Annotated in this window: 52 protein-coding genes (2 of these 52 only partly in view); 21 read left to right on the top strand and 31 right to left on the bottom strand. The window is 63.4% G+C overall.

Annotated elements, in window-relative coordinates; translation table 11 throughout:
• Window positions 1-515: the 3' end of an amidase gene (locus FJ978_RS06965; protein WP_140571194.1), read on the top strand. 781 nt of this gene lie to the left of the window's left edge; 515 of the gene's 1,296 nt are visible here — the last part of the coding sequence; its start codon lies beyond the left edge, outside the window; it ends in the stop codon at window positions 513-515.
• Here the strand turns inward: FJ978_RS06965 and FJ978_RS06960 are convergent.
• The 5 genes from FJ978_RS06960 to FJ978_RS06940 are packed head-to-tail and all read right to left on the bottom strand — an operon-like array spanning window position 423 to window position 4,797.
• Complete coding sequence (locus tag FJ978_RS06960) at window positions 423-929, bottom strand: hypothetical protein (protein WP_246678078.1); 507 nt, start codon at window positions 927-929, stop codon at window positions 423-425. The genes FJ978_RS06965 and FJ978_RS06960 overlap by 93 nt on opposite strands.
• Window positions 930-970: 41 nt before the next feature.
• Window positions 971-1,963 (bottom strand): hydroxyacid dehydrogenase, encoded by a 993-nt coding sequence (locus tag FJ978_RS06955; RefSeq protein ID WP_167313591.1) that lies wholly within the window; start codon window positions 1,961-1,963, stop codon window positions 971-973.
• Complete coding sequence (locus FJ978_RS06950; protein ID WP_013892915.1) at window positions 1,960-2,679, bottom strand: FadR/GntR family transcriptional regulator; 720 nt, start codon at window positions 2,677-2,679, stop codon at window positions 1,960-1,962. Before FJ978_RS06950 ends, FJ978_RS06955 begins: the two co-directional genes overlap by 4 nt.
• Before the next feature lie 2 nt (window positions 2,680-2,681).
• Window positions 2,682-3,851, bottom strand: coding sequence for a mandelate racemase/muconate lactonizing enzyme family protein (locus FJ978_RS06945; RefSeq protein WP_013892916.1), 1,170 nt, complete (start codon window positions 3,849-3,851; stop codon window positions 2,682-2,684).
• A gap of 58 nt (window positions 3,852-3,909) precedes the next feature.
• The gene (locus FJ978_RS06940) at window positions 3,910-4,797 is read right to left on the bottom strand and encodes a sugar phosphate isomerase/epimerase (RefSeq protein ID WP_013892917.1); all 888 of its coding nucleotides are present in this window, start codon (window positions 4,795-4,797) and stop codon (window positions 3,910-3,912) included.
• A 401-nt stretch (window positions 4,798-5,198) separates the two neighbouring features.
• Here FJ978_RS06940 and FJ978_RS06935 point away from each other — a divergent pair, with 401 nt between their 5' ends.
• Genes FJ978_RS06935 through FJ978_RS06925 form a run of 3 tightly spaced genes read left to right on the top strand, consistent with a single transcriptional unit; the run spans window position 5,199 to window position 8,383 of the window.
• Entirely contained in the window at window positions 5,199-6,254 is a 1,056-nt protein-coding gene (locus FJ978_RS06935) for a sugar phosphate isomerase/epimerase (protein ID WP_013892918.1), read from the top strand.
• Window positions 6,255-6,306: 52 nt separating this feature from the next.
• A complete protein-coding gene (locus tag FJ978_RS06930; RefSeq protein WP_140571192.1) occupies window positions 6,307-7,494 on the top strand; it encodes a Gfo/Idh/MocA family oxidoreductase in 1,188 nt (395 codons plus the stop codon).
• A gap of 37 nt (window positions 7,495-7,531) precedes the next feature.
• Window positions 7,532-8,383: a sugar phosphate isomerase/epimerase gene (locus FJ978_RS06925; RefSeq protein ID WP_140571190.1), complete on the top strand. Its 852-nt coding sequence runs from the start codon at window positions 7,532-7,534 to the stop codon at window positions 8,381-8,383.
• A 234-nt stretch (window positions 8,384-8,617) separates the two neighbouring features.
• Here the strand turns inward: FJ978_RS06925 and phnE (FJ978_RS06915) are convergent, their stop codons facing one another.
• From phnE (FJ978_RS06915) to phnG, 12 genes are all read right to left on the bottom strand, one after another.
• A complete protein-coding gene (phnE, locus tag FJ978_RS06915) occupies window positions 8,618-9,985 on the bottom strand; it encodes a phosphonate ABC transporter, permease protein PhnE (RefSeq protein ID WP_140571189.1) in 1,368 nt (455 codons plus the stop codon).
• A 65-nt stretch (window positions 9,986-10,050) separates the two neighbouring features.
• Entirely contained in the window at window positions 10,051-11,010 is a 960-nt protein-coding gene (gene phnE, locus FJ978_RS06910) for a phosphonate ABC transporter, permease protein PhnE (RefSeq protein WP_013892922.1), read from the bottom strand.
• 55 nt (window positions 11,011-11,065) lie between these two features.
• Entirely contained in the window at window positions 11,066-11,974 is a 909-nt protein-coding gene (gene phnD, locus FJ978_RS06905) for a phosphonate ABC transporter substrate-binding protein (protein ID WP_140571187.1), read from the bottom strand.
• A gap of 101 nt (window positions 11,975-12,075) precedes the next feature.
• On the bottom strand, window positions 12,076-12,933 hold the full coding sequence (gene phnC, locus FJ978_RS06900; RefSeq protein WP_013892924.1) for a phosphonate ABC transporter ATP-binding protein: 858 nt from the start codon (window positions 12,931-12,933) through the stop codon (window positions 12,076-12,078).
• Between the two features lie 134 nt (window positions 12,934-13,067).
• The gene (locus FJ978_RS06895; RefSeq protein WP_140571185.1) at window positions 13,068-13,778 is read right to left on the bottom strand and encodes a DUF1868 domain-containing protein; all 711 of its coding nucleotides are present in this window, start codon (window positions 13,776-13,778) and stop codon (window positions 13,068-13,070) included.
• 83 nt (window positions 13,779-13,861) lie between these two features.
• Window positions 13,862-14,479 (bottom strand): DapH/DapD/GlmU-related protein, encoded by a 618-nt coding sequence (locus FJ978_RS06890; RefSeq protein WP_140571183.1) that lies wholly within the window; start codon window positions 14,477-14,479, stop codon window positions 13,862-13,864.
• The gene (gene phnL / locus FJ978_RS06885; protein ID WP_140571181.1) at window positions 14,476-15,183 is read right to left on the bottom strand and encodes a phosphonate C-P lyase system protein PhnL; all 708 of its coding nucleotides are present in this window, start codon (window positions 15,181-15,183) and stop codon (window positions 14,476-14,478) included. The genes FJ978_RS06890 and phnL overlap by 4 nt, the downstream gene beginning before the upstream one ends.
• Window positions 15,184-15,391: 208 nt before the next feature.
• Window positions 15,392-16,168 (bottom strand): phosphonate C-P lyase system protein PhnK, encoded by a 777-nt coding sequence (gene phnK, locus FJ978_RS06875; RefSeq protein ID WP_013892928.1) that lies wholly within the window; start codon window positions 16,166-16,168, stop codon window positions 15,392-15,394.
• The gene (locus tag FJ978_RS06870) at window positions 16,165-17,094 is read right to left on the bottom strand and encodes an alpha-D-ribose 1-methylphosphonate 5-phosphate C-P-lyase PhnJ (RefSeq protein WP_140571177.1); all 930 of its coding nucleotides are present in this window, start codon (window positions 17,092-17,094) and stop codon (window positions 16,165-16,167) included. The genes phnK and FJ978_RS06870 overlap by 4 nt, the downstream gene beginning before the upstream one ends.
• Window positions 17,091-18,203 (bottom strand): carbon-phosphorus lyase complex subunit PhnI, encoded by a 1,113-nt coding sequence (locus FJ978_RS06865; RefSeq protein WP_140571175.1) that lies wholly within the window; start codon window positions 18,201-18,203, stop codon window positions 17,091-17,093. The genes FJ978_RS06870 and FJ978_RS06865 overlap by 4 nt, the downstream gene beginning before the upstream one ends.
• 1 nt (window position 18,204) lies before the next feature.
• Window positions 18,205-18,816 carry a phosphonate C-P lyase system protein PhnH gene (gene phnH, locus FJ978_RS06860; protein WP_140571173.1) on the bottom strand — a complete coding sequence of 204 codons (612 nt, stop codon included), beginning with the start codon at window positions 18,814-18,816 and terminating at the stop codon, window positions 18,205-18,207.
• On the bottom strand, window positions 18,816-19,277 hold the full coding sequence (phnG, locus tag FJ978_RS06855; RefSeq protein WP_140571276.1) for a phosphonate C-P lyase system protein PhnG: 462 nt from the start codon (window positions 19,275-19,277) through the stop codon (window positions 18,816-18,818). Before phnG ends, phnH begins: the two co-directional genes overlap by 1 nt.
• Before the next feature lie 138 nt (window positions 19,278-19,415).
• Here phnG and phnF point away from each other — a divergent pair, with 138 nt between their 5' ends.
• The gene (gene phnF, locus FJ978_RS06850) at window positions 19,416-20,165 is read left to right on the top strand and encodes a phosphonate metabolism transcriptional regulator PhnF (RefSeq protein WP_140571171.1); all 750 of its coding nucleotides are present in this window, start codon (window positions 19,416-19,418) and stop codon (window positions 20,163-20,165) included.
• A 341-nt stretch (window positions 20,166-20,506) separates the two neighbouring features.
• On the opposite strand, the gene FJ978_RS06845 is transcribed toward phnF, so the two are convergent.
• The 6 genes from FJ978_RS06845 to FJ978_RS06820 all read right to left on the bottom strand — a co-directional run bounded on the left by FJ978_RS06845 (window position 20,507) and on the right by FJ978_RS06820 (window position 28,177).
• Complete coding sequence (locus FJ978_RS06845) at window positions 20,507-21,526, bottom strand: zinc-binding alcohol dehydrogenase family protein (protein WP_140571274.1); 1,020 nt, start codon at window positions 21,524-21,526, stop codon at window positions 20,507-20,509.
• A 71-nt stretch (window positions 21,527-21,597) separates the two neighbouring features.
• Window positions 21,598-22,566 carry an ABC transporter permease gene (locus FJ978_RS06840; RefSeq protein WP_013892935.1) on the bottom strand — a complete coding sequence of 323 codons (969 nt, stop codon included), beginning with the start codon at window positions 22,564-22,566 and terminating at the stop codon, window positions 21,598-21,600.
• Window positions 22,563-24,116, bottom strand: a complete 1,554-nt coding sequence (locus FJ978_RS06835; RefSeq protein WP_013892936.1) for a sugar ABC transporter ATP-binding protein — start codon at window positions 24,114-24,116, stop codon at window positions 22,563-22,565. The genes FJ978_RS06840 and FJ978_RS06835 overlap by 4 nt, the downstream gene beginning before the upstream one ends.
• 179 nt (window positions 24,117-24,295) lie before the next feature.
• Window positions 24,296-25,288 (bottom strand): ABC transporter substrate-binding protein, encoded by a 993-nt coding sequence (locus FJ978_RS06830; protein ID WP_013892937.1) that lies wholly within the window; start codon window positions 25,286-25,288, stop codon window positions 24,296-24,298.
• A gap of 321 nt (window positions 25,289-25,609) precedes the next feature.
• Entirely contained in the window at window positions 25,610-26,608 is a 999-nt protein-coding gene (locus FJ978_RS06825) for an aldo/keto reductase (RefSeq protein ID WP_140571169.1), read from the bottom strand.
• Between the two features lie 63 nt (window positions 26,609-26,671).
• Window positions 26,672-28,177 carry an altronate dehydratase family protein gene (locus tag FJ978_RS06820; RefSeq protein ID WP_140571167.1) on the bottom strand — a complete coding sequence of 502 codons (1,506 nt, stop codon included), beginning with the start codon at window positions 28,175-28,177 and terminating at the stop codon, window positions 26,672-26,674.
• Window positions 28,178-28,425: 248 nt separating this feature from the next.
• Here FJ978_RS06820 and FJ978_RS06815 point away from each other — a divergent pair, with 248 nt between their 5' ends.
• The 6 genes from FJ978_RS06815 (at window position 28,426) to gndA (ending at window position 34,241) form a co-directional block, all read left to right on the top strand.
• A complete protein-coding gene (locus tag FJ978_RS06815; RefSeq protein WP_013892940.1) occupies window positions 28,426-29,325 on the top strand; it encodes a GntR family transcriptional regulator in 900 nt (299 codons plus the stop codon).
• A 120-nt stretch (window positions 29,326-29,445) separates the two neighbouring features.
• Complete coding sequence (locus tag FJ978_RS06810) at window positions 29,446-29,802, top strand: DUF2946 family protein (RefSeq protein WP_140571165.1); 357 nt, start codon at window positions 29,446-29,448, stop codon at window positions 29,800-29,802.
• A gap of 97 nt (window positions 29,803-29,899) precedes the next feature.
• Window positions 29,900-30,436, top strand: coding sequence for a copper chaperone PCu(A)C (locus FJ978_RS06805; protein ID WP_140571163.1), 537 nt, complete (start codon window positions 29,900-29,902; stop codon window positions 30,434-30,436).
• 38 nt (window positions 30,437-30,474) lie between these two features.
• Complete coding sequence (locus tag FJ978_RS06800; RefSeq protein ID WP_140571161.1) at window positions 30,475-30,993, top strand: YcnI family protein; 519 nt, start codon at window positions 30,475-30,477, stop codon at window positions 30,991-30,993.
• A gap of 88 nt (window positions 30,994-31,081) precedes the next feature.
• Window positions 31,082-32,686, top strand: a complete 1,605-nt coding sequence (locus tag FJ978_RS06795) for a copper resistance CopC/CopD family protein (RefSeq protein WP_181176695.1) — start codon at window positions 31,082-31,084, stop codon at window positions 32,684-32,686.
• 127 nt (window positions 32,687-32,813) lie between these two features.
• Window positions 32,814-34,241, top strand: a complete 1,428-nt coding sequence (gndA, locus tag FJ978_RS06790; protein ID WP_013892945.1) for an NADP-dependent phosphogluconate dehydrogenase — start codon at window positions 32,814-32,816, stop codon at window positions 34,239-34,241.
• Here the strand turns inward: gndA and FJ978_RS06785 are convergent.
• Window positions 34,238-35,290: a LacI family transcriptional regulator gene (locus FJ978_RS06785; RefSeq protein WP_013892946.1), complete on the bottom strand. Its 1,053-nt coding sequence runs from the start codon at window positions 35,288-35,290 to the stop codon at window positions 34,238-34,240. The genes gndA and FJ978_RS06785 overlap by 4 nt on opposite strands.
• A 105-nt stretch (window positions 35,291-35,395) precedes the next feature.
• Window positions 35,396-35,638, bottom strand: a complete 243-nt coding sequence (locus FJ978_RS06780) for a hypothetical protein (RefSeq protein WP_140571157.1) — start codon at window positions 35,636-35,638, stop codon at window positions 35,396-35,398.
• A 56-nt stretch (window positions 35,639-35,694) separates the two neighbouring features.
• Here FJ978_RS06780 and FJ978_RS06775 point away from each other — a divergent pair, with 56 nt between their 5' ends.
• From FJ978_RS06775 to mgrA, 7 genes are all read left to right on the top strand, one after another.
• Window positions 35,695-36,933 (top strand): ABC transporter substrate-binding protein, encoded by a 1,239-nt coding sequence (locus FJ978_RS06775; protein ID WP_140571155.1) that lies wholly within the window; start codon window positions 35,695-35,697, stop codon window positions 36,931-36,933.
• 88 nt (window positions 36,934-37,021) lie between these two features.
• Entirely contained in the window at window positions 37,022-37,915 is an 894-nt protein-coding gene (locus FJ978_RS06770) for a sugar ABC transporter permease (protein WP_140571153.1), read from the top strand.
• Between the two features lie 7 nt (window positions 37,916-37,922).
• Window positions 37,923-38,843 carry a carbohydrate ABC transporter permease gene (locus FJ978_RS06765; protein ID WP_246678083.1) on the top strand — a complete coding sequence of 307 codons (921 nt, stop codon included), beginning with the start codon at window positions 37,923-37,925 and terminating at the stop codon, window positions 38,841-38,843.
• 2 nt (window positions 38,844-38,845) lie between these two features.
• Window positions 38,846-39,943: a sn-glycerol-3-phosphate ABC transporter ATP-binding protein UgpC gene (ugpC, locus tag FJ978_RS06760; protein ID WP_140571272.1), complete on the top strand. Its 1,098-nt coding sequence runs from the start codon at window positions 38,846-38,848 to the stop codon at window positions 39,941-39,943.
• Window positions 39,944-39,983: 40 nt separating this feature from the next.
• Window positions 39,984-40,730, top strand: coding sequence for a sugar phosphate isomerase/epimerase (locus FJ978_RS06755; protein ID WP_140571149.1), 747 nt, complete (start codon window positions 39,984-39,986; stop codon window positions 40,728-40,730).
• An 11-nt stretch (window positions 40,731-40,741) separates the two neighbouring features.
• Window positions 40,742-41,884: a Gfo/Idh/MocA family oxidoreductase gene (locus FJ978_RS06750; RefSeq protein ID WP_013892952.1), complete on the top strand. Its 1,143-nt coding sequence runs from the start codon at window positions 40,742-40,744 to the stop codon at window positions 41,882-41,884.
• A 134-nt stretch (window positions 41,885-42,018) separates the two neighbouring features.
• Entirely contained in the window at window positions 42,019-43,065 is a 1,047-nt protein-coding gene (mgrA, locus tag FJ978_RS06745; RefSeq protein ID WP_140571147.1) for an L-glyceraldehyde 3-phosphate reductase, read from the top strand.
• A gap of 89 nt (window positions 43,066-43,154) precedes the next feature.
• Here mgrA and FJ978_RS06740 read toward each other — a convergent pair whose 3' ends face one another.
• Window positions 43,155-44,252 carry a trypsin-like serine protease gene (locus FJ978_RS06740; RefSeq protein ID WP_013892954.1) on the bottom strand — a complete coding sequence of 366 codons (1,098 nt, stop codon included), beginning with the start codon at window positions 44,250-44,252 and terminating at the stop codon, window positions 43,155-43,157.
• A 399-nt stretch (window positions 44,253-44,651) separates the two neighbouring features.
• Between FJ978_RS06740 and FJ978_RS06735 the strand changes: the two genes are divergently transcribed.
• Both FJ978_RS06735 and FJ978_RS06730 read left to right on the top strand, forming a co-directional pair.
• Window positions 44,652-45,740 carry a serine protease gene (locus FJ978_RS06735; RefSeq protein WP_140571145.1) on the top strand — a complete coding sequence of 363 codons (1,089 nt, stop codon included), beginning with the start codon at window positions 44,652-44,654 and terminating at the stop codon, window positions 45,738-45,740.
• A 146-nt stretch (window positions 45,741-45,886) separates the two neighbouring features.
• Window positions 45,887-47,719: a hypothetical protein gene (locus tag FJ978_RS06730; protein ID WP_140571143.1), complete on the top strand. Its 1,833-nt coding sequence runs from the start codon at window positions 45,887-45,889 to the stop codon at window positions 47,717-47,719.
• 64 nt (window positions 47,720-47,783) lie between these two features.
• Here FJ978_RS06730 and amrB read toward each other — a convergent pair whose 3' ends face one another.
• The 5 genes from amrB to FJ978_RS06705 form a co-directional block, all read right to left on the bottom strand.
• Window positions 47,784-49,463: an AmmeMemoRadiSam system protein B gene (amrB, locus tag FJ978_RS06725; protein ID WP_140571141.1), complete on the bottom strand. Its 1,680-nt coding sequence runs from the start codon at window positions 49,461-49,463 to the stop codon at window positions 47,784-47,786.
• Window positions 49,460-52,492, bottom strand: coding sequence for a caspase family protein (locus FJ978_RS06720; protein WP_140571139.1), 3,033 nt, complete (start codon window positions 52,490-52,492; stop codon window positions 49,460-49,462). Before FJ978_RS06720 ends, amrB begins: the two co-directional genes overlap by 4 nt.
• On the bottom strand, window positions 52,489-53,196 hold the full coding sequence (locus tag FJ978_RS06715; RefSeq protein ID WP_140571137.1) for a hypothetical protein: 708 nt from the start codon (window positions 53,194-53,196) through the stop codon (window positions 52,489-52,491). The genes FJ978_RS06720 and FJ978_RS06715 overlap by 4 nt, the downstream gene beginning before the upstream one ends.
• Window positions 53,193-53,513, bottom strand: a complete 321-nt coding sequence (locus tag FJ978_RS06710) for a hypothetical protein (protein ID WP_013892960.1) — start codon at window positions 53,511-53,513, stop codon at window positions 53,193-53,195. The genes FJ978_RS06715 and FJ978_RS06710 overlap by 4 nt, the downstream gene beginning before the upstream one ends.
• A 194-nt stretch (window positions 53,514-53,707) precedes the next feature.
• Window positions 53,708-55,909, bottom strand: a complete 2,202-nt coding sequence (locus tag FJ978_RS06705) for a caspase family protein (RefSeq protein WP_181176696.1) — start codon at window positions 55,907-55,909, stop codon at window positions 53,708-53,710.
• Window positions 55,910-56,164: 255 nt separating this feature from the next.
• Here FJ978_RS06705 and FJ978_RS06700 point away from each other — a divergent pair, with 255 nt between their 5' ends.
• Window positions 56,165-56,184, top strand: the 5' portion of a protein-coding gene (locus FJ978_RS06700; RefSeq protein WP_013892962.1) for a Fur family transcriptional regulator. It continues 385 nt past the right edge of the window; 20 of the gene's 405 nt are visible here — the first part of the coding sequence; the start codon lies at window positions 56,165-56,167; the stop codon falls past the right edge of the window.

Here is a 56,184-nt window from a genome sequence, read left to right as displayed (position 1 = left end):
ATGCGCGCCTGGCTGACATGTCGATAGACGATCTGCTTGGAGAGATGCGCGCGGCGACGAAGCGTGGCTCGATCGCTGCGATGGAAGGGGCCGAAATCCATGCCGACTGGCTGGCGACGGGAGCATCGGTGCCGGTCGACCCGCATGTCAGCGGGCCTTTGTCGCGGGCAGCCGCCATACCGACGCCGGTCTACATCAGGGCCTTGCGCCGCCGCGCCGCGCTGGCCGCCGCCATGGACGAGCGGCTGACATCGGTCGATGTGCTGGCCTTGCCGACGACGCCGGTGACGGCGCCGAGTATTGTATCGATGGCCGAGAATGCCGAGCTGCGCGATCACATAGAGGGCCTGCTGCTGCGCAACACGCAGGTTGCCAACCAGTTCGACCTCTGCGCGATCTCGCTGCCCATGCCGGGCATGACGCTACCAGCGGGGCTGATGCTGGTGGCGCGCAATGGCCATGATCGCCGTCTTTTGCGGATTGCCGCTGAAGTGGAAAGGCTGCTGGGCGGATGATCGGCAGTCGACCGCAGATGGCGGATCAGTGCGACGAACAGTGCTTGCGTTCGCTGTCCTTGGGGTGCGCACGATGCGGGTCGCGACCAGCCAGGGCAGGCTGTAGTCCTTGCCGGTGATGGTTTGGGTACGGTGCTCGATCGAACCCCTGACGATGATCTTTCCGCTGTAAAGCACGTCGGACTGATCCGTTATCGCCTTGTCGGCCTGCGGCAATTCGCTGGTGTCGATCGATACTCCCTTGATGATCGTGCCGGTGGCAAGGTCGAGCGCGCTGTTCGACGGGCAGGGCGCCTTGAAGCAGCGAAGCCCGTTGTCGCAATAGACATAACTGCTTTCGCCTGCGGCGAGTGCCGGCACAGCGAAGATCGACGAAGCTACAACAGTCAGAAATGCGAGGCGAAAACCGGACATGGTTGCAACGTCGCGGAGAATTGGGGCGAAACCGCGATGCGCTATATGTCGAGCGGAAAGCGCCGCCGGTAGTGATCGACCACTTCCGGATTGCGCAGGTTGACCGGCAGTTTGCCAGCCAGCACCAGCAGGGCCTCGCCCGCGGCGCCGACGCCCATGCGCATCATCGATTCCTCGGTAATCCCTGCCATATGCGGGGTGATGATGACGTTGTCGAAGCCGAAATAGGAATGATTCGACGGCAGCGGCTGCGTCGAGAAAACGTCGAGCGCGGCACCGCCGATACGGCGCTTCTGCAAGGCCTCGATCAACGCGTCGTCATCGACGACCGGGCCTCGCGACACGTTGATCAACAGCGCATTGGGTTTCATGCGGGCGATGCGCTCTCGGCTGATCAGGCCGCGCGTCTCCGGCGTCAGCGGGCAGCAGAGCACGATGATGTCGCTCTGCTCGACCAGCGCATCGATCGACAGGAATCCGACCTTTTCCGGCGCCGGCTGCATGCTGCGCGTCGTGGCCACCACTTTCAAGTCGAAGCCGTGCGCTGCGATATGGCCGACAGCCTGGCCGACGGCGCCAAGGCCGACGATGCCGATGGTCTTGCCGGCGAGTTCGACGTTGGCGTTGGCATGCTCGCGTCCGGCGAGCCAGCCTTTGGTGCGCAGGTCGCGGTCGACCTTGCGGAATTGCCGAAGCAGGGCAAGTGCAGTGAACATGACGTGTTCGGCAACCGAGCGCGCATTGACCGCCGGCACATTGGCCACCAGCACACCGGCGGCGGCCGCCGCCTCCATCGGGATCATGTCGAGCCCGGCGCCATGGCGGATGGCCGCCCTCAGCTTCCAGGCACCCTCGAACAGCGCCGGCGGCAGCGGTGCACGCACGATGACGATGTCGGCGTCCTTCGCTTCCCTGGCCAAGGTGCCAGCATCGAGCGCCGATGCGATCACAAGCTGGCCGGCGCCCGCCAGTTTGGCCGCGGCGCGCGGGTGCAGCGGATGGGTCGACAGGATCTTCGGCTGGGCCACGGTCAGGCCTTTTCGAGCGCTGGGCTCGGCGGCGCAGCCGCCATGCCGCCTTCGATCAGGCCCTTCCAGTAGCTTTCCGCCCCTTGCAGATGCGCGCTCATCAGCGCCTGGGCGAGATTGCCGTCGCGGCGCAGCAGCGCCTCGTAGATCTGCACGTGCTCGGCATGCGAGCGCACGCTGCGTTCGGGATCGTTGAAATAGATCGGCAGGCGCTGCTCGCCCATCAAATAATAGACGCTGCAGATGTTGTGGAAGACGCTGTTCTTGGTGGCGCGCACGATCTCAAGATGGAATTCGCGGTCCTCCTTGGCAAGGCCCTCGCCGGCGGCGATGCGCTCCTCGGAAGCCTTGAGGATTTCGCGCAGGCGTTCGAAATTTTCCTCGGTGGCACGCGAACAGGCAAGTTCTGCGGCCTTGATCTCGTGGATCTTGCGCAACTCGACTGTCTCGTAAATCTGCAGCGGATCGAGCGGCAGCCCGGCGCGGGCAAACAGCGCCAGCGCCTCGACGCTCGCCTGCTTTGTGTCGATGTAGATGCCGGACTTGGCGCGGCGTTCGACGATCCGCATGGCTTCGAGGATGGCGAGCGCCTCGCGGATCTGGCCGCGGCTGACGCCGAAATGCTCCGCCAGCTCACGTTCCGACGGTGTCCGGCCGGTCTCCTTGTCCGAGTGGGAGAACAGATAGGCGGCGAGTTCCGCGAGAAGGTTCTTTTCTTTCATCGTCAATTGCGTTGCGCGTGCGCCTCCAGGAACCGCTCCGAAATGGTGAATCCCAGACCCGGCTTTTCGGGGATCGCTATCATACCGTCCCTTGCTTCGACAGTCTCTTCGATCAGATCGTGGATCATCGGGTTGGCGCCGAGCGAATATTCGACCGTGAAACTCGCCGGCGAGGCGGCGCAGACATGCAGCCCGGCAAAGAAGCAGGGGGCGCCGGCCCACAGATGCGGCGCAAAGCGCAGGTTGAAGGCGCTGGCGATGGTGCCGATCTTCATCGCCTCGCTGATGCCGCCGCAGAAGGCAGGATCCGGCTGGAAGATGTCGGCGGCCTTGAGCACGGCGAGGTCGCGGAAGGCATAGCGTGTCGCCTCGCTTTCGCCGGTGGCGATCGGGACGGCGCACGAGGCGCGCACTTCAGCCATGCCAGGCTTGTCATCGGCGATGATCGGCTCTTCGAACCAGGCGAGATCGAGGTCGTTGACCAGATGAATGAAGCGCTTTGCTTCGGCGACCGTATAGGTACCGTGGGCGTCGACCATCAGTTCGACGTCGGGGCCGAGCGCCTGGCGCGCGGCGCGGACGCGCGCGGCGGAAATGTGCGCGGCGCCATCCATGGCGCCGACCCGCATCTTCAGCGCCTTGAAGCCACCCCGGGCGATATAGGACTTCAACTGCTCGCCAATGGCATCGGCGGCGGCCCAGCCACCCGAGGCATAGGCCTGCATGCGGTCGGCCTTGCGGCCACCCAGCAGCCGCCAGACCGGGACGCCCAGCGATTTGCCCAGAATATCCCAGAGCGCGATGTCGACGGCGCTGATGGCGGCGACACTCATGCCGCGCCGCGCCAGCTGCGGCATGGCATGGCCGGCGCGTATGGCGCTGTCGTGGCGCACGCCGTTGTAGAGCATTTCCCAGATGACGCCGATGTCGGCCGGATCACGGCCGATCAGCTGCGGCCCAACCTCATGGTTCAGCATGTGGACAAGGGCGCCGTAACTGCCGGCGCTGCCGGCGGCGTTCTTGCCTTCGCCCCAGCCGACCAGCCCATCATCGGTTTCGATGCGCAGGATGGCGGCGTCGAAGGTCGTGACCTGGCCGAAGTCGCTACGGTGTTGCCGAGCGGCTTCGATCGGGATGCGGACCCACCAGGCTTGGACGGTCTTGATGCGCATATTTTTCCCCAGCCCTGCCGCCGGCCAGGGCGAAAGGGCAAAATCCCAAAGCAGTCGACTACTTGATCAGCGGCAGCAGCGTTTCGGCGGTGATGCGCATCTGGTCGGTGTAGAATTTTTCGGTGAGCACGCTGGAGCCATGGTCCTGGATGAACTTCAGCTGTTCAGGCGAGATGTCGACCGGATGGCGCTCGACCATTTCGGGGTAGGGTGCCGCCGGCGTCCGGTCGACGGGGGCGACGAACTCGTTGGTCAGCGCGCCGTCGTAGCCGACTTCCTTCAAGGTGGCGACGATCCTGGGCCAGTCGATCTGGCCGAGGCCGGCGGCGAAGCGGTTGTTGTCGGCGACGTGGAAGTCGAACAGGCGCTTTCCGACCTGGCGGATGGCGTCGTGGACGTTAAATTCCTCCATGTGGATGTGATAAGCGTCGAGGCAGACGCCGCATTCGGGGCTGACCGCGTCGGCCAGCGCCAGCGCCTGGGCGCCACGGTTGAACAGATAGGTTTCGAAGCGGTTCAGCGGCTCGACCGCGATCTTGACGCCGACCTTCTTGGCGTGGGTGAAGCACTCGCGGGTCGCATCGACCACCCACTTCCATTCCTCTTCCTCGGTGCCGTCAGGCACCACCTTGCCGACGGTCGCGGGGACAAGCGTGATGATCTCGCCATCGAGTTCGCTGACCATGGTCAGCACGTCCTTGACATACTGCACCGAGCGCTCGCGCTGGCCCTGGTTCCTGGCGGCGAGGTTGCGTTCGCCCAGCATCAAGGTGACCGCGCCCCAGCAGCGGATGCCATGTTCCTTCAACAGCGCCCGCGTCTCCTTGGTCTTGTACTGTTCGGGCTCGCCGGAAATCTCGATCGACTCGTAGCCGAATTTCTTGATGCGCTTGAGCGTCGTCTCCAGAGGTTCCGCGCGCATCCAGTTGTGCGTCGAAAGATGCATGGTCCGTCCTTCCCAAAGTTCGTCCGTATGGTTTGCCTGCGACATGCATCGCCGAAAGGCGACGCATGGGTTCCTCCCCAAGGCATCCCCAGCCTTTTCCTTGCAAACTGGTTCGACCAATTGGGCCTTAAATGAGGTCTACAGCAAATTCCCCGGAACGGCAAGAAGCGGGGCATCGCAACTTTTCGTGCGGATTACGCTGTTGATTATATTGCGATATGTGCCTTCATTTTGAGTAATTGGAGGGCTTTGGCGGCGCATTGAGAGGCTTGACCAAATTTGCCCATTTGGTAATACCAGAATGGCAGTGCCTGCAAAGCGCCCGATGCGAGAAGACCAAAATGGCTGGCCCTGCTTCCAATCGGCGCTATGCTTGGTCGCGACAAATGAGGAGGATGCCGATGCCGACGACAATGAAGGGTCCTGGACTGTTTCTGGCGCAGTTCGCGGGTGATGCGGCGCCGTTCAATTCGCTGCCTTCGATCACCAAATGGGCCGCGGGTCTCGGTTACAAGGGCGTGCAGATCCCGACCTGGGACGCACGCCTGTTCGACCTCGAGAAAGCGGCGTCTTCCAAGGCCTATTGCGACGAGGTGAAGGGCATCTGCGCTGACGCCGGCGTCGAGATCACCGAACTGTCGACGCATCTGCAGGGGCAGCTGGTCGCGGTTCATCCGGCCTATGACGCGCAGATGGATGGCTTTGCGCCGCCGTCGGTGCACAATAATCCCGCAGCCCGGCAGAAGTGGGCTGTCGAGCAGATGAAGTTCGGCGCCAAAGCATCGCGCAACCTAGGCCTGAATGCTTCAGTGTCGTTTACCGGCTCGCTGGCTTTCCCTTACCTCTATCCGTTCCCGCAGCGGCCGGCTGGACTCATTGAGGAAGCGTTTGGCGAGCTCGGCAAACGCTGGAAGCCGATCCTCGACGTCTACGAGGACAATGGCGTCGATGTCGGCTATGAAATTCACCCCTCTGAGGACGTGTTCGACGGCGCCACTTTCGAAATGTTCCTCGACGCGGTCGGCGGCCACAAGCGCTGCAACATCAACTACGACCCGTCGCACTTCCTGCTGCAGCAGCTCGATTATCTAGAATTCATCGACATCTATCACGAGCGCATCAAGGCCTTCCACGTCAAGGACGCCGAGTTCAACCCGACCGGCCGGCAAGGCGTCTATTCCGGCTATCAGAGCTGGACCAACCGTGCCGGCCGCTTCCGTTCGCTCGGCGACGGGCAAGTGGATTTCGGCGGCATCTTCTCCAAGCTGACGCAGTACAATTATGATTCCTGGGCGGTGCTGGAATGGGAATGCTGCCTGAAGCATCCGGAAGACGGTGCTGCCGAAGGGGCGCCCTTCATCCAGCACCACATCATCCGGGTGACGGAGAAGGCATTCGACGATTTCGCCGCCGGCACCACCGACAAGAAGCTGTTGCGCGCCATGATGGGAATTTGACGCGGCTTCCCTCCATCGAGGGAATGATATTTCAGACATGAGGGAGAAAGACATGGTCGGCGCATCGAAGTCGGAGACGGGAGGCGGCCCGATCCGCTACGGCATGGTCGGCGGCGGGCAGGGCGCCTTCATCGGCGCGGTGCACCGGATCGCGGCGCGCTTGGACAATGATTTCGTGCTGGTTGCCGGCGCGCTGTCGTCCGACCCGGCGCGCGCCAAGGCTTCGGCCGCCGAACTCGGGCTCGATCCCGACCGCAGCTACGCGTCCTATGCCGAGATGGCCAAGGCCGAGGCCAAACGTCCCGACGGCATCGAGGCGGTCGCTATCGTGACGCCCAACAATGTGCATGTGCCGGCGGCAAAGGCCTTCCTCGAGGCGGGCATCCACGTCATCTGCGACAAGCCGCTGGCGACGACGCTGGCCGAGGCGAAGAAGCTCGCGGCGATCGTCGAGAAGACCGGCAAGGTGTTCGTGCTCACCCACAATTACACCGCCTATCCGATGGTGCGGCAGGCGCGTGAGATGGTCGCCAAGGGCGTGCTCGGCGACATCCGCATCGTGCAGTCCGAATATCCGCAGGACTGGCTGACCGAGGATCTCGCCGCCACCGGCCAGAAGCAGGCATCATGGCGCGGCGATCCGAAGCAGGCCGGTGCGGGCGGTGCGCTGGGCGACATCGGCACCCATGCCTACAATCTCGCCCGCTTCGTCTCTGGGTTGGAACTCGATTCGCTCTCGGCCGATCTCGATGCCTTCGTGCCGGGGCGGCTGCTCGACGACAATGTCAACGTCATGCTGCGCTTCAAGCCCTCCGGCAAGACGCATCCGGCCAAGGGCATGATCTGGGCAAGCCAGGTGGCGCCCGGGCACGAGAACGGCCTGAAGTTGCGCATCTATGGCTCGAAGGGCGGGCTGGAATGGGTGCAGGCCGATCCGAACTATCTCTGGTACACGCCGTTCGGGCAGCCGAAGCAATTGATCACCCGCAACGGTGCCGGTGCGCTGCCAGTGGCGGGCCGTGTCAGCCGCGTCCCATCGGGCCATCCCGAGGGCTATCTGGAAGGTTTCGCCAACATCTACCAGGAAGCCGCGCGCGCCATCCGCGCAGCGCGCAGGAAGGGCGGCAAGCCGGCAAAGGATGTTGTCTTCCCAACGATCGCCGACGGCGTCGAGGGAATGGCCTTCATCGAGGCCTGCGTGAAGTCGTCGAAGAAGAACGGGGCGTGGACCAAACTCTAAGACTGAGGGGATTTGGGGGTCAAGGGGAGGGGCGTCGATGAAAATCGGCATGTGCATGTTCTTGTGGACGACGGCGGTATCGAAGAAGCACGAGCCGCTGCTTCGCGACATCAAGGCGACCGGCTTCGACGGCGTCGAGATACCGATCTTTTCCGGCATGCCGGACGACTACAGGAAACTGGGCGAATTGCTTGACCGCATCGGCTTGGAGCGGACCGCCGTCTCGGCCATGGGCGATCCGGCGATGAACCTGATCTCGGCCGATGCGGCCACGCGCAAGGCCGGTATCGACTACATGAAATGGGCTGTCGATTGCGCCGAGGCGCTTGGCGCTCGCACGCTGAGCGGCCCGCTGCATTCGACGCTCGGCGCCTTTTCCGGTTCCGGGCCGACAGCCGCCGAGAAGAAACGCTCGATCGCCTCGCAGCGCGCCATCGGCGACCATGCCGGCAAGCGGAACGTCACCATCGGGCTCGAGGCGCTGAACCGCTTCGAATGCTATCTTCTCAACACGATGGCCGACCTGTCGGAGCACATCGACGCCATCGACCGGCCGTATATCAAGGCGATGTACGACACATTCCACGCCAATATCGAAGAGGCCGATCCGATCGGCGCCTACACGAAGCACCGCCGCAATATCGTGCATATCCATATTTCGGAAAACGATCGCGGCGTGCCGGGGCGCGGCAACATTCCATGGAAAGAGACGTTCGCGGCGATCCGCAAGAGCGGCTATGACGACTGGCTGACGATCGAAGCTTTCGGCCGCTCGCTGAAGGATCTGGCGGCGGCGACCAAGGTGTGGCGCGATTTTTCCGAGACGCCGGAAGCGGTGTATCGGGAGGGGTATAAGCATATCAAGGACGGGTGGAGAGGGGCGGCTTAGGTAACAATGCCGCCGTCCAACGAACGCCGCGTTCCTTCACACCCCCCTCTGTCCTGCCGGACATCTCCCCCGCAAGGGGGGAGATCGGATGTTGTGCTGGCTTTCGCCAGTCTCCAGTGTTGCAATGGAGGCGCCACCTGTGAAACTGCCAATCTCCCTCCTTGCGGGGGAGATGGCCGGCAGGCCAGAGGGGAGTGCTGTCCCGCCGACGTCTCGCCTCATTCTGGAAGATGCCTACTCCTGCTCGGCCTGGATCCTGTTGTAATCGTGGATCGTCCGGCTGAGCCTGCGGCGCAGGAAGTTGGAGATGTTGTCGAAGATGAAGACCACCACCAGCGTCAGCAGAACCATGTAGAAGACGTTGGCCCAGTTGGAGTTGGTGCGCATCGCTTCCCATAATTTCAGGCCGATGCCGCCGGCGCCGACGGCGCCGATGATGGTGGCGCCGCGGGTGTTGGATTCCCATTGGTAGAGCGTCTGGCTGATGAACACGGGCACCACTTCCGGTATCACGCCATAGCGCTGCACCAGAAGGCCGTTGGCGCCGGTCGAGACGACGCCCTCGCGCGGCTTGTCGTCGATGTTCTCCAACGCCTCGGAATAGGTTTTGCCGAGCGTGCCGATCTCGGTGAAGAAGATCGCCGCACTGCCGGCCAGGGGGCCCGGCCCGAAGGCGCGGGTGAAGAACAATGCCCAGATCAGCATGTCGACCGAGCGCATGAAGTCGAAGAAGCGCTTGAGCACCTGGCTCAGCAATCCGCTCGGCGTGATGTTGCGGGCGGCGAAGAAACCCAGCGGGAAGGCGACGATGCCACCGAGCAGCGTGCCGAGAAACGCCATGACGATGGTCTGCAGCAGCTTCGTCCAGACGTCACCGTGCTGCCACTGGGCGTTGTTCCAGATGTTGTCGCCGGCCAGTGCGAGGTTCGAGGTGCCGGGTTTCAACTGCGGCCCGGACACGATCAGGGAGACCACGTCTCCCGCCGATTTGCCGAAGAAGGGCGAGCGGGTGTCGAAGACGAAATTCGCCCAGCCGAGGAAGCGCTTGCGCACTTTGACGCGATCGACGGTAACGCGCACCTCGCCGGCGAAGCCCATCTTGGCGACCACTTCGTCGTCATGCGCGGTGATCCAGTCCGGCACTGGGCCTGAGATAACCGGCTTGCCGCTGGTCAGCGTGACAGGCACGGTTTGGCCGTTGGCCATGATCGTCGCCTGCGCCTTGTCGAAAGTGACGGATTTAGCCGGCCCGTCGATCTGCACGGTGAACGTGCCGTCCGGGTTCCTGATCACCCAGTCGGGGTTCGGGTTCTCGCCAAGCGCGGAGAAGCGCGGATATTTTGGCGTGATCTCGGCTTGGTCGAGGCGAAACTCCGGCTGCAGATCGTAGCTGACCCACTGCGACAGGAACAGCGGCAGGCGCTCCCAGTGCGATTCCCGCAGCACCTGCGGCAGGCTGAAGAACCACATCGCATAGGCGAGGTAAAGCACCGTGCCCAGAAGCAGGAACAGCGGGCCGAAGCGCTTGTAGGCCGGGCGCCGGAACACCTGCGGAAAGCGGTCCTCGATCGCGCTGATTTCATCCGCCGTCATCGTCGCCATGATTCATCTTTTTGTTTGACCATGATCTCTTCCGAAAACCGGCCTCCACTTTTCGGGACCATGGTCTAAGCCCCCATCACGAAGGCCTGCTCGCCGACGAGCTTGCGGCGCAGCCAGGCGGAGAACTGGTCGACGATGAAGATGGTGGTGAAAAGGAGCAGCACCAGCGCCAGCGTCTTGGCGCCGAAGCCGCGCGAGATGGAGAGCTTGAGCTCCTCGCCAATGCCGCCGCCGCCGACTGCGCCCATGATGGTGGAGATACGAACGTTGATCTCGATCCGCAGCAGCGTGTAGGACATGAAGTTGGGCAGCACCTGCGGCAGGCCGGCAAAGCGCACCCGCTCGAACCAGTTGGCGCCAACCGCCCGCAGGCCTTCCTCGGCCCGCATGTCGATGTTCTCATTGATCTCGTAGAACAGCTTGCCCAGCGCGCCGATCGAATGCAGGCCGATGGCGATGATGGCGGCGACCGGGCCGATCGAGACGATGGCCGCGAACAGGCCGGCGATGACGATCTCGGGGAAGGCGCGCAGCAGCTCCATGAAGCGCTTGACGACAAGCCGCAGCACAGGGTGCGGCGTCAGATTGCGCGCGGCGATGAAGGAGAACGGCACGGCGAAGACGAAACCGATGAAGGTCGAGACCAGCGCCACGTTCACCGTGGTCAGCATCAGCTCAAAATATTCGGGGATGTAGAAGCCGCCCCAGACATAGACGCGGCCAAGCGGGAAGTTGAATTCCTGGGTGCCGGTATCATGCGGCGAGGCGATGTCGAACAAAGCCCGCCAGACGTCGTTCCAGTCCTTGGGGACGAGCCAGCTCAGGAAATCCAGGATGTGCGGCAGCCGGTCGAAGAAGTGGCCGGCATTGGCTTCGTCGGCAAACCACATGCTGGCGAGCATGGCGACAAGCAGCAGCGCGACGCCGAGGGCGGTATAGAACCGGCGCAACGACGTCTGCCGTCGCCAGGCGTCGGCCATCTGATGGGTAGCGCCAGAAGAGGGGGCTGTCACGGAAAGGGTCATGATCGGAGATGCAAAAAGGGCGGCGTTTTCAGCGCCGCCCTTTCCGATTTCGCCGTTAGCCGCCGATGGCTGCCTTACGGGCTTCGACGATGACGTTGTAGAAGTCCGCCTTCACCGGAACGTAGCCGGTAAAATCGCCACCTTCGACGCCTTCGAAGCAAGCCTTGTCCTTCTTGGGCAGGTCGGTGAAGAAGGCGGTCAGCTTGGCGGTCATGTCGTCGCCGAGCGCGGTGCGCACGACCAGCGGGCCGTTCGGAATCAGGCCCGAGCGCCAGACTTCGACGAAGTCGTTGGGGTCGACGGCGCCCTTGGCGACTTCCTTGTGGAAGGTGCCCGAAGTGTAGCCGTTCTTGAAGTCGCCGATGCCCGAGGAATCGTCCACGGCGACGTCGACCTTGCCGTCACGCACGGCCAGGACGTTGTTCTCGTGGCCGCCGTTGAACTGGGTCGAAGCGAAGAAGGTCTCGTTCGAAGCGCCGGTGTCCTTCGGGATCTGGGTCAGCGGGATCAGGTAGCCCGAGGTCGAATCCGGATCGGCGTAGCCGAGCTTCTTGCCCTTGGCCGACTTGATGTCGGTGATACCGGAGGACTTGAGTGCCAGGCCGATCGAATAATAGCCGGTGGCGCCGTCGGTCTGCTGGGTGGTGAGGATCGGGGTAACCGCCTTCGGGTCCTTAAGGGCGACGCTGGCGTAGCCGGAAGCGCCGAGTTCGGCGAAATCGAGCGTACCGCCGAGCAGGCCTTGGATGACGCCGTCATAGTCGGCGGCCGGGAACAGCGAGACCTTTTCGAAACCGAATTCGGCCTTCAAATGGTCGGCCAGGCACTGGTAGTTGCGCAGCCGGTCGGTCTCGTTCTCGCCACCGAGAATGCCGACGCGGAATTCCTTCATATCGGCGGCGTGGGCCATGCTGGTGGCCACGGCGAGCACCGAAACGGCGCTGAGAACCATCTTCCTGAACATTGATATCTCTCCTGTAGGTTCCGGCCCCGCGCCGGCAGCGTTATCGATTTTGACAGGTGCCCTTGACGCGGGCGGACGATCCGAGCCGCTCTTTCTTGAACTCAGTAAGCTGGGAATGCAGGTTCGAGCGGTCCGGCGGATGCGGCGATCTTTCGCTTGAAGGCAACGCTGGTGGAGGTGATGGCCTCCGAAATCTCGCCACCATTGCTGTCGGCGCCGTAGACGAGGCGGACGGCCTCGCGGTCGAGCTCTTCCGGCGCGCCATCGAAGACGACCTTGCCGGCCGCCATGCCGATGATGCGGTTGCAATAGGTGCGGGCGGTATCCAGCGTGTGGAGGTTGGTGACGACCGTGATGCCTTCGCGCAGATTGATGTCCTGCAGCGAATCCATCACCACCTTGGCATTGAGCGGGTCGAGCGAGGCGATCGGCTCGTCGGCGAGGATCACCCTGGGCTGCTGCATCATGGCGCGGGCGATGGCGACGCGCTGCTGCTGTCCGCCCGATAGCGTTCCGGCGGGCTGCAGTGCGGTGCGGGCGATGTCGAGCCGTTCGAGGGCGGCGACGGCCTCGGCGCATTCGGCGCGGGAGAACATGCCGAAAAGGTTCGATATCGTCGAACGGTGGTTCAGCTTGCCGAGCAGCACATTGGTCAGCACGTCGAGGCGCGGCACCAGGTTGAACTGCTGGAAGATCATGGCGCAGTCGCGCTGCCAGCGCCGCAGCGGCGAGCCGCGCAACTGGGAGACTTCGGCGCCGTCAAAAAAAATCGACCCCTGGCTGGGATCGATGAGACGGTTGATCATGCGAAGAAGGGTCGATTTACCGGCACCGGAACGGCCGATGACGCCGACCATCTGACCCTGCGGGATCGAGATGTTGATATCGCTGACAGCGGTGTTCTTGCCAAATCGTCGGGTGACGCCGCGGATTTCGAGCGTGGCTGAGGTTGCTGGCATGGGCAGGTTCCCGTCAGGACCATGTTGATTGTCAGGCTTCTCGCCTAACGCAGCCACATGAACCTGCCGTGTCGCCTGGATGTCAGTTTTGTTACGCTCCACAGGCGCTGCGTCATGCGCCCGTTTCCGCGCGATCAGCCGAGCACTTGCAATTCCTCGAAATGCTCCATGTCGCGGAAGCTGCAGAATGCGGGCGGCTTGATCTCGATGACCGGCGCCTGGCGCGCGAAAAGCGCCAGGCAATCGTCGAACAGCGTCTGCCACGCGGCCGCCCTGTCGTCGGCAAGACGCTGGATCTGATAGGCGAGGGTGATGTGGAAGACGTAAGCGTCGTGATCGGGGTGCCGGTACCCGAACGGGACCGCCAGCGCATCGCGCCATTGACGCATGATGCGCACGTCGTCGTCGGTCGCGCCGGCAACGGTGAGGCCGCTCGGCACGATTTCGACCACCCTGATGTTGAATGGGCCGAAGCCCCGGAAATCCTTCAGCCGTTCCAGATAGAGGCGGGTCATGGCCTCGATGCTGGTGTCGAGCGGTACGTCCTGGGGCCAGTAGGGCAAGCGGCGGCGATACTCGATGACGCCCTGGAATAGCGTCATGTGCAGGCTGGAGATGGGGGTGAAGGCCAACCGGTCGGCGTCAGGCATCGCCAGCATCTTCTCGCGCACCGCAAGCACCACGCCCTGCGACGGCGAGCCGCCGACCAGATGGCTGACGACGGTGTTGCCGGGCTCGATCAGGAAGTTGCCCGACGTGTCGTAGCGCGTGCCGAGATGCGCCGGGGTGGTAGGATTGGAGCCGGCAAAGAATCCGGCGAGCGAGGGGCTGATTGTGTCGGGCATGGCGATCTCCCTGGGAAGATGGCGTCCTGTCCGAGTCGTGTGTCAAGGGTATGAACGAGTTCCCATGACGACGATGTGAGGAGCTATCCCTCGTATTTCTCCAGGAAGGCTTCGGCAGACAGTTCCCGGAAATCATCGAGTGAAGCGCGCAGCCTGGCATGATCCCAATCCCACCAGGCGAGTGCCTGATAGCGCTCCGCCGTTCGGCGGTCGAAGCGCTCGCGGATCGGTTTTGCCGGCACGCCGGCGACGATGGTGTAGGGGGCGACATCCTTGGACACGACGGCTCCAGCGCCAACCGCTGCGCCATCGCCGACGGTGACGCCGGGCAGGACGGTCGAGCCATGGCCGAGCCAGGTGTCGTGGCCGATGGTGACGCGCTTGGCGCGACGCTCCGCGAAGAATTCGCTCTCATGCTCGGCGTCGTCCCAATAGTCGGAGGCGCGGTAGGTGAAGTGGTGCAATGTCGGCCGCCAGGTCGGGTGGTTGGTGGCGTTGAGGCGCACGCTTGCGGCGATGTTGGCAAACTTGCCGATCGTCGCGCACCAGACGGCGCAGTCCTGCATCATGTAGGAATAGTCGCCGAGCTCGCTTTCCGAAACACGGCTGCGGTCGGCGATCTCGGTCCAGCGGCCGAGCGTGGAATTGTGCACTTCCGCCGTCGGGTGAACCAACGGGGTCTCCGACAGTTTCCTGCTCATGCGGCGAGTTTTCCCGGAGCGAACGCGGTGACGTCGATGATGCGGTCGGCAACCGCCTCGCGCACGTCATGGTCGTGGAAGATGCCGAGCAGCGCGACGCCATCCGCCTTCTTGGCAGCGATGAGTTCGATCACCACGTCGCGGTTCCTGGCATCAAGCGAGGCGGTCGGCTCGTCGAGCAACAGGATCGGGTGTTCGGTGATGAAGCCGCGCGCGATGTTGACACGCTGCTGCTCGCCGCCGGAGAAGGTCGCCGGCGGCAGCGCCCAAAGTTTTTCGGGCAGGTTGAGCTGCGCCAGCAGCGCGCGCGCCTTACCTCTTGCCGCCTCACGGTCCTCACCACGCTCGACCAGCGGCTCGGCAACCACATCCAGCGCCGAGACGCGCGGCACGGTGCGCAGGAACTGGCTGACATAGCCGATCGTTTGCCGGCGCACGGCAAGAACGGTGCGCGGGCTGGCGTTGGCGAGATCGATCAGCCCGTCCTCATGCTGGACGATGATCTGGCCTTCGTCGGCGGCATAATTGCCGTAGAGCATTTTCAGGATCGAGCTCTTGCCGGCACCGGACGGGCCGCCGAGCACCGTGCATTCGCCGGCCTTGATGGAGAACGAGACACCAGCGACGACCGGCAGTTTGATGCCGTCACGCAGATGCATGGTGAAGCTCTTGGCGACGTCGGAAACAACGAGCGGGGTCGGCATCAGAGGGTTCTCCAGTCGTCGTTGGTTTGCGGGCCAGCGCCCCCCTCTGGCCTGCCGGCCATCTCCCCCTCAAGGGGGGAGATCGAAAGCTTTTCGGCCTCGCACATTCTCCGACGTCGAAAATTGGCGAAAACGGAAGTGACAGCCAATCTCCCCCCTTGAGGGGGAGATGGCCGGCAGGCCAGAGGGGGGTGCCTTGGCGCCATCGTCACACCTGCAAAATCGAGGAAACAAGCAATTGCGTGTAGGGCGCGCGCGGATCGTCGAGCACGCGGTCGGTGAGGCCGCTTTCGACGACGCGGCCGTCCTTCATCACCATCATGCGCTGCGACAGCAGGCGCGCCACGGCGAGGTCGTGGGTGACGACGATGGCCGCGAGACCAAGGTCTGTGACCAGCCCGCGCAGGAGATCGAGCAGGCGTGCCTGGACCGAAACATCGAGGCCGCCCGTGGGCTCGTCCATGAATACCAGCCGTGGTCCCGTGACGAGATTGCGGGCGATCTGCAGGCGCTGGCGCATTCCGCCGGAAAAGGCGCGCGGCTCGTCGTCGATGCGGTCTTGCTCGATCTCGACGCGCGACAGCCAGTCGACGGCGGTGGCGCGGATCTTGCCATAGTGGCGGTCACCGACGGCCATCAGCCGTTCGCCGACATTGGCGCCGGCAGACACCGTCATGCGCAGGCCGTCGGCCGGGTTCTGATGGACGAAGCCCCAGTCGGTGCGCATCAGGAAGCGGCGCTCGGCCTCGCTCATGCGGTAGAGTTCGCGGAACTGGCCGTCGCGCATGCGGTAGCTGGCGGTGCCGGAGGAGGGCAGCAGCCGCGTCGACAGGCAATTCAGCAGCGTCGTCTTGCCGGAGCCGGATTCGCCGACCACAGCCAGGACCTCGCCCGGCCAGAGGTCGAACGAAACATTGTCGCAGCCGACGCGCGAGCCGTAGAATTTGGAGAGTGCCGAGACGCGCAGCAGTGGTTCGTCGGTCATTGCGCCGGCTCCATTTTTTCCGAGACAGAATGGGTTTCCGGAGTAGGATCGGTTTCGGCAGCAAGGTGGCCGCGATGGCCGTCGGCCCGCCGCTTCTCGCAATGATCGGTGTCGGAGCAGACGAACATGTGGCCGCCATGGTCGTCGAGAATGACCTCGTCGAGATAGACATTCTCGGCCGCGCACAGCGCGCAGGGCTGGTCGAAGGTCTGGACCTCGAACGGATGGTCCTCGAAGTCGAGGCTGACGACCTCGGTGAACGGCGGCACCGCGTAGATGCGCTTCTCGCGGCCGGCGCCGAACAGTTGCAGCGCCGGCGAGCGGTGCATCTTGGGATTGTCGAATTTCGGCGTCGGCGAGGGGTCCATCACATAGCGGCCCTCGACCTTGACCGGATAGGCATAGGTGGTGGCGATGCGACCGTGCTTGGCGATGTCCTCGTAGAGCTTCACATGCATGAGGCCGTATTCCTCCAGCGCATGCATTTTCCGTGTTTCGGTTTCACGCGGTTCGAGGAAACGCAGAGGTTCGGGGATCGGCACCTGATAGACCAGCACCTGGCCCGCCGTCAGCGGATGCTCGGGGATACGGTGGCGGGTTTGGATGATGGTGGCGCTGGCGGTATCGGTGGTTACCGCGACATTGGCGACCTTCTTGAAGAAGGCGCGGATGGAGACCGCGTTGGTGGTGTCGTCGGCGCCCTGATCGATGACCTTCAGCACATCGTCGGGGCCGATGATCGAGGCGGTGACCTGGACGCCGCCGGTGCCCCAGCCATAAGGCATCGGCATCTCGCGCGAGGCGAACGGCACCTGATAGCCAGGAATGGCGATGCCCTTGAGGATCGCCCGGCGGATCATCCTTTTGGTCTGCTCGTCGAGATAGGCGAAGTTGTAGGTGGCGATGTCGGTCGATTGCGTGGTCATTCCGCCGCCTCTTTCTTCTCGTCCTTCGTCATCGGATTTTCGCGGGCTTCGTATTCGGCGCGCATACGGCGCACGAGGTCGAGTTCGGCCTGGAAGTCGACGTAGTGCGGCAGCTTTAGATGCTCGACGAAGCCGGTCGCCTGGACGTTGTCGGAATGCGAGATGACGAATTCTTCGTCCTGGGCGGCGGCAACGATGTCCTCGCCCAGTTCCGAAGCGCGCAACGCGCGGTCGCAGAGCGCCATCGCCATCGCCTTGCGCTCGCTCTGGCCGAAGACCAGGCCGTAGCCGCGGGTGAATTGCGGCGGCGCCTTGGCCGAGCCCTTGAACTGGTTGACCATCTGGCATTCGGTGACACGCACGCTGCCGAGCGGCACGGCGAAGGGCAGTTCGGGCACGTCGAGCTCCAGCTCGACCTCGCCGATGCGGATCTCGCCGACAAAGGGGTGGTTGCGGGCATAGCCGCGCTGGGTGGAGTAGCCGAGCGCCAGCAGGAAACCTTCATCGCCGCGCGACAGCGCTTGCAGGCGGATGTCGCGCGCCATCGGGAATTCCAGCGGCTCGCGGGTGATATCGCCGGGGACATGGTCCTGCGGCATCTCGCCGTCGGGCTCGATCAGGCCTTCGCGGGCGAGGATCGCCGAGACGCGCGGCATCGCCTGCACTTCCGTCTCGCGCTGCAGCGGCTTCGCGACCTCGACGCCGGCGGCAAGCCCGGGATCGAGCAGCCGGTGGGTGTAGTCGAAGGTGGGCCCAAGCAATTGGCCGCCGGGCAGGTCCTTGTAGGTAGCCGACACGCGCCGCTCTACCCGCATGGCGTCGGTGTCGATCGGCTTCGAGTAGCCGAAGCGCGGCAGCGTGGTGCGGTAGGCGCGCACCAGGAAGATCGCCTCGATCATGTCGCCGCGCGCCTGGACGATGGCGAGTGCGGCGAGTTCGCGGTCGTAGAGCGAACCCTCGCTCATCACCCGGTCGACGCCGAGCGCCAACTGCTCGACGATCTGGTCGAGGCGCAGCGCGGGCACTGAACGGTCGCCGCGCCGGCGATCGGCAAGCAGGCTGTGGGCGTTGGCAATTGCGGCCTCGCCGCCTTTTACCGCGACATACATCCTAGGCCTCCATCGTCTTGATGCGCGTCGTGCGCGGCAGGCAGGCTATGCCGCCTGACGTGGCGAGGATGATGTCGACGCCGCGTGGAAAGCGCTTGATATTCTGCTTCCATTGCTCGACGAAATGACGCGGCATCTGCGCCGGCGCGATGGTGGTACTGGTTTCGATGCCGGGGCCTTCAAGCAACAGCGGGGTGCCCGACACGAGATCGCCAACCTGCAGGATCAGTGTGGTCGAGCGGTCGGGATAATCCTGGGTGCCCTGCGAAAAGCCGTCGAGCGCCATCATTTCGGCGGGTGTGGCGACGAAGGCGAAATGCGCGTCGGCTGGTGTGTTGGCCATCGGCGCGCCGGTGTGGAAGCCGAGCCAGGAGCCGATCGCGGCGGAGGCGTGCAGGGCGGGGTCGAGCCAGAGCGGCGTGTCGTTGTCGCAGAGCGCCAGCGCGATGGCGCCGGCTGTTGCCAAGAGCGGTGCCGGCGGGCGGGCCAGGACCGGCAAGGGCTGAACGCTGCCCGGCCGCGCCATGGCGTCCATGATCGCGCGGAACACCGCTTGGGCGTTGAAGACCGGATCGGCGAAACCGCCTTCAATCGATTGCGCTGCGATCTCCATCAATCTTCTCCGCGAACCATGGTGAAGAAGTCCACCTTTGTTGCCGCCGTCTCGGCGCGGCGTTTCTCCTGGGAGGTGGCCAAGGCGGATTGCAGAGGCGCAATCAGGCGGGTCTCGACCTCGGCGCGGCGGGCAGGGTCCTGCCACAGCGCGTCGGCTATTGCCCCCAGCTTCGCCTTCTGCTTGTCGCGGCCAAGCGCATAGCAATGCCCAACCTGTCCCGAGGGCAGGCGGACGGTGGCACGGGTGACGGTTGCCTCACCGACATTGAAAGGCGCGCCGCCACCACCGATGCGGCCGCGCAGCGTCACCAGCCCGGTCTCGGGGCCACGCAGCAATTCAGCCTCCGAAGGCAGCCCGGCCTCATTCCAGAGCCGGACGATGTCGTCGCCACTGGATTGCGCCAGCGTTGCCATGGCGGCTTTGCGCCCCGCCTGGTCGCGGGCTTCCTGTCCTCGCATCAGCAGCATTCCTCTCTGCCAAATTTGTCTATTGATATAGACAACTATACAAATTATACATATTACCTAGCGCGAGTCCATGACGGGTGCGTGACAGCCATGACGGTTGGGGCGACAGAAGCTGGGGTGGGGCAAGTCATGATCGGGCAGATAGCGGCTGACAGCATCGAGCGGCGCAGCGGCGTTTCACTGTGGCGGCAGATCGCCGACAAGATCCTGCACGCGATCGCGACAGGCGATTTCGCGGAGAATGCCGCACTGCCGCCGGAGGTGGCGCTGGCCGAGCGCTATGGCGTCAACCGTCATACGGTGCGCAGCGCCATATCAGCCCTCGTCCAGGAAGGGGTTTTGCGAGCCGAGCAGGGACGCGGCACTTTCGTGCTGTCGCGCAAGCGGCTGTCCTATCCGATCGGCGCGCGCACCCGCTTCTCGACAGGCCTGCAAGGGCAGACGTCGGAGCGGCACACCGTGCTGCTGGATTCCTCGGTCGAGCCGGCCAGCCAGCGCGTCGCCGAGGGTCTTGGCCTGGCCAAGGGTGCCGAGGTGATAAGGCTGGAGACGCGCGGCGAAGCGGATGGCCGGCCGGTGTCGCGCGCGGCCAGCTGGTTCGATGCCAGACGCTTTGCCGGCATCGACAAGGCCATGGCGCAGACGGGCTCGATCACCGCGTCGCTGGCGCGTTTCGGCATCGACGATTATCTCCGGCACTCAACCGTGCTGTCGGCACGCCATGCCGATGCGGGCGACCTTGCCGATCTCGGCCTGCAGCCGGGCGCCATCGTGCTGGTCACGGCCGCCATCAACGTCACGCCTGACGGCCAGCCGATCCAGTTTTCCGAGACGCGCTTCTCGGCAGAGCGGGTGGAGTTGAAGCTGTCGGCGCTGTAGGGATTGCCGGCCTTATAAGAGATCGTGATTATCTGGCTCACGCTGACATCAGCCCAACTCGATCGCGGTCACTTGTCAGCGGCGGCGCATTTGAGGACCGGCTTCCCCCACTCCGTCGCTGCTTCGCAGCGCCACCTCTCCCCCCTCCGGAGGGAGAGGAAGGGAGCCCGGCGGCGGCCGGAGAAGGACGGGGTCTGGTTGAGGAGCGTGGCTGCAATAGGCTCGCACCCTTCCTCTACCCCGTCGATCGGGGGAGAGGTGGCTCGGCGAAGCCGAGACGGAGTGGGGGTCGACCTGCGCAGGGGCGTCGTCAATTCGGGCCGGGTTCACCGCCGGCCAAGTTATGACCCGATCTCGATCACCGCCTTGATCAGGCCGGATTTCTCATGCGCCCAGCGGGCGAGATCGCGCGGCGTGTCGGCCAGCGGGGTGCGGTGGGTGACGAGCTTGGCCAATGGCACGGCGCCGTTGCGGATCGAGGCGGCGACATGGTCGAAGTCGGCGCGCAAGGCATTGCGGCTGCCGATCAGCGTCATCTCGCGCTTGTGGAATTCGGGGTCGGAAAAGACGATGTCGTCCTTGACGACGCTGACCAGCACCAGCGAGCCGCCATGGGCGACATGGGCGAAGGCCGACTGCACCGACCGGGTGTTGCCGGTGGCGTCGAAGACGACGTCGAAACCTTCGCCTGATGTCGCGTCCCTGACCAGATCGGGCACCGCGCCGCGCGAGCCGTCGAGGGTCTTGAAGCCGAGTTCTGTTGCGGCGAAGGCAAGTCTCTCGGTGCTCATGTCGAGCAGCGTCACGTCGAGCCCGGCGATGCGGGCGAAGATGGCGGTGCCGAGGCCGATCGGGCCGGCGCCGATGACCAGCGTGCGGGCATCGGGATCGGCGCGCGAGCGGCGCACGGCATGCGCCCCGATGGCCAGGAATTCGACGGCGGCGGCGTCCGCCAGCGACAGGCCGTCCGCCGGGTAGAGATTTTGGGCCGGGACAAGAATATGTTCGCACATGGCACCGTCGCGATGGACGCCGAGCACCTCGATCCTGACGCAGCAATTCGGCTTGCCGTGCCGGCAGGCGATGCATTTGCCGCAGGACAGGTAGGGATTGAGGACGACCGGCTCACCAATTGCCAGGTCGACGCCTTCGCCGGCCTCGACGATCGTTCCCGACACTTCGTGGCCCATGATACGGGGATAGGCGAGGAACGGGTGCTTGCCTTCGAAGATGTGATAATCGGTGCCGCAGATGCCGACATGGCTGACCGCAACCAGCGCCCAGCCGGCAGGGGGGGCTCCTGGCGCCGGGCGATCCTCCAGTACAAGCTCGCCGGGCGAGCTGCAGACGACGGCTTTCATGCTTTCAATCCAGTCGGTCATGAAGTCGCCGGCCCTTCTTCATGTGAGCCGGCGATCGATTTAAATGGTGGTCACTTGCCCCCGCGACGGCGCAGGCCGTCGAAATAGACGATGACGATGATCAGAACGCCGGTGATGATGCGTTGCCAAAAGGCATTGACGTTCAAGAGATTGGCGCCGTTGTTGATGGTGGCCAAGATGAAGGCGCCGAGCAGCGGGCCATGCACCGAGCCGACCGCGCCGAACAGCGAGGTGCCGCCGATCACCGAGGAGGCAATCGCCTGCAGTTCCCAGCCCTCAGCCTGGGTCGGATTGCCGATGCCGATGCGCGAGGCCAAGAGCACGCCGACGAAGGCAGCGCACAGACCCGACAGCGTGTAGGCCATGTAGATGGTGCGCTGGACGTTGACGCCCGACAGGCGCGAGGCTTCGGCGTTGGAGCCGACGGAGAAGAGGTAACGTCCCCAGCGGCTGTGATGCAGGAAGACATAGGCCGGAATGCCGACCAGGATGACCATCCAGAACAGATTGGGGACACCGAGGAAGGAGTTGCGCGAGAATACCTGGAAGGCATCGTTGTTGATCGAGATCGAGTTGCCGTTGGTCATCAGAAGGCCGATGCCACGCAAGGATGTCAGCGTCGCCAGCGTGATGATAAAGGGCGGCAGCCCCATCTTGACGATGCCAAAACCATGGAACAGGCCGATGGCGACGCCCACCAGCAGCGTGATCAGGATGGCGAGGAACACTGGTATGCCGGCATTGATCAGCATCGCCGCAATGACGGTGGCGAAGCCGACCACGGCGCCGACAGAGAGGTCGATGCCTCCGGTGATGATGACGAAGGTCTGGCCGACAGCCAGGATGGCGATCATCGAGCCCTGGCGCAAGAGGTTCGAGATGTTGTTCGCGGAGGCGAAGCTCGATGTCGATAGCGACAGGATGACCCACAGCAGCACCAGCAGCGCCAGCAGCGTCAGTCCGAACAAGGCGTTGTAGTTGCGCTTCGGTTTTTCAGCAGGAATCGCCTCGGTGCTCATATCTGTCCTCCCAGCTTTTCTTGTTTCTCGGCGAGCGCCTGAGTGAGAATTTCCTCGTGATCGGCGGTGCGGAACCCATGTGTCGCCACCAACTTGCCGCGGCGGAACACATGCAGCGTGTCGGCAAGCTCATAGACCTCCGGCAGATATGAGGAGATCAGGATGATGCCGGCACCTTTCGACAAGAGCGCGCTGAACAGGCGATAGATCTCGGCCTTGGTGCCGACATCGACGCCGACCGTCGGCTCGTCGAAGATGAACAGCTTGGCGCCATGCGCCAGCCATTTGCCGATAACGATCTTCTGCTGGTTGCCGCCCGACAGGCTGGAGGCCAGTGCATTGCGCGTTGGCGTCTTGATCCTGAGATCGGCGATCTGGCGGTCGGCCTGGGTTTTTTCCTGCACGCCGGAGATCAGCAGATTGTTCGAGATGCGCTTGTAGATCGGCAGGTTGAGATTGAAGCCGACCGGCAGATTGAGGCAGAGGCCCTGGTCGCGGCGGCTTTCAGGCGCTAGCGCCATGCCGAGCCTGATCGCGTCGTGCTCGGAATTGACCAGAACGTCCTTGCCTTCCCACAGGATATGGCCGGCCGATTTGCGATGGCGGCCGTAGAGGGTGGTGACGAATTCGCTGCGGCCGGCGCCGATCAGGCCGTAGAGTCCGACGATCTCGCCGGCGCGAACCGTCATCGAGATATTTTCAAACCCCTTGCCGGACAGGTTGCGTGCCTCGACGATCGCGGCACCCGGGGTGAAATGCTCCTTATGGTAGATCTGCTCGATCGAGCGGTTGATCATCAGCTTGACCAGTTCGGCGTCGTTGGTCTCGGCGATGTTCCTGGTGCCGACCAGCGTGCCATCGCGCAGCACGGAGACGCGATCGGCGAGTTCGAACACTTCCTCCATGCGGTGGCTGATGTAGATGATGGTCACGCCTTCGGATTTCAGCCTGCGGATCAGGGTGAAGAGCTGGTCGGCCTCCTTGCGGGTCAGGTAGGCGGTCGGCTCGTCGAAGATGAGGAATTTGGTGCCGCGCACGGTGGCGCGGGCGGCGGCGATCAGTTGCTGCTGGCCGATGGTGAGGTCGCCGAGCACGACATGCGCCGGCAGGTCGAAGCCGAGATCGTCGATGATCTTCTGTGCTTCCTTGACCATGGCGCGCTGCTGCAGGATGCCGAAGCGCGAATTCTCCTCGCCGAGGAACATGTTGGCGGCGACGGTCAGGTGGCGGCAGAGCACGACTTCCTGGTGGACGGCATTGATGCCGAGCGCCATCGCCTCATGGGGGGTCGCGAGTGCTGCCGGTTTGCCTTCCCAGATGACCTCGCCCGAGGTGCGCGGCATGACGCCGGTCAGAAGCTTGATCAGGGTGGACTTGCCGGCACCATTCTCGCCGACGATGGCATGGATCTCACCCGCCTTGAAGGCGAGGGTCACCGGCTTCAACGCATGGGTGCCAGGATATTTCTTCTCCAGCCCCTGTAGTTCCAGGATCGTCCTGCCGGGCTCCAGAACGGGGGCCGGGTGCAGGTCTTGCGCCGTCGATGTCATGACAATCCTCCCAAAATGGGCCTCCCAAATGGGCCTCCCAGACCGGCCTCACGATTTGGCACGCCGCGAGGCTCTTGAACGCCCGCTGGGGCAGCCTAGCCCAGGTTGACGGATTTCCAAGCGATATGACTGTCGTTTCCGGGGCACCAGGCCCCGGAAACTGTGCGGCTGTACCGATGCTAGAGCTTCGGATTGAGCAGCGCGTCGATCTTGGGATCCTTCATGTTGGCCTTGGTGACGAGGTTGGCGCCGGTGTCGACATTGGCCTCGACCTTTTCGCCCTTCGAGGCGGCGAGCGCGGTCTTGATGCCATCATAGCCCATCCGGTACGGATCCTGGACAACGAGGCCGGAAATGACGCCGTCGTTCAAGAACTTGATCAGCTTCTCGTCGCTGTCGAAGCCGATCAGCCCGACCTTGCCGGCAAGGTTGTTCTCGGCGATCGCCTGGCCGACGCCCTGCGCCATGATCAGGTTGGACGCGAAGATGCCCTTCAGGTCTGGATTGGCGGTGATCAGGTCGGTCGCGATGTTGAGGCCGGTCGTGGCCTGGCCGTCGGCATATTTGTCGGCGACCAGTTCAAGGCCGGGGTACTTGGCCTTGAGCTGTTCCTTGAAGCCCTGGGCGCGCTGCTCGAGCGAGCCGGCGCCGGGCAGTGCGGTGATCAAGGCAACCTTGCCTTCGACCTTGCCGCCATTGGCCGCGCCGATGGCCGCCGCAAGACCGTCCGCTGCAACGCGGCCGCCCTGGACGTTGTCGGTGGTCAGGAACGAGGTGAAGGCCTTGGAGTCGGCGCTGGAGTCGATGCCGATGATCTTGACCTTGCTCGCCGCCTCGTCGATCGGCTTGCCGAGCGCCTTGGCTTCGGTCGGCGCGATGACGACCGCGGCCGGGCTGCCGGCGACGGCGTTCTCGAGGATCGAGATCTGGCCGTTGACGTCGGTTTCAGCCTGGGCGCCGAGTTCCGGCACGTTGACGCCAAGATCCTTGCCGGCCTTGCGGGCGCCGGCAAGCACGATCTGCCAATAGAAGGACGTGGTGTCCTTGACGATGATCGGAATGGTCACGTCCGCCGCCGAAACCGGCGCCGAATGCATGACGCCGGCGAGCATGGACGCCGCGGCCAGCGCCATGACGGCGCGGCGGTTGAGAATGCTGGTCACGAATTTCATAGGATCCTCCCTAAGTCGCCCGGTGAACGTTACGGAAGCTCCGTTCGGATAGGCGTGGCCCAAACAGAACTTTATCAATAAAAAACATTTACGCTATTTTGATAGTGCATCGATCCGGCGGATGCAAGCGGTGTTTCGCGCCCGATCTCGGGCGAAGACACATTCATACGCCGCTCCTCCCCAACGCAGTCAGAAGCTCCCGTTCCATTCTGGAAACACATGGAATATTAATTCCATGTGTCAGTCAATATGGAATATTCATTCTTCCTACGAGGCCGCGGATTTGTGAAGCCGGGGCCTGCCATTGACGGCATACCGGCTTCACGTCAGATTCTGGACCACCGTGTAGGGACGATATCTGGCGTATTCCGTCCCCGGCACGTCGATGTCGAGCAGTTCGAGGTTTCGTGTCAGGTTCGCCAGCTTGGCGGTGCCGGTCAGCATGGTGGCGACCGCCGGCTCGTGCAGGGGAAACTGGAATGCGGCGGCGGCCAGCGGGTAACCGCCTTCGCCGGCGATCTTCTCCATGGCGTCGACACGGTCGAGCATATCGCGGTTGGCGGGCCGGTAGTCGAAATGCGCGCCTTGTACGGGTCCGGTCGCCAATATGCCGGAGTTGAACACGCCGCCGATGACCAGGGATGTCTGCTGCGCCCTGCACAAGGGCAGCAGTTCGGCTTCCGCGCTGCGATCGAGCAGCGAATAGCGGCTGGCGAGCAGGATGCAGTCGAGCGGCGCCCGGCGCATCACGTCGAGGCAGATCTGGACCTCGTTGACGCCGAGCCCGTAGGCGGAAATCGTGCCCGACCGCTTCAGTTCCTCGAGCGCCTTGAGGCCACCGTCCATCAACTGGCGAAAGTGCAGTTTGGTCTTCTCGACGCCGTGCGTGTAGGTGCCGATGTCGTGCACATAGAGGATGTCGATCTTGTTCAGGCCAAGCCGGGCATAGCTGAAGTCGACCGACCGCATAATGCCGTCATAGGAATATTCGTAGTCGAGCGCGAAGGGCAGCGGATCGACATAGGAATGGTCGGGAACCTGGTCCTCGGGCACCGGGCGGAACAGGCGGCCGACCTTGGTGGACAGCACGTATGAATCGCGCGGCTTGTAGCGCAGGAAATCGCCGAAGCGCCGCTCCGACAGGCCGAAACCATAGAAGGGCGCGGTGTCGAAATAGCGCAAGCCCGCCTCCCAGGCGCCTTGCAGCGTCTCCATCGCCGCCTCGCGCGAACAGGCGCGGTAAAGGCCGCCGATCGCGGCGCCGCCGAAGCTGACCTCGGTGACCTCCAGCGCTGTCTGGCCGATGCGGCGTTTTTCCATGCACAACCTCCCCGTTGCCGGCCGTTGTCCGGCCCGGCAAGTCTACCAGATATTCAGTCGACGTTAGAGCGTCGCGCCGAGATGCCAGGGCACGAATTCGTTGTCGCCATAGCCAAAATCCTCGCTCTTCGTCTTGCGGCCCGAAGCCGTCTCGACGATCAGTTCGAAGATTTCGCGGCCCATGCCGGCGATGGTCTTTTCTCCCGAAGCGATGACGCCGCAATTGACGTCCATGTCCTCTTCCATCTGGTGATACATGGTCGAGTTGGTGGCGACCTTGATCGATGGTGTCGGCCGGCAGCCGAAGCAGGAACCGCGGCCAGTGGTGAAGACGATGACATTGGCGCCACCCGCGACCTGGCCGGTGGCCGAGACCGGGTCGTAACCGGGTGTGTCCATGAACACCAGTCCGTTGCCGGTGACTTTCTCGGCATAGCCGAAGACACCGTTGAGCGACGTCTGGCCGCCCTTGGCGACCGCGCCCAGCGACTTTTCCAGGATGGTGGTGAGGCCGCCGCGCTTGTTGCCGGGCGAGGGGTTGTTGTCGATCGAGGCGCCATGCTTGGCGACGTGGTCTTCCCACCACTTCACATAGCCGTCGAGTTTCTTGGCGATCTCGGGGGTCGCTGCGCGATAGGCGAGCAGGTGCTCGGCGCCATAGATTTCCGTGGTCTCGGACAGGATGCCGATACCGCCGACGCCGGCCAATATGTCGACGGCGGCACCCAGTGCCGGATTGGCGGTGATGCCCGACATGCCGTCGGAGCCGCCGCATTGCAGGCCGACGACGATCTCGCTGACCGGGATCGGCTCGCGCTTCAACTGGCCGACTTCCTCGGCGATCTCGGCCAGCACGCCCATCGCCTTTTCGACCGATTTGCGCGACCCGCCGGCATCCTGGATGTTGAAGTGGCGTTTTCCCGCGGCCGCACCCTTCTGGCCGTAGAGGGTGAGCTGGTTGACCTCGCAGCCGAGGCCGACCATCAGCACGCCGCCGAAATTGGGATGGCGGGCATAGCCGGCAAGCGTGCGGTGCAGCACCATCATGCCGTCGCCGGTGCCGCTCATGCCGCAGCCCTGGCCGTGGACGATGGGCACGAAGCCGTCGATGCCGGGATATTTCGGCAGCAAGGTGCGGTTGGCGGTGTCGGCGATGGAATGGCAGACGGTGGCCGAGCAATTGACGCTGGCGATGATGCCGATGAAGTTGCGCGTGCCGGCACGGCCGTCGGCGCGCCGATAGCCCATGAAGGTGCGGGCGCGATCGGCTTCGGTCGCGTGTTCGGCCTCGCTCGGCGGCACCACCGGCAAGCGGCCAGCCTCGAAAATCAGATTGTGCGAATGGACGTGCTCGCCGGGCGCGATATCCTGCGTGGCGCGACCGATCGCCTGGGCATATTTGACCACCGCCGAACCGGCGGGAATTGGCTTGATCGCGACCTTGTGGCCGGGTTCGATGACGGAACTGGCAAGCGCGCCGCCTGGCAGCACGGTGCCCATCTCGATGCGGCCATTGGCAACCGCGACATTGTCGGCGGGGGACAGAAGAATGGTGTTTGAGGCGTTCACGAGCGTTTCCTGGGTGATCCTGGGATGCGCGGGCGGATTGACACGCGCATGTTAAGAGTTAATGTCTTTTATCGGGAAAAAACAGTTTTGCGTCAATTGTTTTTTCGCGGCGGCTCTGCCTTGGATGAGTGGTGCTGCAACCGGTGGGCGAGCCCCTGGCGAAAGCGATTCTGCTTTTCAGGGTCATGTGAACGTCATATTGCGCTTCAAGCCGGCAGCCGCAAGCGCCGGCATGATTGGGTCAGGGGATGTCGAAGAGCAATAACGTCTACAAGGATGCCTACAACAGGTGTCTCCGGCTGCTCGACGAGACGCGCAGTCTGCCGTCGGAGCCTGAGTTGGGCGCGCTGCTCGGCGTCAGCCGCACGACCGTGCGCAGCATCCTGACGCGCATGGAAGAAACCGGGCTGATCGCCTGGAACAAGCGTGCCAAGACGGTGCTGCGCGATCCGCGTCCCGATGATTTCTTCCCCGAGGAAGAGACCGACACGCTGGCCGAGATCATCGAGCGGTCCTTCATGCGGCGGCTGCTCGCCAGCGGCGCCGAGGCCGGCATGCAGATCAACGAGCTCGAACTGGCGCGCGAGATCGGCGTCGGCACCACCAGCGTGCGCGAGTTCCTGATCCGCTTCTCCCGCTTCGGCCTGATCGAGAAGCGCCGCAACAGCCATTGGGTGCTGAAGGGCTTTACACGCGCCTTTGCACTCGAACTGACCGAAATCCGCGAGATGTTCGAAATGCGCTCGGCCGCCGCCTTCGCGGCGCTGCCACAGGACAGCCCGGTCTGGGCCGATCTCGATCGACTGGAAGAGGAGCATCGTCTCCTGGCAAGCGAGATCGCGACACGCTTCAACGAGTTCTCGGAGCTGGACGAGCGCTTCCACCGGCTCATCCATCGTGCCTCGCACAACCGCTTCATCGTCGATTTCTACGATGTCATCGCCATGATCTTCCACTACCACTACCAATGGAACAAGGCGCAGGAACGCGAGCGCAATGAAGTCGCGGTCGGCGAGCATCTTGCCTATATCGAGGCGCTCAAGTCGCGCGACCTCGGCAAGGTCGACGCCGCCTGCCGCAAGCACCTGAAGTCGGCGCGCCAGACATTGCTGACGTCGATCCCCGAAAGCCGGCTGCAAAAATCCTGATCGTGCCGTGTTGCCGCAGTCTGGATTTGGCGATTTTCGACCGTCTGTGGGCGTGATAGGTATCTCTCCAGATGGTTTGAACAGGCAAGTCGTTTGAACAAGAAGGGGAGACGGTGGAGCATGCCGGTCGCGCTTGTCGCGGCCTATCTGCTGCTGCTCCAGTCGACGCTCGGCGCATTCGCCTTCGGCATCGGGCCGAACGCTGCGCAGCTCGATGCCTTCGGCAATGTCATCTGTACCCACGATGGCGCCACCCAGCTCCCTGGCGAGGACCAGCACCCATCTCATTTGCCGGCCTGCTGCACGCTTGGCTGCAGCATGTTTTCGTCCGTTCATGCGCCGCCGCCCGACACCGGCCTGGGGTTGGCAGGCCTGGCCTTCGAAGCGGTCGCCTTCGTCTTTCCGGCAAGCATTCATCTCGACTTTGCGCGCGAGCGCTCGCCGTCGAACCCGCGCGCGCCGCCACCGGCGGCCTGAGCTTGTTTGCCCGGTGGAACCTTTCGCGGGCGCACCCATCCAAAGATCAAACTGTTCGCGGCCGGCAACGGCGCGATCGTCAATTCATGGAGCAACCATGTCTCATTCCCTCCACATCGCGGCGGACATCATTTTCGGCCGCATCGTCTCGCGCTTGCGGGAAAAACTCGGCATTGCCGCACTGGCCTTCGGGCTTGTGCTCCTGGGCGCCCAAGCCGTCCTGGCGCACGAGTTCAAGGTCGGCGACCTCGAGATCGGACATCCCTGGTCGCGCGCCACGCCGGCCGGTGCCAAGGTGGCCGGCGGCTATTTCACCATCACCAACAAGGGCAGCGCACCAGACCGGCTGCTGTCGATTTCCTCCGACGTCTCTGAGAAAGCCGAGCTGCATGAAATGGGCGTCAAGGATGGTGTCATGACCATGCGGCCGGTTGCCGGCGGCCTGGAGATTCCGGCCGGCGGCAAGGTGGCGCTGGCGCCCGGCGGCTATCACCTGATGTTCATCGGCCTGAAGCGGCAACCCAAGCAGGGTGAAAAATTCTCCGCCACGCTGACTTTCGAGAAGGCCGGCGCCGTCAGCGTCGAGTTCGCGGTCGAGGGCATGGGCGGCGGCATGGACGACCACGCCAATTGATCCTGCCAGTTCTACAATTTGAGATCAGAGGGACCATCATGAACAAGTATCTTTTGGCGGCCGGTGCACTTCTGGTGCTGGGGACGAATGCCGCCTTCGCGCACATTACGCTCGAAACCCAGGAAGCGGCCGTCGGCTCGACCTACAAGGCAGTCCTGCGCGTGCCGCATGGTTGCGAGGGCAAGGCGACGACCGCCGTGCGCGTGCAGATTCCGGAAGGGGTGATCGCGGTGAAGCCGATGCCGAAGCCCGGCTGGACGCTGCAGACCAAGAAGGGCAAATACGAAAAGTCCTACCAACTCTACGGACAGGCGGTGACCGATGGGGTCAAGGAAGTCGACTGGAGCGGCGGCAGCCTGCCGGATGAATTCTACGACGAGTTCGTCTTCCGCGCGACGCTGACGGCGGACCTTGCCGTCGGCCAGAAACTCTACTTCCCCGTGGTGCAGGAATGCGACGGCGCCGCCGCCCGCTGGATCGAGATCCCGGCGGCGGGGCAGGATGAAGACGCGCTGGAGAATCCGGCGCCCGGCATCAAGCTGTTGCCGAAGAAATGATCTCCTGGCGGCGCACTCTGTTTGCAAAGTGCGCCGCCGGTTCGATGGCGGTGACATGAGCGCGATATTTCCACTTCAAAGGGCCACAATGACCGGCAAGCGCGTCGGCTGGACCGCCGGCGGGCTGCTCGCCGTGGTCATGGCACTTATTGTCATGGCCTCGACAAGTCAGGCTTTTGCCCACGCAGCGCTGATCAAGACCGATCCGGCCGATGGCGCCGTGCTGGCACAAGCTCCGACACGGTTCTCGCTGACCTTCAGTGAGCCGGTTTCGCCGCTGGTGCTGACCTTGGTGAAGCCCGACGGCACGCCGGTTCCGTTGACCGATTTCCGCCTCAGCGACCAGACTGTCGAGATCGACAATCCGCAGGCACTGAAATCCGGCACGCATGTGCTGAGCTGGCGTGTCATTTCCGCCGACGGCCATCCGGTCGGCGGCTCGCTGCTGTTTTCGGTCGGCGCGCCAAGCGAGCCGCCGGTCGTGTCGGAAGCGGTCGACTGGCCGCTGCGGTCGGCGATCTGGATCGGCAAGGTCCTCCTCTACACGGGCCTTTTCCTCGGTGTTGGCGGAGCCTTCGCGCTTGCCTGGCTGGCCGGTGAAGCACGAGCCGGTCAGCGCTTCGTCACGGCCGCGGTCCTGTGCGGACTGGTGGCGGCGCCGCTTTCGCTGGGCTTTCAGGGTCTCGATGCGCTCGGGGCGCCGCTCTCCCACCTGGCGCAGCCGGTCATCTGGCGAACCGGGCTTGGCACCAGCTTCGGCTGGACGGTGCTGATCGCCCTGATCGCACTGGGGCTTGGCCTGCTTTCGCTTGCCGGACCGCGCGTGGTCGCCAGGCCATTCGCCCTTGCGGGCCTCGCCGGCGTCGGCGTTGCGCTTGCCGCCAGCGGCCATGCCAGTGCGGCCGAGCCGCAATGGCTGACGCGGCCGCTGGTGTTCCTGCACGGCGTCGGCATTGCCTTCTGGGCCGGCGCCCTTGTGCCGCTCGGCCTGGCGCTGAAGGGGTCGTCCGCACATGCGGCGCCCTTCCTGCGGCGGTTTTCGCGCCTGATCATGCCGGTGGTAGCGGCACTTGCCGTGGCCGGCGTCGTATTGGCCGTCATCCAGGTGCAGACGCCCGTTGCGCTGGTCGACACCGCCTATGGTCGGCTGCTGCTGGTCAAGCTCGCGCTGCTGGTCTTCCTGTTCACGCTGGCCGCCGTCAACCGTTGGAGGCTCACCGCCTCGGCCGAGGCGGGATCGACGGAGGTGCAGCGCCGGCTCAGCCGTTCGATCGGCGTCGAAATGCTGATCGTGCTGGCGATCTTCGGCGTTGCCGCGGGCTGGCGCTTCACACCGCCGCCGAGGGCGCTCGCGATCGCGGCGGCGCAGCCGGTCTCGGTTCACATTCACGCGCTGCAGGCGATGGCCGATCTCAGCATCACCCCCGGCCATGCCGGACCGGTTGCCGCCTCGATGATCATCATGAGCGGCGATTTCGGGCCGCTCGACGCCAAGGAAGTGACGCTGGTCCTGTCGAAACCCGATTCCGGCATCGAGCCGCTGAAGCGAGCGGCGACCAAGCCCGGCGACGGCAGCTGGCGGGTCGACAACCTGGTCATTCCGGTTCCTGGCCGCTGGACGGTGCGCCTCGACATCTTGGTCTCGGATTTCGACATGGTGAAGATCGAAGCGCCGGTGGATATCAGGCCGTAGGGCCGAGCACCCCGACCGGAGTTCGGCGCAACACAATTCGGCGAGGCGGTTGACGCGACCCGCAAGGCCCGTCAATCATCGTTCGCAAAACGCGGTCTCAACAAAATCCGAAAGCAGGGAAGAAACGATGGAAAAAGCCGAAATCGGCCTGATCGGCCTTGGCACGATGGGGTCCAACCTGGCGCTCAACATCGCCGAGCACGGTCACCGCATCGCCGTCTTCAATCGCACAAAGGCGCGCACCGACGCTTTCGTCGAGAATGCCGGCGCGCTCAGGGATATGGTTGTTCCCTGCTACAGCCTGGAAGAGCTCGCCGCCGCGATCCGGCCGCCGCGCCCGATCATCATCATGGTGCTGGCCGGCAAGCCGGTCGACGAACAAATCGAAGCCCTGCGTGGCGTGCTGTCGGCCAACGACATCGTCATCGATGCGGGCAACGCCAATTTCCGTGATACGATGCGGCGCTTCTCCGAGCTTTCGGGCTCGGGCCTGACCTTCATCGGCATGGGTGTGTCGGGCGGCGAGGAGGGCGCGCGCCACGGGCCGTCTATCATGGTCGGCGGCACCGAAGACTCCTGGAAGCGTGTCGAGAAGGTGCTGACGGCGATCTCCGCCAAATTCAAGGACGAGCCGTGTGCCGCCTGGCTCGGCACCGACGGCGCCGGGCATTTCGTCAAGACCATTCACAATGGCATCGAATATGCCGACATGCAGATGATCGCCGAGATCTACGGCATCCTGCGCGACGGCCTCGGCATGGGGCCGAAGGACATCGGCACAGTGTTTGAAACCTGGAACAAGGGCCGGCTCAATTCCTATCTGATCGAGATCACCGCCAAGGTGCTGGCCGCCGACGATCCGAAGACCGGCAAGCCGGTGGTCGACATCATCCTCGACCGCGCCGGCCAGAAGGGCACCGGCAAATGGTCGGTCATCGAGGCGCAACAGCTCGGCATTCCGGCGACCGCGATCGAGGCGGCGGTGGCGGCGCGCGTTCTGTCGTCGATCAAGGACGAGCGGCAGGCGGCGCAAAAGGCCTACGGCAACATCGGCGTGACGAAGATTTCCGGGGACAAGGATGCGCTGCTGAAAGACCTCGAACTGGCGCTGTTCGCCGGCAAGATATCCGCCTACGCGCAAGGCTTCGCTGTGATGAGCGGCGCCTCGAAGGAGTTCAACTGGAACCTGCCGATGCCGACCATCGCCAAGATCTGGCGGGCCGGCTGCATCATCCGCTCGCAGATGCTGGATACGATGGCCGAGGCTTTCGGCAGCGGCGGCGCTTCGACCAACCTTTTGATGGCGCCGGCCTTCATCACCATGATGCAGGAGGCGCACCCGTCGCTGCGGCGCGCCGTGGCCAGGGCTTCCGAGGCCGGCTCACCGGTGCCGGCGCTTGCTTCGGCGCTTGCTTATTTCGACAGCTACCGCCAGGGCCGCGGCACCTCGAATCTGATCCAGGCGCAGCGCGACTTCTTCGGCGCGCATGGCTTCGAACGCATCGGCGAACAGGGCGCATTCCACGGCCCGTGGGGCAGCGGCGCGGCGGGTTAGTCGCCCGAACGTCTGTAGGCCAGGACTTCACCTGGCACGCTGAGCGACTGCAGCGAGCCGGGCGCGGCGCCGCCGATCCAGCCGAGCACGGAGCGGGCGAGCTCGGAGCCCGCCAGCCGGAAGTTCTCGTTGACGATCAGCAGTTCCGGCCGGAACAGATGCAAAAGGTCCGACGACTGCTTGGAAACGATGTCGACGTCACGGCCAAGCTTGAGGCCGGCATCCTCGATGCCGGCGACGAGCGCGAGCGTCGCGGCGGCGGCGCTGCTGACGAAGCCGTCCGGCCTGATGTCGCGGCGCATCAACTGGGCGGTCCTCGTCCTGATCTGCTCGATTGAATGATCGATCGACACGGTGCTGAACGGGATCTCACTGGCGCCGACCTCGCTCAGTGCGTCGGCAAAGCCGTTGACGGTGTGGCTGTGATAGGTCAGCCCGACCGGGGGGGCAAGCAAAGCGAGCCTGCGGCGGCCGACACCGGCCAGGCGCCGCACGGCCTCCACCGCGAAGGCGTAGTTGTCGAAATCATGATAGGGATGAACCAGCCCCATCTCGGTCCGTCCATGCGTGGCAAAGGGAATGCCATGTTCCAGCATGTAGCGCGCCCTGGCGTCGTTCGGCTGCGTGCGTGAAATGATGACGCCGTCGGCGGAACCGGTCTCGACCAGATAGCGTATGGGGTCGAGCGGATCCTGAGAGCGCGAATAAGGCGTGACGATCAGGTGATAGGGCGTGTCGGCAATGACCTCAGAGACGCCGTATATGATGTCGGAGACAAAACTCATGATCTCCTGCTCTGTGTTGAGCACGAGGCTGATGACATTGGTCTTGCCGGTGCGCAGTCGCACACCGGCGCGGTTCGGTCGGTAGCCGATCTGCTTGGCGACCAACTGGACGCGGCGTCTGGTCTCGGCGCCGATCTCCGGAGCATCCTTCAAGGCGCGCGAGACGGTGGTGACGCCGAGCCCGGTCATGAAGGCAAGCGTCTTCAACGTCGGCCGCCCTTGCGCCGACGCCTCGTCATTCTTGTCCGTACGCCGTCTGTCCATTCGTCCCGCCCGTCAGGCGCATAGCAGCCGCAGGCTGGGTCGGCAATCGCCGTCATTGCGATACGATATGCACTCCAGCCAGAATTGGCTCAATATACTGAAACGTTACAGATTGCCAATGTCGCCACGCTTGAGCGTGTCCGAGACGTGATGGCGCGTTTTGCGAAACCCATTGGGATTCCAGAGGAAAATGCCTTGGTCGCGGATTTTTGCCGGCTTTAATGCACTGTTTGGTGTTTTTGCGCCGCAGCGACCTATGCTGCGGTGCACATAGACACGGGCTTTCGACCGAATTTGTTCACGGCTCGAAAAAATGTCGGAGCCCGTTTGCTCAAGGGGTTGCGCCATCCGCGCAATTGCCGTATCGAAAATCTGTAACGTTTCAGATTCTGGGAGGAACCGAAATGCGATACGAACTTTTGACCGCCGCGTTAGCGGCAACGGCCGCTCTGCAGTTCGCCGGCCAAGCCGCCGCGACAGACCTGGAAGTCACTCATTGGTGGACCTCCGGCGGCGAGGCGGCGGCGGTCGCGGAACTCGCCAAGGCTTTCGACGCCACCGGCAACCATTGGGTCGATGGCGCCATTGCCGGTTCCGGCGGCACGGCGCGGCCGATCATGATCAGCCGCATCACCGGCGGCGATCCGATGGGCGCCACCCAGTTCAATCACGGCCGGCAAGCGGAAGAGTTGGTGCAGGCCGGCCTGATGCGCGATCTCACCGATGTCGCCACCAAGGGCAAATGGACCGAGGTCGTGCGGCCGAAGAGCCTGCTCGACAGCTGCACCATCGACGGCAAGATCTATTGCGTGCCGGTCAACATCCACTCCTGGCAGTGGCTGTGGCTCTCGAACGCGGCGTTCGAGAAGGCCGGCGTGCCGGTACCGAAGAACTGGAATGAATATGTCGCCGCCGCTCCGGCGCTGGAGAAGGCAGGCATCGTGCCGCTCGCGGTCGGCGGGCAGGCCTGGCAATCGTCCGGCGCTTTCGACGTGTTGCTTGCCGCGGTCGGCGGCACCGACACCTTCCTCAAGGTCTACAAGGACAAGGACGCCAAGTTCGCCGCCGGCCCCGAGGTCGCCAAGGTGTTCAAGGCGGCCGACGATGCGCGCAAGATGGCCAAGAATACCAATGTGCAGGACTGGAACCAGGCCACCAACATGGTCATCACCGGCAAGGCCGGCGGCCAGATCATGGGCGACTGGGCGCAAGGTGAATTCCAGGTGGCCGGCAAGACCGCCGGCAAGGACTATACCTGCCTTCCCGGCCTCGGCCTGAATGAGGTCATCGCCACCGGTGGCGATGCCTTCTACTTCCCGCTGCTCAAGGATGCCGACAAGTCCAAGGCGCAGGAAGTGCTGGCCCAGACATTGCTCGATCCCAAGACCCAGGTCGCCTTCAATCTCAAGAAGGGCTCCCTGCCGGTGCGTGGCGACGTCGACCTCAACGCGGCTAACGACTGCATGAAGAAGGGCCTCGCCATCCTGGCCAAGGGCGCCGTCATCCCGTGGACAGACCAGCTGCTTTCGCAAGACAGTCAGAAGCAGAAGGAGGACCTGTTCTCCGAGTTCTTCGCCAAGCCTGAGATGACGCTCGAGGAGGCACAGAAGCGCTTCGCCGACATCATCGCGACGGCGGACTGATATCGCAGGCAAATTCCCTTCCTCCCGGCCTGGTGCAAAACCAGGCCGGGAGCCCGCCGCCCTTACCCGATCCAGCATGGCTGTACCGATGAGCAAGAGCGAACGCCCCATTCGACTGTTTCGCAACTTGAATGCGAAGATCGCCTCGATCCCGATGATCCTCACCGCACTGGCGGTGTTCGTCGGCGGCACGGCGTGGACGGTGCTTTATTCGTTCACCAATTCGAAGCTGTTGCCGCGGCTGAATTTCGTCGGCCTCGACCAATATCACCGGTTGTGGGCGACTCCGCGCTGGCTGATTTCGATCGAGAACCTTCTGATCTATGGCGTGATCTCGCTGGTGTTCTCGCTGGTGATCGGCTTCATTTTGGCCGCTCTGCTCGACCAGAAGATCCGTTTCGAGGACACGTTCCGCACCATTTTCCTCTATCCCTTCGCGCTCTCCTTCATCGTCACCGGTCTTGTCTGGCAGTGGCTGCTCAATCCGGATTTCGGTATCCAGGGCGTGATACGAGGCCTTGGCTGGACAAGCTTCAATTTCGATCCGCTCTACAATTCCAGCATCGTCATCTACGGCATATCGATCGCCGCGTTGTGGCAAGGCACCGGGCTGATCATGTGCCTGATGCTGGCCGGCCTGCGCGGCATCGACGAGGACATCTGGAAGGCGGCGCGGGTCGATGGGATACCGATGTGGAAGACCTATCTGTTCATCATCATCCCGATGATGCGACCGGTCTTCATCACCACCCTCGTCATCATCGCATCGGGCATCGTCAAGGTCTACGACCTGGTCGTCGCCCAGACCAGCGGCGGGCCTGGCATCGCGTCGGAGGTGCCGGCAAAGTATGTCTACGACTACATGTTCTTCGCCCAGAACCTCGGCCAGGGTTTTGCCGCCTCGACCATGATGCTGCTCTCGGTGATGATCGTCATCGTGCCGTGGGCCTATCTCGAATTCGGAGGCAGGAAGGGTGTCTGATCCTGCCATTTCCCTGTCCGCACCGCCCGGCACCATTCGAGCCGATGCCTCGGAACCCAATGGGCCGAAGCCGCGTCACATGTTCTCGCGCCGCAACATCTTCCTCTATGGCACGCTCATCCTGGTGGCGCTCTACTACCTTTTGCCGCTCTATGTGATGATCGTCACCTCGCTCAAGGGCATGCCGGAAATCCGCCTTGGCAACATCTTCTCGCCGCCGATCGAGATCACCTTCGAGCCCTGGGTCAAGGCGTGGTCGACGGCTTGCACTGGGCTCAATTGCGACGGGCTTTCGCGCGGCTTCTGGAACTCGGTTCGCATCACCGTGCCCTCGGTGATCCTGTCGATCGCGATAGCCTCCGTAAACGGCTATGCGCTGGCCAACTGGCGCTTCAAGGGCGCCGACACGTTCTTCATCATCCTCATCGTCGGTGCGTTCATTCCCTATCAGGTGATGATCTATCCGATCGTCATCATCCTGCGCGAGATCGGGCTCTATGGCAGCCTCAGCGGCCTGGTCATCGTCCATTCCATTTTCGGCATGCCGATCCTGACGCTTCTGTTTCGCAACTATTTCACCTCCATGCCGGAGGAACTGTTCCGGGCGGCGCGTGTCGATGGTGCCGGCTTCTGGGGCATCTACCTGCGCATCATGGTGCCGATGTCGCTGCCGATCTTCGTCGTCGCCGTCATCCTGCAGGTGACCGGCATCTGGAACGACTTCCTGTTCGGCGTCGTCTACACCCGCCCCGACACCTATCCGATGACGGTGCAGCTCAACAATATCGTCAACTCGGTGCAGGGCGTGAAGGAATACAACGTCAACATGGCAGCTACGATCCTGACCGGGCTGGTCCCGCTCGTCATCTACTTCATTTCCGGCAGGCTTTTCGTGCGTGGCATTGCCGCCGGCGCGGTGAAAGGGTGATGATGGCAGAAATTGAAAATCCCAGCGTATCGATCCAGAACCTGTCGCTGAACTACGGCGCGGTGTCGGTTCTGCAGACACTCAATCTCGATATCGCCGATGGCGAGTTCATCGTGCTGCTGGGGCCCTCCGGATGCGGCAAGTCGACCTTGCTCAATTGCATTGCCGGGCTGCTCGACATCTCGAAGGGCCGCATCTTCATCAAGGGCAAGAACGTCACCTGGGAAGAGCCCAAGGACCGTGGCATCGGCATGGTGTTCCAGTCCTACGCGCTCTACCCGCAGATGACGGTGGAGAAGAACCTGTCCTTTGGCCTGCGTGTCGCGGGCCTGCCCAGGGGCGAGATCGTCAAACGCATCGCGCGCGCCGCTGAGATCCTGCAGATCGAACCGCTGCTGCAGCGCAAGCCCTCGGCGCTTTCCGGCGGCCAACGCCAGCGGGTGGCGATCGGGCGGGCGCTGGTGCGCGATGTCGACGTCTTCCTGTTCGACGAGCCGCTGTCCAATCTCGATGCCAAACTGCGCTCGGAACTGCGCGTCGAGATCAAGCTTTTGCATCGCAGGCTGCAGAACACCATGATCTACGTCACCCACGACCAGATCGAGGCGATGACCCTGGCCGACCGGATCGCGGTGATGAAGGGCGGCGTCATCCAGCAGCTCGACGCGCCGCAGACCATCTACAACCGCCCGGTCAATCGCTTTGTCGCGGGCTTCCTCGGTTCGCCGGCGATGAACTTCGTCGAGGGGCGGCTGGAGAAGCGCGGTGACGGCTGGTTCTTTGTGGCCGAAGATCTCAATATTCCACTCGGCACCTATCAGTTCGACGGGCAACCGGAAGCCGGTCCAGCCGTGTTCGGCATCAGGCCTGAGCATGTCAGCCTGAACAGCGGCACGGGCTGGCCGTTCTCGACAGCGGCCAATGTCGAGGTGGTCGAGCCGATGGGCTCCGACACGCTGGTGTGGCTGAAGCTTGCCGAGCAGAAATTCAGCGTCCGGGTCACCTCGGAACGCACGCCCAAGAACGACGAGGCGGTGACGGTGGGCTTCGACCCGATGCGAGCCTCGCTATTCAACGCCGAAACCGGCAGCCGCATCTAACGCCCGAATAACCATCCCCCAAGCAAAACGGACAAAGACGATGAACTGGTCATTCCAACTTTACAGCGCCCGCAATTTCCAGCCCTGGGAAGGCGTGCTCGAGACACTCGGCAAGCTCGGCTATACACAGGTCGAAGGCTTTGGCGGCGTCTATGACGATCCCAAGGCCTTCCGCGCCGAACTCGACAAGAACGGACTTGCCATGCCGACCGGACATTTTTCCATCGATGCGCTGGAGAACGACTTCGGCGGCGTGCGTAAGATCGCCGATGCGCTCGGCATCAAGCTCTTGATCTGCCCCTATCTGATGGCCGAGGACAGGCCGTCCGACAGTGCCGGCTGGCGCGGCTTCGGCGAGCGCCTGGCCAAGGTCGGCGAGGTGGCATCGAAGGCCGGCTACGGCTTCGCCTGGCACAACCATGATTTCGAGTTCAAGGCACTGGCCGACGGCTCGGTGCCGCAGGATCACATCCTGTCTTCCGCCCCTGATGTCGGCTGGGAGATGGACCTTGCCTGGGTGGTGCGCGGCGGCGCCGATCCGTTACCCTGGATCGAAAAGCACGGCAAGCGCATCGTCGCCGTGCATGTGAAGGACATCGCCAAGCCAGGCGAGGGGCTGGACGAGGATGGCTGGTCGGATGTCGGCCACGGCACGATCGACTGGGCCGGCCTCATCAAGGTGCTGCGGGCCAAGAGCGCGACAAAATACTTTGTCATGGAACAGGACAATCCCAACGACGTCGAGCGCTTTGCCCGCCGCTCGATCGCAACCGTCAAGACCTACTAGGAACAATCACAATGGCAAAGAAATTGGGTATTGGCGTCATTGGCTGCGGCAACATCTCGAAGGCGTATTTTTCGCTGGCGCCGCTGTTTCGCGGCATCGAGATGCGCGCCTGCGCCGACATAAACATGGATGTGGCCAAGGCGCGGGCGAAGGAGTTCAAGCTGCGCGCCGAGACCGTCGAGAACCTGCTCAAGGCGGATGATATCGACATTGTCGTCAACCTGACGATACCGGCCGTGCATTATGAGGTGTCGAAACAGGTGCTCGATGCCGGCAAGCACGTCTATTCGGAAAAGCCGTTCGTGCTGTCGCTCAAAGAGGGCCTGGACCTCAAGGCGCGGGCGGAAAAGAAGGGGCTGCGCATCGGCTCGGCGCCCGACACCTTCCTCGGCGGCGCGCACCAGTTGGTGCGTGAACTGATCGACGGGGGAAACCTTGGCAAGATCACCAGCGGCACCTGCCACGTCATGGGCCATGGCATGGAGCATTGGCACCCCAATCCGGACTTCTTCTTCCAGCCGGGTGCGGGGCCGGTGCTCGATATCGGGCCGTACTATATCACCAATCTGATCCAGTTGATCGGACCGGTGAAGCAGGTGGCGGCCTTCGCGATAACCCCGGCCAAGGAACGGACGATCAGCTCAAAGCCGCGCGCGGGCGAAAAAATCCCGGTCAACACGCCGACCACCATCCACGGCCTGCTGGAGTTCGAGAATGGCGCCGTGGTGACGCTGAACACGAGCTGGGACGTCTGGGCTCACGGCCACGCGCCGATGGAACTCTATGGCGAAGCGGGGACTGTGTTCGTACCGGATCCGAACTTCTTCGGTGGCGAGGTGCGCTTTACCGCCGAAGGCAAGCCGGTCAAGAAGCTGCCGAAGTGGAAGCATCCGCTTGGCATCCCGAACGAAATGCACGGCCAGGGCCTGATGGCCAATTACCGTACCGCCGGCCTCGCCGACATGGCGCTGGCAATCGCCGAAGGGCGGCCGCACCGCTGTTCGATGGAGCTGGCGCTGCATGCCGTCGATGTCATGACCGGCATATTGCGCTCCGGCGAGACCGGCAAATTCGTCGCCATGCAGACCACTTGTGAGCGGCCGGCCGCTCTTGGCGTCAAGGCAGCCAAGGAATTGCTGGCGAAGACAAAGTAGGCGCAGGATTATCGATAATTTTGATTTACCCCCTCTCCCCGTTCGGCCGGGGAGAGGGTAAGGAGGGGGGCGCGGGCACTGTTATCAGGCAACGATGACCGTGCTCCCTCCGTTCAAATTCGAGGATTCCTGTCATGCCCTACATCCCTGCCGAAAACCGCTATGAGAAAATGATCTACAACCGTTGCGGACGGTCCGGCCTCAAACTGCCGGCGATCTCACTCGGGCTGTGGCACAATTTCGGCAATGACACGCCGCACAGGACCAAGCAGGCGATCGCCCGCAAGGCTTTCGATCTCGGCATCACCCATTTCGACCTCGCCAACAATTATGGCCCGCCGCCCGGCTCGGCCGAGACCGCTTTCGGCGAAATCCTGCGCACCGATTTCGCCGGATACCGCGACGAGCTGATCATCTCGACCAAGGCCGGTTATGAAATGTGGGCTGGTCCCTACGGCGAATGGGGCGGGCGCAAATACATGCTGGCCAGCCTCGACCAGAGCCTGAAGCGGATGGGGCTCGAGTATGTCGACATCTTCTACTCGCACCGCTTCGACCCCGACACGCCGCTGGAAGAAACCATGGGTGCACTCGACCATGCGGTGCGTTCGGGCAAGGCACTCTATGCCGGCATCTCGTCCTACAACTCGCAGCGCACCCGCGAAGCCGCCGACATATTGCGGCAGCTCGGCACGCCATGCATCATCCACCAGCCGAGCTATTCGATGCTCAATCGCTGGGTCGAGGATGACGGTCTCCTCGACACGCTCGAGGGGCTCGGCGTCGGCTCCATCGTGTTCTCGCCGCTCGCGCAAGGCATGCTGACCGATAAATATCTTGGCGGCATTCCCGAGGGCAGCCGCGCTTCCCAGGGCAAGTCGCTGAAGACAGCCTTCATCAACGACCGCACCATCGCCAACATCAAGGCGCTCAACGCGATCGCCGGTAAACGCGGCCAGACGTTGGCGCAGATGGCGCTGGCCTGGGTGCTGCGCAGGGGCAAGGTGACGTCGGCGTTGATCGGCGCCAGCCGGCCGGAACAGGTCGAGGACTGTGTCGGGGCGCTCAAGGTGCTCGACTTCAGCGATGCCGAATTGGCCGAGATCGATACTTATGCGCGTGAGTCCGACATCAATTTGTGGGCGGCCTCCGCCGAGCGCAAAGGACCGCCGAGGAAATAGGGACCGCCGAGGAAGTAAGGCGCGCGCATCAAGCCGGCAAACAAAAATGGCGGGAGCCTCTCCGCCATTTTATGCGCGCTATCGCTGCGTCAGGGTGCTTTCGGCTTCTGGGCTGTGCCTAGTCCCGCCTTGGGCTTTTCCGGCGCCGGAACCGAGGTCTTCATCTTGGCTTCGATCCAGCCGGTGTAGTTGGCCAGCCGCGTGTAGATGCCGTAGGCATCCTTATGGCCGCAGGCCGCACTTCCGTCCGCCGGGCCTTCACCCCAGCTGACGACGCCAACCTGGACCGGGCCGTCGGCGCCGGCCATGAACAGCGGGCCGCCGCTGTCGCCATTGCAGGCGTCACGCACGCCGCTGGTCGTGCCGGCGCAGATCATGTTGCCGGTCAGCGGATCCGTCATATCGGCGGCGATCGCGTTCGCGGCGGCGTCGATGCCCTTTTCCGAATAGCGCATGCGATGGGACAGATCGCCAAGTGCGGCCTTCAGGTCATGCGCATAGATGGCCTTGATGCCGGTGTTGCAGGCGCTGTTGGGTTGCAAGTCGAGGTCGGCGACCATCAGCGTGGTCGGAAATGTCCCGTCCTGCATCTTGCCCCAGCCGGTGACCGTGGTCTTGCCGGCCTCGGGGGTCGCATCATGGGTGACCTTGATGGCCGGCGCATCGGCCGGCTCGGCAAGCCGGAGCAGGCCGAGGTCGTTGTCGAGCGTCTGCTCGCTGTAGCCCTCGTTGACGATGACTTCAGCCACCTTGTGGCGCGTGCCTTCGCTGAGCTCGGTGGCGCCGGTCAGCACGGTGACGGAGTCTGGCGAGATCGGCTGGCCGTTGTCGTTGAGACAGTGTGCCGCCGTCAGCACCCATTGCGGCGCGATCAGGCTGCCGCCGCAGAACTGTGCGTTGGCCTGCGAGGCCGGGTTCTCGTCCAGCCTCTCGGTGGTGAGCAACGCGACCTGGAACGGATAGGCGCCCTTCTCGGCCTGGTTGCCGCCGTAGACCCGGTCGGCGCCGTCCGGGTTCTCCGCCGCGGCCTTTGCCCTGGCATCGGTCACGCGCTTCATCGGCGAGACAGCCGCTTCGGGTCTTGCGTTGCCTTCGCCCGCCTGGCCGGTGTTGATGAATGTGACGGCAGCGGCGACGCCAAGCAGCGAAGCGGCAACGATCGACCCGAACCGATTTGTGATGTGCACCTGAACCCCTCCTAAGACAATTTCCCGCGCGGCCGGCGCCGGGCATCGTGCAAGGAGGCGGTGCCGGTTCGGACATCCGATCACTTGCCGCATTCAATCGGCGCGCGATCGGTCACAAAACCGAATCCCACTTTTGCTAACCGTGCCCGCGAGCAGAACCCGCACAAAATCCTATAACCCCCCACGGGCTAGGTGGAAGCGATTTATCATTGCCAATCTAGGATTATTTTAGGCAGTATATCGGGTAGGGTCATTTTGGCGGGGGCTTTTGATTGACCATGGCAAATAACGATCCGGCCTGCGCGTCGATAGGCTTGCTCATTTTTCGACGCCACCACGATCTCGACAATATTTCTGTATTTTGATCCAGTCCTTGCTGACTTTTGGGAGAGTCTCACCATGACAAAACTGACAAACGCTATGATTGCGTCCGCATTGCTTTCCACTGCAATGTGGGCGGTCCCCGCTTTCGCCGCCGACCCCGGCTCAGCCAGTGCCGGCAACGGCGAAAGCATGCGGGACGTGACTTCGGGCGACTTCACGCCCGGGCGGGCAAAGCCGATCGCGCCGCCCAAGCTGACCGACGAAGACAACCGCGCCGCGCCGCTCGCCGACGAGGCAACGGCTGTCAAATCCTATGGCATCGTCGGGCGTTCCGCCGATGGCAAGGAGATCAAGATCGAACCCAGCGAGGCGCTGCGGGAGCTTATCATCAAGCAACTGAACGCGCCGGCGGATGGCGCGGACGGGGCCCAGCGCGAGACCGATGATCCGGACCTTGGCGAAGGCGAAGCCGGGCGACAGGTTTTCGGCCCCGACGATCGGGTGCAGGTCAAGAACACCAAGACCTATCCGTTCTCGGCGATCGGCTATCTCGAAGCCAAGTCGAAGACCGGCTTCGGCAGCTGCTCGGCAACGCTGATCGGTCCGCGCACCGTTCTCACCGCGGCGCACTGCCTCTACAGCCATGAGGACAAGGACTGGTTGGCGGACTATCTGTTCGTGCCGGGCCTCAACGGCAGCACGGCAGACGACGCGCCGTTCGGCGCCTTCGCTTATGAAAGCGCCTATGTGCTGCAGGGCTTCATCGACAATTACCAGGGCTATTATGGTTCGGTCATCCCGTGGGATCTCGGCATCGTCACGCTGAAGCAGGATGTCGGCACCAATTTGGGCTGGCTGGGCTATGCCAATTATGACGATCTCGGCGACTTCACCGCCAACCTCGTCGGCTATCCCGGCGACAAGCCGATGGGCACGATGTGGAAGGCAAGCTGCGAAGTGCATGCCGAAAACATCGGTCCGGAATATTTCCAGTATGACTGCGATACGTTCCCGGGGTCGAGCGGCAGCTCGGTCTATGCCTATGACAACAACTCCAAGCAGCGCATCATCACCGGCGTCAACGTGGCCGAAAGCCCCGACGCGAACACCGCCGTGCGTCTGAACGCCGCCAACATCCAGTGGATCAACAGCCTGTATAAATAATCGCTGCACATTCACGACACGGGAAAAGGCGGCGGGTCGATCTCGCCGCCTTTTTCCTGGGTTGATGCGGCTTCGCTTGCACGGGGCCGGGTCGCCGACTACGCTTCGATCGGACAAGGGGTTGGGGCGTCCAGGGGGCTCAAGGGATGGCGCGGGCAAGGGCAGTGTTCGGGGTCGCGGCCGCATCGATGCTGGGCGCGCTGATGCTTTCACCGGCTTTCGCCGATCCGGCTGCCGCGCCTGCCGGCGGCGCCTGGGCGGAGCGGGTACAGATCCTCTATCAGGCCGACACCCGTTCCGTGTTGCGCAGGGCAGTGCGCGTTTGGGATTTCCATCCGGAGAAGAACCTCGATTTCGTCTGGGAACCGGCTGCAGGCCAATCGCCGGATCGGACGATCGCCGAGGACGGCACCGTCAATGGCAAGGGCAGGCTGGTTTGGCGGGTGCGAGGCTCGGCGAGCTACGATCCCAAGACCATCTATTCCAGCTATCTCGGTGATGTCAGGAACGGCCGGCCCGACGGGCAAGGCCGGCTCGAACTGCGATCGGGCGAGGTTTTCGAAGGGCATTGGCTCGCCGGGGAACTCAACGGCAAGGGCATGCATATCGACGCCGACGGCAACCGCTACGAGGGCCGGTTCGTCGACGGCATTGCGAATGGCGAGGGCCAATTGTCGTCAACGACCGGGGAGATTTTTGCCGGTTCATTTGTCGACGGACTGAAAAACGGCAGGGGCCGGACCCGACTCGCCGGTGGCACGATCTACGCGTCGCAATGGGTGATGGGCAAGGAGGTCGGCGGGTCGCGCCCCGACGTTCTGGCCGACGCCAGGGTGGGCGGCCTCATCAAGGCGCAGGCCGGTGGGGGTGACGCCGACAAGGTCGAGATTGGCGTCGTGGTCGATCAGCGCATGACCCAGCAGTCCGACATGCAGTACCAGCACCTGGTACGCGACGAGGACATTGCGATCTATCCGCAGGCAGATGAGGACAATGACAGCTGGAACGGCAGCGGGCAGATCACGACCAGCAATGTCTTTGGCAGCAAGGACTGGGACGATGCGCCGGCCTTCGCCGAGGTCGACCTCAAGACGACAGGCAAATCCAAAGTCAAGCTCGACAGCCTGGAAATGAAAGTCGCTTCGAGCGATGCCTACCGCAAGCCGATGCTGTCGATATCGGAGCATTTCGGCTGCGTCGGCTTCCGGCCGGATTTCTCGATTATCAACAATGGCTGGGGCGATGCCAAGGACATGAAGATGTCAATCCAGTTCACAGCGGTGAACGAGGATGGCGACCCAACCGGCCAGCCAAGCCGCATGTTCACCAAGGACATTGGCGGTTTCGGCGAAGGTGTCGACGTGTCGGTCAAGAGTGTGCTCGCCGAGGCTGGCGTCGATACGGCGAGCCTCGAGACCGGACGTTTCCCCTGTCCTTCGGTCGACAGTCTCAATGTCTGCCGCAGCCAAGTGACCAACAAGATCAAGTTCGGCGAGGTCGCCGACTATCTCGGCAACATGCAACAGGCGATGACGCTGAATGCTATCGGCAAGTTCGATTATTCCTGGGCGGATGACGAAGGTCACGTCCACCAGCAGAGCGAGCCGTTCCGCACCTCCGTGACCATGGCGGTTTTCGAGACCCCGGAATCGATGGCCGAATGTGGCGATGGCGGCGGCGGCACGCCGGAGGCGATGCGCTACCAGAACATCGAGTTTCCGATCGGCAAGCATGACTACACGATCGCCATGCCGGTACGTGGCAACAAGAGCATCAGCGCTTACACGGCGCGGCTGAAGATGTGGTCGTCGATGTCGTCGATCCACAGCTTCAGCATCGCGGCGCATTTCGCCGATGGCAGCGTGCGCGAGAGCAAGCCGGTGACCTTCTTCTATTTCAAGCCGAAGCGGTCGCTGTTCGAGACCAAGACCGAGCCGGCGGCGTGCTATCTGCCGCGCGATATGGTCGGCTGCGGCTAAGATATGTCGATGCTCAGGTGAGGCCGGCCTGACTTGAATCTCACATAGCCTGATCGGGCAGGTGCTATTTCCTGCCCATCTCGAAATAATTCGGCAGCGGAATGAGCCTGGTGAAGATCGTGCCCTGGGCGAAGACGCGCAGTTCCAGCATCGATCCCGATGAGCGTTCGGCGCTCTGGTCGAACAGGAAATTGCCGAGCGAATAAACCTCCGCGACATCGCCGCCGGCCAGCGGCACGATCGCCTCGCTCGACACATGCGGATGGCCACCGACGATGGCCGACACGCCGCGCAGGCGCATCTCGTCGGCCAGCATGTCTTCGCGCGGCGACGGCTCGGTCTTGTACTCACGGCCCCAGTGGACGAAGGCGACCACTGGCCGCTGCGCATTCTCATGCAGCAGCCGGTCGAGCAGGGCAGGGGTGAGCAGGTCGGTGTCCTTCGAGCCGTTGGTGTCGATGTCGGTCAGGCCGACAAGATCGAGATCGGCGAGCGCCAGCGTTTCGCCCTGGCCGACATGAGGGATGCCGGCTTCGTCCAGGGCGCGCAGCGTCTCGGCATAGCCTGACGGGCCGAGATCGTAGGCATGATTGTTGGCGAGGCTGACACCGGCGACATTGAGCCGCTTCAGCATGTCGACGGCGAGGCCCTCCGGCATCGCCAGCGTCATGTCGTCGATCGCTTCCGGCACGTTGGGCAGGATGACGCCTTCGAGATTGACAATCAGCGGCCGCGATCCAGTCAGCGAAAGGATGCTGTCGACTATTCGGGCGGCGATGCCGTCGCGGACCAAAATCTTCTTCATGGCGCGGCCGAAATTCACGTCGCCGGCGAGATAGTAGATCCTGTCCTTTGGCCGTGCCGGATTGTTGAAGCCGGGGCCGAACGCGCCGAACAGCGCCACCACGTAGCTGGTGGTCCGCTCGACGTAATCCGGCGTGTGCTCCTGCGAATTCTCGTTGGCGATAACCAGCGGCTGGGCGCCGAACAATTCGCGCTGCAGCCTAGTCTGGACGTAGAGCGCACCGACGGAATCGGCGTGATCGGGTTGGCGCAGCGCCGCTATGCCGTCGAGCGAGCCGGCGGCCAGCATGTTCAGGAACTGCTGATCGAAACGCCTGGAGTCGTGCTGCGGCAGGTAATGCGAAAAGTCGGTGGATTCGACGATCAGCGTGTCCTCGTCGACGATGGCTTTGAGCGCCTCCGCCAGCCGGTCCCAATCGCCACGCGTCGCCTTCACCGACATCGCTATCGGAACGATGCTCGCCTCGGGGAAATAATGGTGCAGGAAAGGCAGCATAGCCCGCACGCCATGTTCCTTGTCGAACAGGCAGGATTCCTCGACCATGTCGCTGTTTGCCTCCAGCCGGCGCACCGCGTCAGCGTCGGCTGCAACCGAGCCAAGCACGGTGTCGAAGCCGCGCACGGAGGTGGCGTAGAGCTTGTGCGTCTTGTGGAAGTGGTCCGGCGACAGGATGACGATGCGTTTGTAGCGGAAGCCGGAGGCTGCCCTGAAGCCGAGCGCCACCAGATCGGCGGCGAGCAGATGATGCGGCACCGTGATGCCGGTCAGCCGCTGGTTGGATGGCTGGACATTGGCGACGTTGGCGATGGCATTTTTGAACAAAGTGGCGTCGTCGTAGAAGGGCGGAAACTTTTCGGTGCCGGGCGGGCAGACGACTGGGGCGGCGAAGGTGGGGAGGGGGAGCAGGGTTAGGAGCACGATTAGGAAGATCGGCCTCATGGCTCCACCAACACGATGTTCTCCACGCCGCCGACATAGTAGAACGGCTTCTGCTTCGACGCGGTCAGCCGCACCACCTCGCGCGAAATGAAATCGGCGAGGCCGAACAGCGTGACGCCACCGTCCGATGTCCTCGCCTTGCCGCGCAGGCCTTCGAGGATCGAATAGGTGAAGACGCCATGGCCGAGTTCGGGCAGTTCGGCGGCGGTGTTGTTGGCGGCGGTGGCTGAGAACACGACGATGCGCGCATCCTGCGCGTCCTTTTCCAGGCGCGGGTTGAAGGCGTTGGCGGCGTGGCAGGTGTCGAGCAGCATGAAGCGCATGCCCTTGGCCCGTTCGACCGATTTCTGGATGTCGGACCAGTCGACAAGCGAGGAGCGCTTCCAGCGCTCGGCATCCTGTTTGCGGCCGTCGGTCGGGATGAAATAGTAGTCCTCGTCGATGTTGATGCCGTGGCCGGCAACGAAGATGATGGTGGTGTCGTGCTCGCCAGGCCGGTCGAGGAAATCGGCGAGCTGGTCGTCGATCGTGTCCGAATCGGGCTCCATGATGTTGTCGGCGCTGGCGACCGCGTAGGCCTGCTTGGCATTGTCGGGGGCTTCGTCGAGCGCTTCGCGGTTGACCAAAACCAGCGTCTCCATGGACGAGAACAGCGGCGCCGATTTCTGCGCAATGACCTTGAGGAATTCGGTGGCGTCATCGACGGGGTAACGCAGGTCGCAGGCGTGGCCGGAGCAGGCGTCGGTCAGGAACGGATATTTGTCGACGCCGATCACCGCGACATAGAGCTTGCCCTTGGGCTCGGTCTTCTCGGTTTTCCTCGCCAGCGCGGTGACGCTGCGCTCGGTCAGATAGCCATATTCGTTAGTGCCGGTGATGCGGATTGTGTTTTTTCCGTCCTCGACCGGTACCTCGACGATGGTGCTGTTGCCGTCCACCGAGCGTGCGGTGAGGTCCCCGACATTGCGGCTGTTCGACAGGATCGAGAAGCCGGCGACATCGGTTCCGGCTCCCCTGGTGCCGGTGATCTCGACAGCGACATAACCGTCGCGGACCTTGCTCTGGTCTTCGGCGAGGCGGACGCCGAATTCCGGCGGCTTGCGCTGCAAAAGCTTTTGCAGCTCGTTATCGACGCCCGGCCGCATCTCCTCGACCGCCTGTCTGGCGCTGCGCAGGATGATGGCGCGGCGCACCATTTCGGGGCTCCAGAGGTATTTCTTCAACTGGCCGGCGCGGATGAAATGGCCTTCGTGGTCGCGGCCCTGGTTGACCTGCCAGCCGATCAGCTTGTCGCCCTCGTCAGAGGAATAGTAATAGCCTTGCGGCATCCAGGCGATCCATTGCGAGCCGGCAAAGAACATCGACACGATCAGTTCGTGGGTCTTCAGGTTCCACAGCCTGAGCGTCTGGTCGGCGCTGCCGGTGACCAGCAGGCCGCCCTTCTCCGAAGCGACCATGGCGTTGATTTCGCCGGTGTGGCCGGTGAATTCGCCGGAGACCCTGGCGGTCGCGGCCTTGTATTCCAGCAGCGTGCCGTCATTGCCGCCGGTGATCAGGCCAAGCCCGTCATCGATCAGGGTAAAGGCGGAATGGACAAAGCCGTCGGTTGCATCGTTTTCGATCGAGCGCACAGCCTTGCCGTCATGGACGATCTCCAGCACCGCATTTTCCAGCGCGTCCTTGCCACCCGTGGCGGCACGTAGCGACCAGTGTTCGTCGGCCAGCACGGCGCGGGCAAACGAGCCCGGTTCCGTCAGCGGCTGCGGGCCATCGAAAAACCGTTCGGTTGTGGGCAATATCAGCGTGTTGCTCAACGTGCCCTGCTTTTCCGGGCAGGCCACGCGATCGGGGCAGGGGTTGGCGTTGCCCCAGGCGATGACGCCGTTCGCCGCATCGATGCCGACTGATGTCACCGGCTCGCCCAAGCCCTGCAGCAATGCCTTGTGTTCGCCAGTGGCCGGATCCCAGACCTGGATGGCGTTGCGCGTGCCGCCGGCGGTCGCCACCAGCGAGCCATCTGCGTTAGCGGCGCTGGCATAGACGGTGCCGTCATGACCGGAGTAGTCGAGCAGCTTTTCACCGGTGTCGATGTTCCAGACGGTGGAACGATGCTTATCGGCGCAGCGATAGCCGCAGGAGGCAACCAGCCGCGAACCCTTGGCGAAGGTCAGCGAACCGATCAGGAAATCCTGCTTCGGCATGGTGCGCGCCAGCGTGCCGTCAGCCGCGCGCCAGAGCTGGACCTGTCCGTCCTTGCTGCCGGTGGCAAACAGGCTGCCGTCCGGCGAGGTGGCCAGCGCCTGGACGCTGATGTCCCTCAATTGTTCCGCCTCGGCCGGCAAGGCGATCTCCTCGCCCTTGGCGACATCCCAGAGCCGGATGCCATTGTCGGTGGTGGCCGCCGCCAGGCGGGTTCCCCCGGCGGCGAAGGCCAGCTTGTCGATGTGCCAGGAATCGGCGTCGAGCTTCTTGTCCAGCGTCCAGCCGGTCACCGATGTATCGTCGGTCCGCCAGAGATAGACCATGCCGTCACCACCACCGGCAGTCAGGGTCTTGCCGTCGGGGGAGAAGGCGAGGTCATAGATCGCGTAGTCGGCGGCCTTGAGCACGGCCTTCATCTTGCCGGTGGCAAAGTCGAACAGCCTGACGTCGCCATAGGGCGGCTTGTCGCCGAGGCCGACGCCGAAATAGCCGCCGGCGGCGATCGTCTTGCCATCCGGCGAAACCGCGACCGCGAAGATCTTGCCGTCGCTGCCATTGCCGAGATAACCGCGGATGGTGCGCAGCGTCACGCCGCTCTGCCAATCCCAGATGCGAATGGTCTTGTCATCGGAGGCCGAGACGATGTCTTCGCCGTCGGGCGTGAAGGCAAGATCGGTGACTTGGGCGCTGTGCCCACCGGTGTCGAGGTCGAGGTGGAAATCGGGGACGTCCTCGGCGCGGGCGATCGAGGCGGAAACCAGGGCTCCAGCCACGGCCAGCCAGCGGCAGGCGCGCGTAAGGTTAGAACCCGCTTTTCCCATCGTCATTTGGCTTCGGCAGCGGGCTGCCCATTGCGCACATAGGCTTCGATGGCCGTGGCGAAAGTCGGTGAACCCGCCTTGCGCTGCTTGTCGACATACCCGGCAAAGTAACTCCAGAACGAGACGGCATAGTCGTGGAAATAGGCATCGGTCACTTTGCGCGAACACAGGTCGCCGTCGACGCAGAAGGACAGGCGGTTGAGGAAATAGACGATGCGGTCGAAATTCTCGTTGAAATCGGCAAGCGGCATGTCACCCCCCGAAGCGCTCATCGCCTCGATACCGATACGCTGCCGGAACACCTGCTCCTCGGTCGGCGAGGGATTTGCACTGAGCAGATTGTCGTATTTGGCATTGAGGGCGGCGAGACGATCCTTCAGCGCCCGCTGCGCCTGCTGGTAGTCCTTGGTCTCCCAGAGCTCGACCAGCGACATGGTCTGTTCGACGCGCTTCTGCTCCTGGTTGGCCAGGAACTGGTAGACCGAGAACGCCAAAGTGAAGATGATGGCAAAGCGCACCAGCATTCCCGACCAGGCGTAAACCAGCATGCGCCAGTCGCGGTCGGTGAACGGATTGCTCTCCTTCTTGATCTCATGGCTGCTCGGCCAGGGGAAACCTTCGGTGGTTTCAGGAAGCGTCTGCGTCGCCGCCGTCGCCTTGGTGGTCGCAACCACCTGTATCTGCTTTGTCGTGCCCCCCGGCTTTTTCATTTGCAGTTGTCCAATTCGATGGTGGCGGAGGGATCGAGCACCACGCCCGGCGCTTCAAGCTGCTTTTTCAGGCATGCCAGCTGCGGGCGCGAAACCATGAACTGCACGTCCGGCTCCGCCGGCGCCTTGCTCGGCGAGGGCAACGCTTCGACCACGCCGCGCGAGGCGCAACTCGAGAGATCGACCACGACCGCGTCACTGCTGGTTTTGGCGAACTGGTCGTATTGATCGAGGAAGCAAGTTGCCAGTTCCGAATTGATGACCACCTGCTTGGCACAGAGGCCGCAAGTGTCCTGCGCCGAGGCATTGGCGATCATGAACAGGCCACCGGCAAGTCCGGCAACCGCTCCACGCCAGGAAAAAACACTGTTCCTCAAGACCGATCCTATCTGTTTCATCAGCCGCTCACCCTTTGGCTGCGGCCGGGAATGTTCTCATATCGCGCCAGGCGCGCAAGGGCCGGCACGCAAGAGCCGGCGCAACAGGACCGCGCGGCCCTGGCGCCGGAGTTTCATGCGCGCGGCACCGTCTCCATCGGAAAGATCATCACCGCGCCTTTCGGGCCGCTCTTGTCGGCAAGCCGCATCACGGAGCGGGTCGGCGGCGCCATGCCGATATCGGCGAGCATGTCGGAGAAGCTGGCGGCGCCAAGGCCGCGCGTCATCGACGCGACGCCGTCCTGCGCCAGGAAGCTCAGATCCTCCTTCTCGCTCTCCGGTGGCGCCTCGGTCAGCACCGCGATCATCCGCTCCATGCCGAAACTGGTGTCGGTGAAGGCCAGCAATCCTTCCTCCAGCGTGGCCTGCGGCGCGAGGCGCTCGGCAACGATGTGGGTGATCGAATAGTCGCTGCCGACGTAAAGCACGTTGATGTCGACCAGCTGGTCCGAGCTATTCCTGGCCAGCACATGCACCTCGTCGCCCGGTGAGACGCGGGGAACCACCGAAGCCTGCAACGGCTCGAGTCCGTCCTTGTCGCTGCGCTTGACCTGGAACTGGACGTCGACATCCTCGGGCTTATAGTCGGAGGCCGCCGCCAGCCGCGAAAGGCCGGTGGCCCGGAAGATGGTGCGCAAATTCCTGGTCGTCGCATCGACCAGTTTCTGGCGATCGTCCGGATGGATCATGATCAGCGGCGGCTTGCTGCCGTCCTTCACGGTCACGTCGCCCGATGCCGGCAGGAACCACAGCGCCGGCTTGTCGGTCGCGTCCTTGGCGGCACCGGCAATGGCGTTCTCGCGCATCACTGCGAAACGCAGCTCGGCGCTCTTGCCCGGATCGACCAGCTCGATGTTGAAGCCGGTTTCCTTGGCGGTGGCCAACCCGTCGAGAACCGAATTGACGAGAGCGGTTTCCTTCTCAAGTCCCTTGGTCGCGGCAGGCCGCGCGACAGTGAGCCTGTAGTCGACGGCGATCTCCGCCACCCGCGCATAGGCGTTGGCTGGAATGTCGGCCAGCTTCAGCGCCGGCTTCTTGTCGAACTCGACTGGCTTGACGCGGCTTTCCAGGTTCTTTGCCGACTGGACTTCCAGATAGCCAACGGCATCCGACAGCGACGACAGCGCCGAGGGCAGGATGGCGAGCTTGCTGCCGGGGGTCAGGCGGTGCAGCAGGCCGGCGCCGATCGTCACCTCACCGTCCTTGACGACGACCGGCCATTGCATGACCGCGTCCGTCTTGTCGGTGCCGAAGACGCGCGCGTCGAGCTCGCCCTCGAACAGCGGCGTCGGCCGGGTGCGGCTGTCGGCCGAATATTGCTGCAGCACGGCCTGGCCAAGCTGGCGATAGGTGATGTTGGGGTTCTCGGCCAGTTTCGACAGGATGGTGAAGGTGAACAGGCCGAAGCGCGGTGCATCCGCGGTGCCCTTGGGCAGCGGCATCTCCGGCGTCGTCTCCACCGTCTGTGCGGCGTAGAAGGCGACCAGCTTGCCCTTGGCGATCGGTTCGCCGCCGGTCGGCGTCAGGTTGAAGGCGGGCTTGCGCGCGCCATTTTCGTCGAGGCCGCGCGAGGCGCTTGCGACCGTATCCTCATAGGTCTTGACGGCTGCCGCCCGGGCTGCCTCGTCGCCGCCGACCAGATCGGCGAATTCGACCTTGCGCTCCAGTTCGTCATCGACTTCGACGGCGCGTGTCGCAGTGCCGGAATGGCAGCAGTCGAAGACCGCCCAGACGAAGGCGCCCTTGTCGCGGATGGCGTCCAGCGCGTCGCCAATCTCATTGTCGACCAGCGCGTTGGGCACGCCGGCATCGCGGTTGATCCACTTGTCGATGTCGACAGGCAGGAAGATCTCATCGTGCCCATCGGTCTCGTCGCCCTTGACTCTCGCAGGCTGCTGGGCGCCGTGACCGGACAAATGCAGATAGACGAAATCGTCGCGCTGCACTTTCTCGGCAAGATCGGCGAGCGCGGCCTTGATCGCCGCATGGGTCGGCAAGCCCTTGGCGCCGGGCACGTCCTTGGCGAGCAGCATGACGTTTTCAGGCGCGAACCGCACCGGATCGGGCACGTTCTTGAGAAGATATTCGTGAACCAGGCCGGCATCGTTCTTCGGCCCGATCAGCCAGTTCCTCTGCGGCAGGGCAGGATATTCAGTGCATGCCACCAGCAGCGCATGATAGGTGCGCGATGCGGCGAGCGCCCGGAACGGAACCGTACCGGCGGCCATCAGCGCCGACGTGCCGACAAGCAGCGTCCGGCGTGTCAATTTGATCATATTGCTTCCCCAAGCCCGATCGAATTTCCCAAGCGAGGCCACCCTCACCGAGAATCTTGTCAGTATTTTGAATGTCGCTTCGCCATCGATGCCGCCATCCCCCCGCCATCCCCAAATGTGCCGGCAGGTCATCGATCGGCCAGGACAGCAACAGAAGAGTAGCAAAGACCGCGGTTCGTCGCTATCTGAATGGGACCAGGCTGTGTGTTCGAACAAGCAGCCTGCAAACGGCGCAGGACAAGTTGGAACGGAACCATGGCGGCAAGGGATGTGCT

Source organism: Mesorhizobium sp. B1-1-7, assembly GCF_006442705.1.
Taxonomy (GTDB): domain Bacteria; phylum Pseudomonadota; class Alphaproteobacteria; order Rhizobiales; family Rhizobiaceae; genus Mesorhizobium; species Mesorhizobium opportunistum.
This window is presented reverse-complemented; position numbering and strand designations above follow the sequence as displayed.

What these genes read in the sequence shown, in the direction of transcription:
- FJ978_RS06795 (WP_181176695.1), top strand. Translation starts at nt 31,082, where the DNA reads ATGACCGGCAAGCGCGTCGGCTGGACCGCCGGCGGGCTGCTCGCCGTG.
- FJ978_RS06780 (WP_140571157.1), bottom strand. Translation starts at nt 35,638, where the DNA reads ATGGCGCAACCCCTTGAGCAAACGGGCTCCGACATTTTTTCGAGCCGT.
- amrB (WP_140571141.1), bottom strand. Translation starts at nt 49,463, where the DNA reads ATGAGGCCGATCTTCCTAATCGTGCTCCTAACCCTGCTCCCCCTCCCC.
- gndA (WP_013892945.1), top strand. Translation starts at nt 32,814, where the DNA reads ATGGAAAAAGCCGAAATCGGCCTGATCGGCCTTGGCACGATGGGGTCC.
- FJ978_RS06845 (WP_140571274.1), bottom strand. Translation starts at nt 21,526, where the DNA reads ATGAAAGCCGTCGTCTGCAGCTCGCCCGGCGAGCTTGTACTGGAGGAT.
- phnF (WP_140571171.1), top strand. Translation starts at nt 19,416, where the DNA reads ATGATCGGGCAGATAGCGGCTGACAGCATCGAGCGGCGCAGCGGCGTT.
- FJ978_RS06930 (WP_140571192.1), top strand. Translation starts at nt 6,307, where the DNA reads ATGGTCGGCGCATCGAAGTCGGAGACGGGAGGCGGCCCGATCCGCTAC.
- FJ978_RS06735 (WP_140571145.1), top strand. Translation starts at nt 44,652, where the DNA reads ATGACAAAACTGACAAACGCTATGATTGCGTCCGCATTGCTTTCCACT.
- FJ978_RS06720 (WP_140571139.1), bottom strand. Translation starts at nt 52,492, where the DNA reads ATGACGATGGGAAAAGCGGGTTCTAACCTTACGCGCGCCTGCCGCTGG.
- FJ978_RS06770 (WP_140571153.1), top strand. Translation starts at nt 37,022, where the DNA reads ATGAGCAAGAGCGAACGCCCCATTCGACTGTTTCGCAACTTGAATGCG.
- FJ978_RS06750 (WP_013892952.1), top strand. Translation starts at nt 40,742, where the DNA reads ATGGCAAAGAAATTGGGTATTGGCGTCATTGGCTGCGGCAACATCTCG.
- phnG (WP_140571276.1), bottom strand. Translation starts at nt 19,277, where the DNA reads ATGCGAGGACAGGAAGCCCGCGACCAGGCGGGGCGCAAAGCCGCCATG.
- FJ978_RS06805 (WP_140571163.1), top strand. Translation starts at nt 29,900, where the DNA reads ATGTCTCATTCCCTCCACATCGCGGCGGACATCATTTTCGGCCGCATC.
- phnK (WP_013892928.1), bottom strand. Translation starts at nt 16,168, where the DNA reads ATGACCGACGAACCACTGCTGCGCGTCTCGGCACTCTCCAAATTCTAC.
- FJ978_RS06960 (WP_246678078.1), bottom strand. Translation starts at nt 929, where the DNA reads ATGTCCGGTTTTCGCCTCGCATTTCTGACTGTTGTAGCTTCGTCGATC.
- FJ978_RS06940 (WP_013892917.1), bottom strand. Translation starts at nt 4,797, where the DNA reads ATGCATCTTTCGACGCACAACTGGATGCGCGCGGAACCTCTGGAGACG.
- FJ978_RS06870 (WP_140571177.1), bottom strand. Translation starts at nt 17,094, where the DNA reads ATGACCACGCAATCGACCGACATCGCCACCTACAACTTCGCCTATCTC.
- FJ978_RS06705 (WP_181176696.1), bottom strand. Translation starts at nt 55,909, where the DNA reads ATGATCAAATTGACACGCCGGACGCTGCTTGTCGGCACGTCGGCGCTG.
- phnD (WP_140571187.1), bottom strand. Translation starts at nt 11,974, where the DNA reads ATGTTCAGGAAGATGGTTCTCAGCGCCGTTTCGGTGCTCGCCGTGGCC.
- FJ978_RS06775 (WP_140571155.1), top strand. Translation starts at nt 35,695, where the DNA reads ATGCGATACGAACTTTTGACCGCCGCGTTAGCGGCAACGGCCGCTCTG.
- ugpC (WP_140571272.1), top strand. Translation starts at nt 38,846, where the DNA reads ATGGCAGAAATTGAAAATCCCAGCGTATCGATCCAGAACCTGTCGCTG.
- FJ978_RS06890 (WP_140571183.1), bottom strand. Translation starts at nt 14,479, where the DNA reads ATGAGCAGGAAACTGTCGGAGACCCCGTTGGTTCACCCGACGGCGGAA.
- FJ978_RS06755 (WP_140571149.1), top strand. Translation starts at nt 39,984, where the DNA reads ATGAACTGGTCATTCCAACTTTACAGCGCCCGCAATTTCCAGCCCTGG.
- FJ978_RS06945 (WP_013892916.1), bottom strand. Translation starts at nt 3,851, where the DNA reads ATGCGCATCAAGACCGTCCAAGCCTGGTGGGTCCGCATCCCGATCGAA.
- phnL (WP_140571181.1), bottom strand. Translation starts at nt 15,183, where the DNA reads ATGCCGACCCCGCTCGTTGTTTCCGACGTCGCCAAGAGCTTCACCATG.
- FJ978_RS06835 (WP_013892936.1), bottom strand. Translation starts at nt 24,116, where the DNA reads ATGACATCGACGGCGCAAGACCTGCACCCGGCCCCCGTTCTGGAGCCC.
- FJ978_RS06935 (WP_013892918.1), top strand. Translation starts at nt 5,199, where the DNA reads ATGCCGACGACAATGAAGGGTCCTGGACTGTTTCTGGCGCAGTTCGCG.
- phnC (WP_013892924.1), bottom strand. Translation starts at nt 12,933, where the DNA reads ATGCCAGCAACCTCAGCCACGCTCGAAATCCGCGGCGTCACCCGACGA.
- FJ978_RS06865 (WP_140571175.1), bottom strand. Translation starts at nt 18,203, where the DNA reads ATGTATGTCGCGGTAAAAGGCGGCGAGGCCGCAATTGCCAACGCCCAC.
- FJ978_RS06800 (WP_140571161.1), top strand. Translation starts at nt 30,475, where the DNA reads ATGAACAAGTATCTTTTGGCGGCCGGTGCACTTCTGGTGCTGGGGACG.
- phnE (WP_140571189.1), bottom strand. Translation starts at nt 9,985, where the DNA reads ATGGCGACGATGACGGCGGATGAAATCAGCGCGATCGAGGACCGCTTT.
- phnH (WP_140571173.1), bottom strand. Translation starts at nt 18,816, where the DNA reads ATGGAGATCGCAGCGCAATCGATTGAAGGCGGTTTCGCCGATCCGGTC.
- FJ978_RS06840 (WP_013892935.1), bottom strand. Translation starts at nt 22,566, where the DNA reads ATGAGCACCGAGGCGATTCCTGCTGAAAAACCGAAGCGCAACTACAAC.
- mgrA (WP_140571147.1), top strand. Translation starts at nt 42,019, where the DNA reads ATGCCCTACATCCCTGCCGAAAACCGCTATGAGAAAATGATCTACAAC.
- FJ978_RS06925 (WP_140571190.1), top strand. Translation starts at nt 7,532, where the DNA reads ATGAAAATCGGCATGTGCATGTTCTTGTGGACGACGGCGGTATCGAAG.
- FJ978_RS06830 (WP_013892937.1), bottom strand. Translation starts at nt 25,288, where the DNA reads ATGAAATTCGTGACCAGCATTCTCAACCGCCGCGCCGTCATGGCGCTG.
- phnE (WP_013892922.1), bottom strand. Translation starts at nt 11,010, where the DNA reads ATGACCCTTTCCGTGACAGCCCCCTCTTCTGGCGCTACCCATCAGATG.
- FJ978_RS06895 (WP_140571185.1), bottom strand. Translation starts at nt 13,778, where the DNA reads ATGCCCGACACAATCAGCCCCTCGCTCGCCGGATTCTTTGCCGGCTCC.
- FJ978_RS06785 (WP_013892946.1), bottom strand. Translation starts at nt 35,290, where the DNA reads ATGGACAGACGGCGTACGGACAAGAATGACGAGGCGTCGGCGCAAGGG.
- FJ978_RS06710 (WP_013892960.1), bottom strand. Translation starts at nt 53,513, where the DNA reads ATGATCGCCAATGCCTCGGCGCAGGACACTTGCGGCCTCTGTGCCAAG.
- FJ978_RS06950 (WP_013892915.1), bottom strand. Translation starts at nt 2,679, where the DNA reads ATGAAAGAAAAGAACCTTCTCGCGGAACTCGCCGCCTATCTGTTCTCC.
- FJ978_RS06815 (WP_013892940.1), top strand. Translation starts at nt 28,426, where the DNA reads ATGTCGAAGAGCAATAACGTCTACAAGGATGCCTACAACAGGTGTCTC.
- FJ978_RS06810 (WP_140571165.1), top strand. Translation starts at nt 29,446, where the DNA reads ATGCCGGTCGCGCTTGTCGCGGCCTATCTGCTGCTGCTCCAGTCGACG.
- FJ978_RS06715 (WP_140571137.1), bottom strand. Translation starts at nt 53,196, where the DNA reads ATGAAAAAGCCGGGGGGCACGACAAAGCAGATACAGGTGGTTGCGACC.
- FJ978_RS06825 (WP_140571169.1), bottom strand. Translation starts at nt 26,608, where the DNA reads ATGGAAAAACGCCGCATCGGCCAGACAGCGCTGGAGGTCACCGAGGTC.
- FJ978_RS06730 (WP_140571143.1), top strand. Translation starts at nt 45,887, where the DNA reads ATGGCGCGGGCAAGGGCAGTGTTCGGGGTCGCGGCCGCATCGATGCTG.